The organism is Rhizobium sp. YAF28 (assembly GCF_052113285.1).
Taxonomy (GTDB): Bacteria; Pseudomonadota; Alphaproteobacteria; order Rhizobiales; family Rhizobiaceae; genus Rhizobium.
Window position 1 is genome coordinate 1 of the sequence record NZ_JBFRCX010000005.1, and the last position, 53827, is coordinate 53827.

62 protein-coding genes, 1 pseudogene and 1 riboswitch (1 of these 64 cut by a window edge) are annotated in these 53827 nt (G+C 61.1%); of the genes and pseudogenes, 26 read left to right on the top strand and 37 right to left on the bottom strand.

All coding sequences use genetic code 11. The annotated features are described in order from the left end of the window. Both groEL and groES read right to left on the bottom strand, forming a co-directional pair. Positions 1-701 (bottom strand): chaperonin GroEL (gene groEL, locus AB4Z13_RS12310; protein ID WP_442206016.1); only part of this gene is annotated, 701 nt, incomplete at its 3' end. A gap of 63 nt (positions 702-764) precedes the next feature. Continuing rightward, complete coding sequence (groES, locus tag AB4Z13_RS12315; RefSeq protein WP_113321375.1) at positions 765-1061, bottom strand: co-chaperone GroES; 297 nt, start codon at positions 1059-1061, stop codon at positions 765-767. Positions 1062-1374: 313 nt separating this feature from the next. On the opposite strand from groES, the gene AB4Z13_RS12320 reads away from it, so the two are divergent. Further along, the gene (locus AB4Z13_RS12320; RefSeq protein WP_037110174.1) at positions 1375-1563 is read left to right on the top strand and encodes a hypothetical protein; all 189 of its coding nucleotides are present in this window, start codon (positions 1375-1377) and stop codon (positions 1561-1563) included. Between the two features lie 129 nt (positions 1564-1692). Here the strand turns inward: AB4Z13_RS12320 and copD are convergent, their stop codons facing one another. The 7 genes from copD to AB4Z13_RS12355 all read right to left on the bottom strand — a co-directional run bounded on the left by copD (position 1693) and on the right by AB4Z13_RS12355 (position 7620). Then, entirely contained in the window at positions 1693-2580 is an 888-nt protein-coding gene (gene copD, locus AB4Z13_RS12325; protein ID WP_442206017.1) for a copper homeostasis membrane protein CopD, read from the bottom strand. Continuing rightward, positions 2580-2945 carry a copper homeostasis periplasmic binding protein CopC gene (gene copC / locus AB4Z13_RS12330; protein WP_442206018.1) on the bottom strand — a complete coding sequence of 122 codons (366 nt, stop codon included), beginning with the start codon at positions 2943-2945 and terminating at the stop codon, positions 2580-2582. The genes copD and copC overlap by 1 nt, the downstream gene beginning before the upstream one ends. 139 nt (positions 2946-3084) lie before the next feature. After that, positions 3085-3681 carry an SCO family protein gene (locus tag AB4Z13_RS12335; RefSeq protein WP_442206019.1) on the bottom strand — a complete coding sequence of 199 codons (597 nt, stop codon included), beginning with the start codon at positions 3679-3681 and terminating at the stop codon, positions 3085-3087. Next, positions 3678-4619 carry a copper uptake system-associated protein gene (locus AB4Z13_RS12340; RefSeq protein ID WP_442206020.1) on the bottom strand — a complete coding sequence of 314 codons (942 nt, stop codon included), beginning with the start codon at positions 4617-4619 and terminating at the stop codon, positions 3678-3680. Before AB4Z13_RS12340 ends, AB4Z13_RS12335 begins: the two co-directional genes overlap by 4 nt. A gap of 7 nt (positions 4620-4626) precedes the next feature. Continuing rightward, the gene (locus AB4Z13_RS12345; RefSeq protein WP_442206021.1) at positions 4627-6000 is read right to left on the bottom strand and encodes a PepSY-associated TM helix domain-containing protein; all 1374 of its coding nucleotides are present in this window, start codon (positions 5998-6000) and stop codon (positions 4627-4629) included. Between the two features lie 88 nt (positions 6001-6088). Beyond that, a complete protein-coding gene (locus tag AB4Z13_RS12350; protein ID WP_442206022.1) occupies positions 6089-6496 on the bottom strand; it encodes a hypothetical protein in 408 nt (135 codons plus the stop codon). A gap of 242 nt (positions 6497-6738) precedes the next feature. After that, positions 6739-7620: an NmrA family NAD(P)-binding protein gene (locus tag AB4Z13_RS12355; protein ID WP_310387163.1), complete on the bottom strand. Its 882-nt coding sequence runs from the start codon at positions 7618-7620 to the stop codon at positions 6739-6741. A 155-nt stretch (positions 7621-7775) separates the two neighbouring features. Between AB4Z13_RS12355 and AB4Z13_RS12360 the strand changes: the two genes are divergently transcribed. From AB4Z13_RS12360 to AB4Z13_RS12375, 4 genes are read left to right on the top strand one after another with little or no spacing between them, the layout of a single operon-like run. Beyond that, on the top strand, positions 7776-8336 hold the full coding sequence (locus AB4Z13_RS12360) for a TetR/AcrR family transcriptional regulator (RefSeq protein ID WP_310387165.1): 561 nt from the start codon (positions 7776-7778) through the stop codon (positions 8334-8336). A gap of 54 nt (positions 8337-8390) precedes the next feature. After that, the gene (locus tag AB4Z13_RS12365) at positions 8391-8705 is read left to right on the top strand and encodes an ArsR/SmtB family transcription factor (protein WP_113321365.1); all 315 of its coding nucleotides are present in this window, start codon (positions 8391-8393) and stop codon (positions 8703-8705) included. Beyond that, positions 8702-9070, top strand: a complete 369-nt coding sequence (locus tag AB4Z13_RS12370; protein ID WP_442206023.1) for an SRPBCC family protein — start codon at positions 8702-8704, stop codon at positions 9068-9070. The genes AB4Z13_RS12365 and AB4Z13_RS12370 overlap by 4 nt, the downstream gene beginning before the upstream one ends. Positions 9071-9118: 48 nt before the next feature. Next, complete coding sequence (locus AB4Z13_RS12375; protein ID WP_442206024.1) at positions 9119-9739, top strand: ATP-dependent Clp protease proteolytic subunit; 621 nt, start codon at positions 9119-9121, stop codon at positions 9737-9739. Between the two features lie 30 nt (positions 9740-9769). Here the strand turns inward: AB4Z13_RS12375 and AB4Z13_RS12380 are convergent, their stop codons facing one another. Together AB4Z13_RS12380 and AB4Z13_RS12385 are read right to left on the bottom strand one after the other, a co-directional pair. Then, positions 9770-10228: a hypothetical protein gene (locus AB4Z13_RS12380; RefSeq protein WP_113321362.1), complete on the bottom strand. Its 459-nt coding sequence runs from the start codon at positions 10226-10228 to the stop codon at positions 9770-9772. A gap of 49 nt (positions 10229-10277) precedes the next feature. Then, on the bottom strand, positions 10278-10622 hold the full coding sequence (locus AB4Z13_RS12385) for a YidB family protein (protein ID WP_442206025.1): 345 nt from the start codon (positions 10620-10622) through the stop codon (positions 10278-10280). A gap of 137 nt (positions 10623-10759) precedes the next feature. After that, positions 10760-11029, top strand: a riboswitch (cobalamin riboswitch). 178 nt (positions 11030-11207) lie between these two features. Here AB4Z13_RS12385 and AB4Z13_RS12390 point away from each other — a divergent pair. The 5 genes from AB4Z13_RS12390 to AB4Z13_RS12410 all read left to right on the top strand — a co-directional run bounded on the left by AB4Z13_RS12390 (position 11208) and on the right by AB4Z13_RS12410 (position 16144). Then, entirely contained in the window at positions 11208-12242 is a 1035-nt protein-coding gene (locus AB4Z13_RS12390; RefSeq protein ID WP_442206026.1) for an ABC transporter substrate-binding protein, read from the top strand. 11 nt (positions 12243-12253) lie between these two features. Next, positions 12254-13279, top strand: a complete 1026-nt coding sequence (locus AB4Z13_RS12395) for a FecCD family ABC transporter permease (RefSeq protein WP_442206027.1) — start codon at positions 12254-12256, stop codon at positions 13277-13279. Then, a complete protein-coding gene (locus AB4Z13_RS12400) occupies positions 13276-14040 on the top strand; it encodes an ABC transporter ATP-binding protein (protein WP_442206028.1) in 765 nt (254 codons plus the stop codon). The genes AB4Z13_RS12395 and AB4Z13_RS12400 overlap by 4 nt, the downstream gene beginning before the upstream one ends. Positions 14041-14043: 3 nt before the next feature. Then, positions 14044-14817, top strand: a complete 774-nt coding sequence (locus AB4Z13_RS12405) for a class I SAM-dependent methyltransferase (RefSeq protein ID WP_442206029.1) — start codon at positions 14044-14046, stop codon at positions 14815-14817. Positions 14818-15010: 193 nt separating this feature from the next. After that, positions 15011-16144, top strand: coding sequence for a transporter substrate-binding domain-containing protein (locus AB4Z13_RS12410; RefSeq protein WP_442206030.1), 1134 nt, complete (start codon positions 15011-15013; stop codon positions 16142-16144). Positions 16145-16202: 58 nt separating this feature from the next. Here AB4Z13_RS12410 and AB4Z13_RS12415 read toward each other — a convergent pair whose 3' ends face one another. The 3 genes from AB4Z13_RS12415 to AB4Z13_RS12425 form a co-directional block, all read right to left on the bottom strand. Then, positions 16203-16418, bottom strand: a complete 216-nt coding sequence (locus tag AB4Z13_RS12415; RefSeq protein ID WP_442206031.1) for a hypothetical protein — start codon at positions 16416-16418, stop codon at positions 16203-16205. A 482-nt stretch (positions 16419-16900) separates the two neighbouring features. After that, the gene (locus AB4Z13_RS12420; RefSeq protein ID WP_442206032.1) at positions 16901-17686 is read right to left on the bottom strand and encodes a class I SAM-dependent methyltransferase; all 786 of its coding nucleotides are present in this window, start codon (positions 17684-17686) and stop codon (positions 16901-16903) included. Between the two features lie 339 nt (positions 17687-18025). Beyond that, a complete protein-coding gene (locus AB4Z13_RS12425) occupies positions 18026-18730 on the bottom strand; it encodes an SDR family oxidoreductase (protein WP_442206033.1) in 705 nt (234 codons plus the stop codon). Between the two features lie 117 nt (positions 18731-18847). Between AB4Z13_RS12425 and gcvA the strand changes: the two genes are divergently transcribed. Beyond that, positions 18848-19741, top strand: coding sequence for a transcriptional regulator GcvA (gene gcvA, locus AB4Z13_RS12430; protein ID WP_442206034.1), 894 nt, complete (start codon positions 18848-18850; stop codon positions 19739-19741). A 132-nt stretch (positions 19742-19873) separates the two neighbouring features. Continuing rightward, entirely contained in the window at positions 19874-20995 is a 1122-nt protein-coding gene (locus AB4Z13_RS12435) for a metallophosphoesterase (protein WP_442206035.1), read from the top strand. A 16-nt stretch (positions 20996-21011) separates the two neighbouring features. Here the strand turns inward: AB4Z13_RS12435 and AB4Z13_RS12440 are convergent, their stop codons facing one another. Continuing rightward, on the bottom strand, positions 21012-21842 hold the full coding sequence (locus AB4Z13_RS12440; protein ID WP_442206036.1) for a helix-turn-helix transcriptional regulator: 831 nt from the start codon (positions 21840-21842) through the stop codon (positions 21012-21014). Positions 21843-22023: 181 nt separating this feature from the next. Between AB4Z13_RS12440 and AB4Z13_RS12445 the strand changes: the two genes are divergently transcribed. After that, the gene (locus AB4Z13_RS12445; protein WP_442206037.1) at positions 22024-22923 is read left to right on the top strand and encodes an SDR family oxidoreductase; all 900 of its coding nucleotides are present in this window, start codon (positions 22024-22026) and stop codon (positions 22921-22923) included. Between the two features lie 60 nt (positions 22924-22983). Here the strand turns inward: AB4Z13_RS12445 and AB4Z13_RS12450 are convergent, their stop codons facing one another. Then, positions 22984-23742, bottom strand: a complete 759-nt coding sequence (locus AB4Z13_RS12450; RefSeq protein WP_442206038.1) for an SDR family NAD(P)-dependent oxidoreductase — start codon at positions 23740-23742, stop codon at positions 22984-22986. A gap of 158 nt (positions 23743-23900) precedes the next feature. On the opposite strand from AB4Z13_RS12450, the gene AB4Z13_RS12455 reads away from it, so the two are divergent. Next, positions 23901-24491, top strand: a complete 591-nt coding sequence (locus AB4Z13_RS12455) for a TetR/AcrR family transcriptional regulator (protein ID WP_113321349.1) — start codon at positions 23901-23903, stop codon at positions 24489-24491. A gap of 18 nt (positions 24492-24509) precedes the next feature. Here AB4Z13_RS12455 and AB4Z13_RS12460 read toward each other — a convergent pair whose 3' ends face one another. Then, entirely contained in the window at positions 24510-25028 is a 519-nt protein-coding gene (locus AB4Z13_RS12460; RefSeq protein WP_113321379.1) for a winged helix-turn-helix transcriptional regulator, read from the bottom strand. 90 nt (positions 25029-25118) lie between these two features. Here AB4Z13_RS12460 and AB4Z13_RS12465 point away from each other — a divergent pair, with 90 nt between their 5' ends. Continuing rightward, positions 25119-25760, top strand: coding sequence for a dihydrofolate reductase family protein (locus tag AB4Z13_RS12465; protein ID WP_442206039.1), 642 nt, complete (start codon positions 25119-25121; stop codon positions 25758-25760). 21 nt (positions 25761-25781) lie between these two features. Further along, positions 25782-26438 (top strand): glutathione S-transferase family protein, encoded by a 657-nt coding sequence (locus tag AB4Z13_RS12470; protein WP_442206241.1) that lies wholly within the window; start codon positions 25782-25784, stop codon positions 26436-26438. Between the two features lie 42 nt (positions 26439-26480). On the opposite strand, the gene AB4Z13_RS12475 is transcribed toward AB4Z13_RS12470, so the two are convergent. From AB4Z13_RS12475 to AB4Z13_RS12490, 4 genes are all read right to left on the bottom strand, one after another. Next, positions 26481-28235 carry an acetolactate synthase 3 large subunit gene (locus AB4Z13_RS12475; protein WP_442206242.1) on the bottom strand — a complete coding sequence of 585 codons (1755 nt, stop codon included), beginning with the start codon at positions 28233-28235 and terminating at the stop codon, positions 26481-26483. Between the two features lie 396 nt (positions 28236-28631). Then, entirely contained in the window at positions 28632-29075 is a 444-nt protein-coding gene (locus AB4Z13_RS12480) for a pyridoxamine 5'-phosphate oxidase family protein (RefSeq protein WP_442206040.1), read from the bottom strand. Positions 29076-29091: 16 nt separating this feature from the next. After that, complete coding sequence (locus tag AB4Z13_RS12485) at positions 29092-29682, bottom strand: DUF1003 domain-containing protein (RefSeq protein WP_439015722.1); 591 nt, start codon at positions 29680-29682, stop codon at positions 29092-29094. 77 nt (positions 29683-29759) lie between these two features. Next, positions 29760-30002 carry a hypothetical protein gene (locus AB4Z13_RS12490; protein WP_439015723.1) on the bottom strand — a complete coding sequence of 81 codons (243 nt, stop codon included), beginning with the start codon at positions 30000-30002 and terminating at the stop codon, positions 29760-29762. 370 nt (positions 30003-30372) lie between these two features. Between AB4Z13_RS12490 and AB4Z13_RS12495 the strand changes: the two genes are divergently transcribed. Beyond that, on the top strand, positions 30373-30753 hold the full coding sequence (locus AB4Z13_RS12495; RefSeq protein WP_442206041.1) for an alpha/beta fold hydrolase: 381 nt from the start codon (positions 30373-30375) through the stop codon (positions 30751-30753). Positions 30754-30801: 48 nt separating this feature from the next. Here AB4Z13_RS12495 and AB4Z13_RS12500 read toward each other — a convergent pair whose 3' ends face one another. Then, entirely contained in the window at positions 30802-31323 is a 522-nt protein-coding gene (locus AB4Z13_RS12500; protein WP_442206042.1) for an AAA family ATPase, read from the bottom strand. 204 nt (positions 31324-31527) lie between these two features. Continuing rightward, a complete protein-coding gene (locus AB4Z13_RS12505; protein WP_442206043.1) occupies positions 31528-32262 on the bottom strand; it encodes an SDR family oxidoreductase in 735 nt (244 codons plus the stop codon). A gap of 64 nt (positions 32263-32326) precedes the next feature. Here AB4Z13_RS12505 and AB4Z13_RS12510 point away from each other — a divergent pair, with 64 nt between their 5' ends. Both AB4Z13_RS12510 and AB4Z13_RS12515 read left to right on the top strand, forming a co-directional pair. Continuing rightward, positions 32327-32986: a TetR/AcrR family transcriptional regulator gene (locus tag AB4Z13_RS12510; protein ID WP_442206044.1), complete on the top strand. Its 660-nt coding sequence runs from the start codon at positions 32327-32329 to the stop codon at positions 32984-32986. A gap of 182 nt (positions 32987-33168) precedes the next feature. Then, complete coding sequence (locus AB4Z13_RS12515; RefSeq protein WP_113321339.1) at positions 33169-33633, top strand: hypothetical protein; 465 nt, start codon at positions 33169-33171, stop codon at positions 33631-33633. A gap of 131 nt (positions 33634-33764) precedes the next feature. Here the strand turns inward: AB4Z13_RS12515 and AB4Z13_RS12520 are convergent, their stop codons facing one another. Further along, the gene (locus tag AB4Z13_RS12520; protein ID WP_442206045.1) at positions 33765-34928 is read right to left on the bottom strand and encodes a mandelate racemase/muconate lactonizing enzyme family protein; all 1164 of its coding nucleotides are present in this window, start codon (positions 34926-34928) and stop codon (positions 33765-33767) included. A gap of 221 nt (positions 34929-35149) precedes the next feature. Between AB4Z13_RS12520 and AB4Z13_RS12525 the strand changes: the two genes are divergently transcribed. After that, entirely contained in the window at positions 35150-36112 is a 963-nt protein-coding gene (locus AB4Z13_RS12525; RefSeq protein ID WP_442206046.1) for a LysR family transcriptional regulator, read from the top strand. On the opposite strand, the gene AB4Z13_RS12530 is transcribed toward AB4Z13_RS12525, so the two are convergent. The 3 genes from AB4Z13_RS12530 to AB4Z13_RS12540 all read right to left on the bottom strand — a co-directional run bounded on the left by AB4Z13_RS12530 (position 36102) and on the right by AB4Z13_RS12540 (position 38623). Further along, the gene (locus AB4Z13_RS12530; protein WP_442206047.1) at positions 36102-37799 is read right to left on the bottom strand and encodes an FAD-dependent oxidoreductase; all 1698 of its coding nucleotides are present in this window, start codon (positions 37797-37799) and stop codon (positions 36102-36104) included. The two genes, AB4Z13_RS12525 and AB4Z13_RS12530, sit on opposite strands and share 11 nt — an antisense overlap. Before the next feature lie 10 nt (positions 37800-37809). After that, complete coding sequence (locus tag AB4Z13_RS12535) at positions 37810-38115, bottom strand: UBP-type zinc finger domain-containing protein (protein ID WP_037099046.1); 306 nt, start codon at positions 38113-38115, stop codon at positions 37810-37812. Between the two features lie 331 nt (positions 38116-38446). Further along, a complete protein-coding gene (locus AB4Z13_RS12540; RefSeq protein ID WP_162747951.1) occupies positions 38447-38623 on the bottom strand; it encodes a hypothetical protein in 177 nt (58 codons plus the stop codon). 880 nt (positions 38624-39503) lie between these two features. Between AB4Z13_RS12540 and AB4Z13_RS12545 the strand changes: the two genes are divergently transcribed. Continuing rightward, the gene (locus tag AB4Z13_RS12545) at positions 39504-40484 is read left to right on the top strand and encodes a calcium-binding protein (RefSeq protein WP_442206048.1); all 981 of its coding nucleotides are present in this window, start codon (positions 39504-39506) and stop codon (positions 40482-40484) included. A gap of 374 nt (positions 40485-40858) precedes the next feature. On the opposite strand, the pseudogene AB4Z13_RS12550 reads toward AB4Z13_RS12545, so the two are convergent. After that, positions 40859-41265: pseudogene (locus tag AB4Z13_RS12550) on the bottom strand (GFA family protein). A gap of 217 nt (positions 41266-41482) precedes the next feature. On the opposite strand from AB4Z13_RS12550, the gene AB4Z13_RS12555 reads away from it, so the two are divergent. Next, the gene (locus tag AB4Z13_RS12555; RefSeq protein WP_113321377.1) at positions 41483-41722 is read left to right on the top strand and encodes a hypothetical protein; all 240 of its coding nucleotides are present in this window, start codon (positions 41483-41485) and stop codon (positions 41720-41722) included. After that, positions 41719-41985 (top strand): hypothetical protein, encoded by a 267-nt coding sequence (locus tag AB4Z13_RS12560; RefSeq protein ID WP_007818286.1) that lies wholly within the window; start codon positions 41719-41721, stop codon positions 41983-41985. Before AB4Z13_RS12555 ends, AB4Z13_RS12560 begins: the two co-directional genes overlap by 4 nt. 13 nt (positions 41986-41998) lie before the next feature. On the opposite strand, the gene AB4Z13_RS12565 is transcribed toward AB4Z13_RS12560, so the two are convergent. From AB4Z13_RS12565 to AB4Z13_RS12585, 5 genes are all read right to left on the bottom strand, one after another. Beyond that, positions 41999-43243 carry a glycosyltransferase gene (locus tag AB4Z13_RS12565; protein WP_442206049.1) on the bottom strand — a complete coding sequence of 415 codons (1245 nt, stop codon included), beginning with the start codon at positions 43241-43243 and terminating at the stop codon, positions 41999-42001. Between the two features lie 169 nt (positions 43244-43412). Further along, positions 43413-44177, bottom strand: a complete 765-nt coding sequence (locus tag AB4Z13_RS12570) for a sugar phosphate isomerase/epimerase family protein (RefSeq protein ID WP_442206050.1) — start codon at positions 44175-44177, stop codon at positions 43413-43415. A gap of 123 nt (positions 44178-44300) precedes the next feature. Next, positions 44301-45233, bottom strand: a complete 933-nt coding sequence (locus tag AB4Z13_RS12575; protein ID WP_442206051.1) for a glucosamine inositolphosphorylceramide transferase family protein — start codon at positions 45231-45233, stop codon at positions 44301-44303. Continuing rightward, on the bottom strand, positions 45211-46353 hold the full coding sequence (locus AB4Z13_RS12580; RefSeq protein WP_442206052.1) for a glycosyltransferase family 4 protein: 1143 nt from the start codon (positions 46351-46353) through the stop codon (positions 45211-45213). Before AB4Z13_RS12580 ends, AB4Z13_RS12575 begins: the two co-directional genes overlap by 23 nt. Before the next feature lie 313 nt (positions 46354-46666). Beyond that, complete coding sequence (locus AB4Z13_RS12585) at positions 46667-47401, bottom strand: glycosyltransferase family 25 protein (protein WP_442206053.1); 735 nt, start codon at positions 47399-47401, stop codon at positions 46667-46669. Between the two features lie 247 nt (positions 47402-47648). On the opposite strand from AB4Z13_RS12585, the gene AB4Z13_RS12590 reads away from it, so the two are divergent. Continuing rightward, positions 47649-48992, top strand: coding sequence for an NAD(P)/FAD-dependent oxidoreductase (locus AB4Z13_RS12590; protein ID WP_442206054.1), 1344 nt, complete (start codon positions 47649-47651; stop codon positions 48990-48992). 140 nt (positions 48993-49132) lie between these two features. On the opposite strand, the gene AB4Z13_RS12595 is transcribed toward AB4Z13_RS12590, so the two are convergent. Next, complete coding sequence (locus tag AB4Z13_RS12595) at positions 49133-49939, bottom strand: class I SAM-dependent methyltransferase (RefSeq protein ID WP_442206055.1); 807 nt, start codon at positions 49937-49939, stop codon at positions 49133-49135. Positions 49940-49996: 57 nt separating this feature from the next. Continuing rightward, positions 49997-50734 carry a carbonic anhydrase gene (locus AB4Z13_RS12600; RefSeq protein ID WP_442206056.1) on the bottom strand — a complete coding sequence of 246 codons (738 nt, stop codon included), beginning with the start codon at positions 50732-50734 and terminating at the stop codon, positions 49997-49999. Between the two features lie 244 nt (positions 50735-50978). On the opposite strand from AB4Z13_RS12600, the gene AB4Z13_RS12605 reads away from it, so the two are divergent. Then, complete coding sequence (locus tag AB4Z13_RS12605; RefSeq protein WP_439015741.1) at positions 50979-51740, top strand: sulfite exporter TauE/SafE family protein; 762 nt, start codon at positions 50979-50981, stop codon at positions 51738-51740. Positions 51741-51755: 15 nt separating this feature from the next. Here AB4Z13_RS12605 and AB4Z13_RS12610 read toward each other — a convergent pair whose 3' ends face one another. Further along, on the bottom strand, positions 51756-52565 hold the full coding sequence (locus AB4Z13_RS12610) for a pirin family protein (RefSeq protein WP_442206057.1): 810 nt from the start codon (positions 52563-52565) through the stop codon (positions 51756-51758). Positions 52566-52708: 143 nt separating this feature from the next. On the opposite strand from AB4Z13_RS12610, the gene AB4Z13_RS12615 reads away from it, so the two are divergent. After that, complete coding sequence (locus tag AB4Z13_RS12615) at positions 52709-53299, top strand: SMI1/KNR4 family protein (RefSeq protein WP_439015743.1); 591 nt, start codon at positions 52709-52711, stop codon at positions 53297-53299. Between the two features lie 54 nt (positions 53300-53353). Here AB4Z13_RS12615 and AB4Z13_RS12620 read toward each other — a convergent pair whose 3' ends face one another. After that, positions 53354-53827: the 3' portion of an AAA family ATPase gene (locus AB4Z13_RS12620; protein WP_439015744.1), read on the bottom strand. Its footprint extends 54 nt past the window's final position; only the last 474 of its 528 coding nucleotides appear in the window; the start codon falls outside the window, past its right edge; its stop codon occupies positions 53354-53356.

Consider the following 53827-nt stretch of genomic DNA (forward strand, 5'->3'; position numbering starts at 1 on the left):
AGCATGGACTGCAGGTTCGAGAGCTTCTTTTCGTGCAGCAGGATGAAGGCGTCTTCGAGGTCAGCAACCATCTTTTCCGGGTTGGTGACGAAGTACGGGCTCAGGTAGCCGCGGTCGAACTGCATGCCTTCGACGACTTCGAGCTCGGTCTCAGCGGTCTTGGCTTCTTCGACGGTGATGACGCCTTCGTTGCCGACCTTCTGCATCGCATCGGCGATGTACTGGCCAACATCCGTCTCGCCATTGGCCGAGATCGTGCCGACCTGGGCGATTTCTTCCGACGTGCTGATCGTCTTGGCCTTGGAAAGCAGGTCCTTGACGACAGCAGCAACGGCAAGATCGATGCCGCGCTTCAGGTCCATCGGGTTCATGCCGGCTGCAACGGCCTTGCCGCCTTCGCGAACGATGGCCTGTGCGAGAACCGTGGCGGTCGTGGTGCCGTCGCCGGCGATGTCGTTGGTCTTCGAAGCAACTTCGCGGACCATCTGCGCGCCCATGTTTTCGAACTTGTCTTCGAGTTCGATTTCCTTGGCGACAGAAACACCGTCCTTGGTGATGCGCGGAGCGCCGAAGGACTTGTCGATAACGACGTTGCGGCCCTTCGGACCGAGCGTGACCTTCACTGCGTCAGCGAGGACGTCGACGCCGCGCAGCATCTTTTCGCGCGCATCACGGCCGAATATGATTTGTTTGGCAGACATGGAAACCTCCCGGGCTGATCGCCCAATGATCACTATAAAACAGAATAGGGATGCGGTCGACGATCAGGCGATAATGCCCATCACATCCGCTTCCTTCATGATCAGCAGATCCTCACCGTTGATCTTGATCTCGGTGCCGGACCACTTGCCGAACAGGATGCGATCGCCGGCCTTGACGTCGAGCGGGACGACCTTGCCGGACTCGTCACGAGCGCCGGTGCCGACGGCGACGATTTCGCCTTCCTGCGGCTTTTCCTTGACCGTGTCAGGAATGATGATGCCGCCCTTGGTCTTGGCTTCAGCCTCGATCCGGCGCACGACGACGCGGTCGTGTAACGGCCGAAAATTAATCTCTGTCATTGTGGGGTTCCTCGACGGGATCGCAGCCGAATGGCCAATCCCGATGAACCGTTTGAGCAGTCTTACGTTGAGAGTGCTAGTGAGATTCGTGTTTTGGTAGAATCCGAGAGCGTGATCTCCGCCGGGCCTTGAATGACTGCGGATCGGTGCGGCCCACTTGTTTAAAATCTTTTGGATCTTATTTAAATTTTTTAAGATCGAACGTCTGGCGTCGATGGAATTCGAAACCGGAATAGTTGCGGTCGCCATGCGAACCTCGTGCACCAAGAAGAGCTCAAATCTGCCTGATATCGGCCACCCAAGGAGACGCGATATGATCGAATTCCGGAAAAAGAGTGAAAACGAAGTCAGATCTGCCGAGATAGAAGCAAGTCTGAAGAAACTGGACGCGGAAATGGCCTCCCCGAACATCAAGGAAGTCAAGCATGAAGAGCTCTCAAAACTCCGCGACCAGCTGACCATCGAGCAGGCAGCAATAAGAGAGCCAACCAAGCGCGTTTGAGAATTGAAGGCTTCGCGGCAGCCTGATCGCCGCGAATGGGCTCCAGATGACCTCGACTTCGTCCTTGCCCGTTTATGGACGGATGAGCATTTTCCGGCTTGGCTCCGGAAGGTGGCGTTAAGCAGCGCCCTATCCCGGAAACGGCTCCAGCGTCCCGAACCAGGCGACGAGCGCCACAACGCAGGCGGCGATTACGAGCTCCCCCACGGTCCCCACCGCCAACGCTTTCCCGGCCAAGTGCGACCGCCCCATGCGCGGCACCAGCCCATAACGGTTGACGACGGCAATCAGCATCATCAGCAAGGCAAGCGCGATCTTCAGGGAAAGCAGCCGCTGATACGGCACGCTCCAGTCAAGCGGCAAGCCACCGATGATCAGCAGACTATTGGCAGCCCCGGATAAAATGACCAGCGCCACCGCCACATGCCCCGCCGTCGAGAAACGGATCAGCGCTGTCAGGGCATCGGCCCCTATCGTACTGTCGCCAAGCCGGGAAAGCACGAGCGCCACGGGGATCAGCGCCCCGACCCAGGCGCAGCCCGAGAGCACATGCACCATGTCGTTCGCCCGATGCAGCACCCGTAGCCACCCGTCATTCATGGCCGCATGGCCGGTCAGCGACAGGCCGCAGAGAAGAAGCGCGGAGACGACGGCCGTAACGGCAACCTTCTGCCGTAACGGCAGCAATGTCACCGTAAGGAGAAGCGCGGCAAACACCGCCTGCCAGGCCCAGGCAGTGCCGACGGAGGTTCCCGTCAGCACTGAAGTCATTACATCCCCGTCCAGCCCATCCGCCCAGCCATTGCCGAGCATGGCGCAGCGCACCGGCAGCACCACCACTGTTGCAATGACAGCCAGCGCCACCGCGGCAACACGCACGGCCCGCAGCTTCGCCCAGATACAGCCGCTCAAGCCCTCCGGCACGAGCAGCCACAGATAGGCGGCGCTGCCCCAGAGAAACAGGACAGCCCCGTCGAAGACGAAACGGCAGGCGATGTTGGCGGTATCAGGTGTCATCAGGGCTTTACGGTGAACGTGAAGTTACCCTCTGTCTTGTGCCCATCGGTCGAAAGCACATGCCAGTCGACCATATAGCTGCCGGGAGCGAGCTTATCAGACACCGGCACCATCAGCACCTTGCCGCCATCCTCGAGCATGGTGTCGCCGAGTTTGATCTCTATCTTGTCCGGCCCGGTGACGGTGACGCCACTGAACTTGAGATTCAGTTCCTCGGTGAAGGTGAGATCAAGTTCGCTGGGGGACGCGACGGCAGCCTTGTTGGCCGGCTCGGAGCTTTTCAGATGCGCATGCGCAAAGGCCTGGCCGGCAAGGGCGATGCTCGCGACGGCGGCGACGGAGAGGATGCGGGTCAATTGAGACATCAGATTATGCCTTTCGGTTTCATTGGGACAGGCGATGGCGTTTGGCCCTTGCCTGGTTAGACAGTCGGAGAGCGGATTTATTCCGGGCGATGCCGCAATTTGCTGCTGGGGTTTGCGCTTTGTTCGGAGCTCCGCCATCTCACAGCCCTCCGCCGAGCAACACATTACGGATCTTCGCCAGCGCCTCATCCCGATCCGTGCCGTACGGAATCAACCCCTTCAGCCGACCATCGGCGCCGATCATCAGCAGCGAAACCGTGTGGCTCATGTGATAATTGCCGTCTTCGCTCGGCAGCTTCGACGCATGGATGAACCAGCCGTCGGAGACCTTCCTCATCTCCGCCGGCTCACCGGTAATGCCCGTGATGCGGCTGGAGAAGGCGGTGACGTAATCATGCATCACTTCTCGCGTGTCGCGCTCCGGATCGATCGAGAAGAAATAGGCCTTCAGCGCCCTGCCCTGATCGCCGAGCGTCACCAGCCAGTCGGCCACCTCGTAGAGCGTCGTCGGGCAGGCCTCCGGGCAATGGGTATAGCCGAAATAGACGAGCGCCGGATGCCCCCGGAAGATCGACTGGTCGATCGCATTACCCCTGTCGTCGACGAGAGAAAAATGCGTGTTGAAAGGCCCCGTGCGCGGCTCCGAAAGATAGAGCGACACCATCAGCGCGACGAGCGCGCCGATGAAGACCGCACTTGCGGCAAAGCCTGAAATGGCAAGGGTGCGCGCGCTCATTGGCCATGCCCCTCATGGCCGCTCTGACCGGCGTCACCGGCCTCTCCCGTCATCATGACAGTGCCTTCGAAGCTCGCAAACAGCGCCAGCACTTTGGGGTCGAGCCTGGCTTCAGCCTCCGCGAGATCCGCCGCCAGCGCCTTGGCATCGTCAGCCGAAAGCCCGGCCTTCTCCAGCGCCGCCGCTTGCCTGATCCCGTCGCCGCTGCAGAGAAAAACGCTCCAGCCATGATGGCCCTTCTTCAATAGCGCGCGTCCGCCACGCCCATCCTGCTGCCAGCCGGCGATCGCCCAGTCATTCCTGACGACCACGGGCAGAATGGTCAGCGGCTTGTCCGGCCGCTCGAACATCGTCTTCAGCGTCGCTGGAATGGCCTCTTCAGGCGGCGGCCCCGACATGTCCATGCCCTCCATGCCAGGCATATCCATCGCCCCATGGTCCATGCTGCCATGGTCCATGCCGCCATGATCCATGTGACTGGCCCCGCCGACATCGTCCAGCGGCCCAGCGATCTTGCCGACGGCGAAATCGACCGTGATCTCACCAGCCTTCTCGAAGCTCAGCACCGCCCGGATCGTCTCGCCCTGCTTGAAGGGTTTTTCGACATTCTGGAACATCAGATGATAATTCGGCTCCAGCGTCACCGTCTGCCCAGCCGGAATGGCAAGCCCGCCCTTCAACTCGCGCATGGTCATGATGCCATTTGCCATGGTCATCTGGTGCAACTGCACGGTCTTCGCCCGATCCGAGCTTGCGGCAACAAGTCGGTCCGGCTCGCTGCCTGTATTGGTGATCGTCAGGTAGCCGTCGCCGACCTTGGCGCCCGGCACCATGGAATGCGAGGCCGCATGGTCGATCCTGATCGTCGGCTCCTGTGCCACCACAGCCGTCGCAATCATCACGCCAACGAAGAGAGAAACAATCGTCTTCATCATCATCCCCTCCTCAGGCAAAGGCGCGCTTCAGCGGCGGCACGAAGCGGATCACCACCTGGTCGAAGGCGATCATCAGCAGGATCACCAATCCGCTCATCGGAAAGGCAACTGCGAAGGCGAGCACGATGGTCCAGAGCCCGAGATAGACCGAGCGCCGCGGCGGCATGGGCGGCACGCCGATCCTTCCGGTCGGCCGCCGCTTCCACCACATGACGATGCCGGTCGTGCAGGAAAGGATGATGACGAGGCAGGTCGCCAGCATCAGCAGCTGGTTAAAGAGCCCGAATTCCTGCCCCTGATGCACATTGATGCCCCACTCGATCGCCTGGCCGAGGAAGGGATATTGGCCGAAGGAGAGATCGACGAGCACCTTGCCGGAATATTGGTCGATATGGAGAGTGCGCTCCTTGGCGAGATCCTCGGGATAGACAGCCGCCGTATAGACGCCCGTCTCGCTGCCGGGAATGGCAAGATCGAAGCCCGGCGCCATGCCGAGACCCCGCGCAATCTCCACCGCCCGATCAAGCCCGATCGGCTTCTTCGACTGCGCCGCCGCAATCTCCGACAGCGGCACCGGTGCCTTCTCGACGATCCAGCCGGCCTTGGGAAGGATATCCTCCGTCACCTTCTGCGATTTCGGCACGGCATCCCACAGCTGCACCGGATAGCCGAGATCGTGGCTCGTCAGCCAGGCGTTGGCATTGGCGCCCCAATAGCCGGACCAGGGCATGCCCGTCATCGCCATGAAGAAGATCAGGATACCGGCGAAGGCACCTGTCACCGCATGGAGATCGCGCCAGAAGACCCGCCGCGAAGGCGTGCCGCGCACGGTTACCACCCCACCCGTCTGCCGCCGCGGCCACCAGAGATAGATGCCGGTCACGACCAGCACCATGGCAAAACCGCCCGTGATCTCGATCAGCTTGTTGGGCAAGCCGCCGAACAGCGCAAGGCTGTGGATGCGCTTGACAACATAGTTGAACTCCTCGGTGGAGCCCACCGTATCCAGCACCTTGCCGTCATAGGGATTGACGAAAACCAGCGTCTGGCCGGCATCCGAAGACACGGTCACGATCGCCGACCGGTCGAGCCCGGCCGGGTCCTTGTAGGAGCTCGCAACCGAGCCCGGAACGGCAGCCGCCGCGATGTCGGCAATCTTCTGCGGCGACAGCGCCTCGCCGGCGGGCTCGACGATATAACGATAGGCAAAGACCGTGTCGTTGATCTCGTCCTTGAAGAGATAGAGCGAGCCGGTAATGGCAAGGTTCAGCAGGAAAGGAATGACCAGCAGGCCGGCAAAGAAGTGCCAGCGCCAGATGGCGCGATAGAGCGAAACGCCTGGTACGGCGTTCTCTGCCGCCTCAGTGGCAGTAGTGATAGACATGGAAGTGGATCCGAATCCTCGGCCGGCGGCGTCAATGCGGCCCGGCCATGATTGCAAGACGCATCACGGCCAGAGCCACGACGCGGGTTCAGGCAAGGATCGGATTTGCAGGCGGGGCGCGCGGCCCGGTATTCGGCGGAAAAAGCTCACGATGGAAGGCCTCGACGCGGCGCGGCAGTTCCGCCTTGAACGTAAAGCCGATGCGCGCACCGTTGATATCGGCAGGCTGCGGCAGCACGACGGAAGCGCCGATACGGCAGGCTTCGCACGGATTGAGATGCGCAATCTTGCCATGCTCCTTGCCGTGGTCGTCGACAACGGTGACGCAGAGCGTTGGAAGCGTGCCGTCGGGCAGCACATATTGGGCAAGCGCCGCAGGGCTCAGAGCATCTTCGGCAGCTGCTGGAACCTGATGCGCAAGACCGACGAAAACGAGCGCGATGGTGCACAGAATGCGCACCAGCCATTGCTCGATCCTGTCCAGACGATGTTGCATCGTTCCCCTGCGCCGCGAGGCCCCTACCTCAGCATCGAATCCGTGATAGCGGCATCTCGCGCAAAGCTCAATGCGACATTCATGACCAGACGACGGATCATAGCGGCTCAGGCAGCCGGATTGAATGGTGACGGATGGGACGGAAGCAAGGTCGCCCCATCCGTCGAAATCCCGCTACACGCATCCACGTCGGTCAGATGCGCCAGTTCCATCTGGGCCTTGAGGCCAGCCGGTTGCCCGAGTTAAGCGCGATCGAAGGCGGCGCGGTTTTGCTCGACGAAAGCCTCCACCGTCATTGGCGGCGTTCCCGTGAACTGCTCGATGACGTCGTTGGTGCCCGCAAAGACGCCGTTGCGGCAGTCCTCGGCGATGCACAGGAAGTGCTGGATGATGAAATCGTCAAGGCCGAAACTCTTCAGGCGCGCCGTATAGGCTTCGGCAGTCGCCGGCCGGTAGCCGATCTTGCGGCCGAGCACTTCGCTCATCCTTGCGGCGATCTCCGCCTCGCTGAGCTCCACCGGACCGAACAGCGGATAGATCTTGCCAGCGTGTTCGGCCGGGTTTTCCAGCATGGCCGCAATCAGCCGCGCCTGGTCCTCGCCAGTAACAGGCGCATGCCTCCCCTCGCCATAGGGCAGCTCGATCACGCCCTCACTGGCAATGACGTCGCTCACCCAGGGGAATGTCAGCCATTCGGAGAAGAAGGTCGGGCGGATATGGGCGGTCGGCACACCCGACCAGTCCAGCACGCGCTCGGCGACCCAATGGTTGCGGGCAGCATGGCTTTTCGCCACCTCGCGCGCCGAAATCTGCGACATGTTGACTATGAGCTCCAGCTTTGCCCGCCGTGCGGCATCGGCAAAATAGGCCGTCACATCGATGAGATCCGGGCGGATCGGATAGCAGAGATAGGCGGCATTCACGCCCGCGACCGCGCTGATGACGGCATCATGATCGGTGAGGTCACCGACCACGACCTCCGCCCCTGCCGCAGCGAGTGCTTGAGAACGCGCATCTTCCTTATGCACGAGCGCGCGTACCTTGTGGCCCTTTTCCAGGAGGATGCGGGTCGTATGCTTGCCGGTTTTACCTGTGGCTCCGGTCACGAGATAGGTCTTGGACATGGTCTTCTCCAGTTGTGAAAAGGGCGCAGGATTCCACCGGAGCGAACCACAAGGCTCGCCCGTTACAAATCGCCCGCCCTTGAAATTTAGATTACGAGTGACATCTAATTAGATGTTGGTTACAATCTAAATTGTCAAGGTGCGGGAGACCGGAAATGCGAAAATCAAACGAGGAAGCGGCAAGGACGCGCCAGACCATCGTCGCCACCGCAGCCGACGAGATCAGGCGTTCGGGCATTGCTGAAGCAAGCGTCGCCGACATCATGGCCGCTGCCGGCCTGACACCGGGCGGCTTCTACCGCCACTTCGAAAGCAAGGATCATCTGGTCGCCGAAGCGCTGGAAAAGGCGGGAGATCAGGTCGCCGGAAGCATGCGCAAAGTGCGCGACGAGGCCAGCTTCGACGATGTCGTCAACGCCTATATCGACGGCACCCGGGCCGGCGGCAAAGCCGTGCCCTCCTGCCCCATCTCCTCCCTCGGCAGCGAGCTCGCCCGCTCCGGCCCAGAGACGCGTGAAGCTGCCACCAAAGTGATCGAAGACATGTTCTCCGTCTTCAGCTCTGGCCCCGCCGGTACCAAGGCCAGCCGCCGCAAGGGAATGGCCGCCTTCGCCACGCTGGTGGGCTCACTGACTTTGGCGCGTATTGTGACCGATGAAGAGATGGCGGATGAGATTCTTGATGTAGCCCGGCAGAAGCTGCACCGGGCGGAGTGACCCCGCTCATTGGACACTCTTGCGAATCGCATAAGTGTATGCTTATGTGTTGTCATGATGGAACACGACATTTTTCGGGCGCTCGCCGACCCGACCCGCCGCACGATCTTCGAGAAGCTGGCGAACGGCAGCATGAATGCCAGCGCGCTTCGCCAGGGCATGGATATCAGCCAGCCGGCCATGTCCCAGCATCTCGCCGTGCTGCGTTCGGCACGGCTGGTGCGCGAACAGAAGGAGGGCCGTTTCGTGAATTACGAGGTCGATCCCGAGGGGCTCACCCTCATCGCCCAATGGCTGGCGAAATATCGCGCCTACTGGCCAGCCCGCATCGATGCTCTCAAGCTCTTGCTGAAGGATATGGACCAATGAACGAGGTGAAGACCGAGATACACACCAAGCAACAAACCGGCTTCGAACAGAGATACGAGCTGGATGCGCCGCCGGAAAAGGTCTGGCGGGCGATCAGCATTGCGGAATTCCGGGAGAAATGGCTGCCGAAGGAAGCGCTTGCCGATCCGCAATCGCTCTCCGAAACACCGGGAAAGGAGGTTCGCTACAGATTGCGCGACGACAGCCCGCCCTTCCTGGAAAGCATCGTCACCTTCGCGATCGCACCGAATGCATCGGGCGGGACCAGCCTGCGGATCGTCCACGAGTTGACTGGTGACACTTTCGAGCGGCTTTCGAGATCGGTCGCCAACAGCAACAGCCAGACTATGATGCTCGCCGCCTGACGCGGCAGGCCTTCCCGCTTATCAATTCTGAAAGATTGGAGTTCGCCGATGCGCGAAACGATGCAACTCGTCCCCATGGTCGTCGAACAATCCTCCCGAGGGGAGCGATCCTTCGACATCTATTCCCGCCTCTTGCGTGAGCGGATCATCTTTCTGAACGGCGAGATCAACGACGGCGTGTCCGCCCTCGTCTGCGCCCAGCTTCTGTTCCTGGAGGCCGAAAATCCCAAGAAACCGATCAACCTCTACATCAATTCGCCGGGCGGCGTCGTGACCAGCGGTTTTGCCATGTACGACACGATGCGTTTCATCCGCGCGCCGGTGCACACGCTCTGCATGGGAACGGCCCGCTCGATGGGCTCCTTCCTGCTGATGGCCGGCCAGCCGGGAGAGCGATATGCCCTTCCGAATGCCAGCATCCTCATCCACCAGCCCCTCGGCGGCTTCCAGGGCCAGGCGTCCGATATGCTCATTCATGCCGAGGAAATCAGGAAGACGAAGCAGCTCATGACCAGCCTCTATGCCGAGCATTGCGGGCGATCCTATGAAGAGTTCGAGCAGGCGATGGATCGGGACCGCTTCATGAGGGCTGAAGAGGCCCTGGAATGGGGGCTAATCGACCGCATCCTGACGGATCGAGAGGATGTGGCAGAGGTAGGAGCGCAATAGCCATGCGCCCCACCCTCGCCAGCCTAAACCTCAGCTACCGGCCTTCAATGCCGTATTGCAAAGGCTCCAGTAACCGCCGCCCTTCTGGATCCATTTCAGATCGTTGAGCGTGCCGGCATCCTTGTTGGCATGATAGCTGTCGACGCAGGTATGCAGCCGGCCCTTGGCAGGCGTCTCACTGGCGTATTTCTTGTCGATCGCCTTCGGCATGGTCACGCCCTTGGGGGCCTTGACCGTCGGCTTTGCGGGCTCCTTGTCCGTCGTTGCGGCCACTGCCTTGTCATCGGCGGCATCTTCGGCGGCCGCATCCGCGCCGCAGAACTTCGCCCGGAAATCGTTCCACTTCATGTCCTTGGCCGAACCATCGGCCTTGGCCGTCTGATATTTGGCGCTGCATTCCTTCATGGTCAGCGCGGAGGCCGGAGAAACGAAGAAGGCGGCGGCAATCAACGCTCCGGCGGAAGCGGGCACAAGCAATCTCGCAATCATGGGATATCCTCGTGTTGGGGGCAGTTCACGGCATGCACGTCTTTGAAAGCTACGAGACGGTTCCATTAGGTGTCGCCGCATCGACGGCTTGCGGCAGATGCTCGGCGAGCAGCTTGGACACATCGTCGGCATCGACGCCGAACTTGGCGGCGAGATCGCGCAGCTGATCGGACGACAGGGCCGCCTGGATCTGTTCCGCCGATACGGGAAGATTGTGGCCGGTGCCGATCCAGGATGAGACCTGCTCGCCGAGGCCCGCCGAATTGAGCTGGGAAACGATGCCCTGCAGCCCTCCGGCATTGTCGAATATTCTGGTTGCAACCGCGACGTAATCGACTTGCCTGCCGGCAAGCACATCAGAGAGAACACCGCCTAAACCGTCGAAAATACTCATGGTTGCTCCTCCACCCATCAGCGGATTCTACATTAGCATGAGGTAAAATTTCTGTCATTCCGGATTTGCGAAACGACAGCCTTCCCTCCGCAAACAATACTTCTCGCTGGCCCTGCTTGACGTTGCCCATGGTGGCGTCCTAAGTCGGGGGAGACGGTTCCCCGAGGAGAACTTCGAGGGGATTAATAGGGAACACGGTGCGGACGACCCAAAAGGGACCAAGACCGTGGCTGCCCCCGCAACTGTAAGCGGATTGCCGGTTATATCCGGAATGAATGCCTCGTCGTTCATTCCAGGACATCACCGGCGAGCTGGTCACTCCAAGTGCCACTGCGCGCAAGCGCGGGAAGGCAGATGACCGGCTGACATCCGCGAGCCAGGAGACCTGCCGTCAATCACGATCCAATCAGCCGGGCGGGGATGCCTGGACAAGGAGCAGATATGATTGACCTTATTTCCTGCCGCTTGCCGCACGCGATCCGTCCCGATTGGACCACCCGCCGCTAGCCCTCCCTCCACGTTTGGCTCACGCATCTGCGCGCGCCGGCGTCCGCTAGCCCTTTTCCTTCCGATCGAGAGTTTCCAATGCGCCAGACTATTCCAGGCTTTTCTCTTGCGCTCGGGCTCGCCAGCCTTTGGTTGGCCGGCCTTGCAGCACCCGCCTTCGCCGCCACCCAATATCCCCTTACCCTCAGCAATTGCGGCCAGCCAGTCACCTTCGAGAAGGCACCGGCCAAGATCGTTTCGATCGGCCAGGGCATGACCGAAGTGCTCCTCTCGCTCGGCCTTGCCGACAAGATCGCCGGCACGGCCGTCTGGGTCGGCCCGGTCCTGCCGCAATATGCCGAGGCCAACAGCAGGATCAGACGGCTGGCCGACAACGACCCGAGCTTCGAATCCGTCGTCGGTGCCGAGCCCGATCTGGTGGCTGCCGAATTCGAATGGCATGTCGGCGCTGCCCAAGGCTCCGTCGGCAAGCGCGAGCAATTCAAAGACCTCGGCATCAACACCTATATCGCGCCTGCCGATTGCGTCGCCAAGATCAACACCGATGGCGGCGATGGTGTTCGCAGGGAGCTGTTCACGATGGACCTGATCTATCAGGAAATTGCCGAAATCTCCGAAATCTTCGACGTGAAAGACCGAGGCGATGCGCTGATCGCCGACCTGAAGAAGCGCGAGGCCGCGGCCGTTGCCTCCGTTTCAGGCGCTGCAGCCAAGAACCTGCCCGTCGTCTTCTGGTTCTCCAGCAAGGAGGTGAAAGGCGATGCCTTCATCGCCGGCAAGAACAGCGCCCCTGCCTATATCCTGAAGACGCTCGGCGCGAAGAACGTCGTGACGACTGAAGAGGAATGGCCCCTCGTCGGCTGGGAAACGATTGCGCAGGCCAATCCCGCCGTCATCGTCATCGCGACCATGGACCGCCGCCGCTATGCCGCCGACGATCCCAAGGTGAAGGTGGATTTCCTGGAAAACGATCCGGTCACAAGGGAGCTCGATGCCGTCAAAAACGAGCGCTTCATCATGATGGACGCGCAGTCGATGAACCCGACGATCCGCACCATCGACGGCATCGAAATCCTGGCAAAGGGCATCGCCGCCTCCGGTCTGGCGCAGTGAGCCAAGCTGCCTTGCCACAGAGACGATGGTGGGCGCTTGCCACGCTCACCGTCACCGCCCTCTTCCTGCTCGGTATCATGATCAGTCTCGCCGTATCGATCGGCGAGATATCGATCCCGCTCGCCACCACGGCAAAGGCGGTTTCCAACCGCCTGTTCGGCACGGCATTCGAGCTCAGCCGCATCCATCAGGGCATCGTCTGGGATTACCGCCTCAGCCGTGCGCTGGTGGCGGCGAGCGCCGGCGCGTCGCTGGCGCTTTGCGGCACGGTGCTGCAGGCGCTGCTGCGCAATCCGCTCGCCGAACCCTATGTGCTCGGCATTTCCGCCGGCGCCTCCACCGGCGCCGTCTGCGTCATGATCTTAGGCCTCGGTTCTGGCGTGCTCGGCCTCTCCGGCGGCGCCTTCATCGGCGCCGTGATCGCCTTTCTTCTGGTCGGCATTCTGGCGGCGGGCGCGGGTGGCACCAGCGAGCGCATCATTCTCTGCGGCGTGGCGGGCTCGCAGCTCTTCAACGCGCTGACCTCCTATATCGTCACCACCTCGGCCAATGCCGAACAGGCGCGCGGCGTACTCTTCTGGCTCTTAGGGTCGCTCAGTGGCGTGCGCTGGCCGGATGTCTATCTCTCCGTGCCGATCGCGCTCATCGGCTTCGTCGTCTGTCTTGCCCATGTGCGCGCGCTCGATGCCTTCGCCTTCGGCACGGATGCCGCAGCCTCCCTCGGCATCGCCGTGCGCCGCGTGCAGTTCACCCTGCTCGGCGTGACAGCGGCGATGACGGCAGGCGTGGTCGGCATGGTCGGTTCCATCGGCTTCGTCGGCCTCGTCATTCCCCATGCCGCCCGCTTCCTCGTCGGCCCCGCGCATGGCCGCCTGCTGCCGACGACTGCGCTTGGCGGAGCGATCTTCATGGTCGGCGCCGACATCGTCTCGCGCATCATCATTCCCCAACAGATCTTGCCTATCGGCGTCGTCACCGCGCTCTTCGGCGCACCGGCCTTCGCCATCATCCTCTATCGCGTGCGGAGAAGCGCATGAGCATATCAGTCGACAAGGTCACCTATGCCGCCGGCAATACCATCATCGTCAATGGCATCAGCATATCAGTCGAAAGGGGCAAGGTGCTCGGCCTGCTCGGGCCGAACGGCTCCGGCAAATCGAGCCTGCTGCGCCTGATCTGCCGGCTGCGGCAGGTCAAAAGCGGCATCATCCGCCTTGGCGACGACGATGTCTCCGGCCTCTCACGCGCTGCCCTTGCCCGCCGCATCGCCTTCGTCGAACAGCAGTCGACGACCGACACGCAGCTCACCGTGCGCGATATCGTCCGCCTCGGCCGCACGCCGCATCGCGGCCTCATCTCCTCCTGGGAACCCGATGACGATGCCGCCGTTGCGGAAGCGCTCGCCCGCGTCGACATGACCGCGCGCTCCGGCCAGCTGTGGCAGACACTGTCAGGCGGCGAACGCCAGCGCGTGCATATCGCCAGAGCCCTGGCGCAAACGCCGAGCGAACTCCTGCTCGACGAACCGACCAACCATCTCGATATCCAGCACCAGCTCGATATCCTGGCGCTGGTCGCCAGACTCGGCCTCACCTCCATCATCGCGCTGCACGATCTCAATCTGGCGGCGATGTTCTGCGATCATCTGGCCGTGCTGCAGAAGGGCGAAGTCGTGGCCGCAGGCACGCCCGAGGAGGTGCTGACCGAAGCCTTGATCGCCCGCGTCTTCGGTGTGCGCGCCCATATCGAAAGATCGGCTGTGCATGGCCGCACACATATCCAGTATCGGATGGGCTGAGAGATGGATGGCGTAAATTTCGATCTGAAGGAAGAGATCCGCGACTACTGGTCGAAACGCTCGGAAACCTTCGATCTCGCCTTCGGCCACAAGATCGCCCCCGGCCCGGAGGCCGATGCCTGGCAGAAACCGATCCGCGAAGCCCTTGGCCCCGAGCCGAAACGCGTGCTGGAACTTGCCTGCGGCACCGGCGAAGTGACCCGCCTGATCCAGGATCTCGGCCATGACGTTACCGCGCTCGATTTCTCCGAAGCGATGCTGAAGGTTGCCCGCGCCAAACACGCCGGCAAGGAGCGCCTGCGCTTCACTCTGGCGGACGCCGAAAACACCCTGGAGCCTGATGCACACTACGACGCGATCATCTGCCGCCACCTGGTCTGGACGCTGACCCGGCCGGAAGAAAGTTTTGCGGAATGGTTCCGCATCCTCAAACCCGGCGGTCTGCTGCTCTTCTTCGACGGCAACTGGGCAAGCCCGAAACCGACCGGCCGCATCGCCAGCCTGCTGATAACATGTGTCGACCGTTTCATCGGTGCCGACAGCAACTATGACGGCGCGCTCAGCACCCGCCACGCCCGCATCATGTCAGCCCTGCCCTTCGGCTCCGGCCTGCGTCCCGACATGCTGCTGCCGCTTCTGACATCGGCGGGCTTTACAGGCATCGAACTGCACTCCCATGCCCCGATCGCCCGGGCGCAGAGGAAGAATGCCAACCTCAGAAACAAGCTTAGAACCCTGGTCTACCGCCGTTTCATCCTGACCTGCCGGCGGCCTTGACGGCCGCACTTGCGGCACGCCCATTCTCCATGCGTCGCCATTTCGCCGAGACCTAAAGCCAGGCTGGGCCCAATGCCTGCCACCGTAAATGATTGTTGCATTTACCGTTGCGTACTTGCCGGATGCCGTCAGCCGTTCAGGATGATCCACGTACGAACCGGCAGTCCGCCTGATGCAGGAAGGGAAAGGTGTTATGGCAAAGACCACCGCGCCCTTACCAGGCATAAGCAAGTATCGCGCTCTGCCGGTCGCCATGCTGGCGTTTTTCCTTTGCCTGGCCGGATGTCTGCCCCATCAGGCACTTGCCGCCCCGCCTGAATTTCCGAACCGCGATCTGGTTGTTGGCACCAAGGAAGCCCCGCCCTTCGCGATGAAGGCGCCGGATGGCACCTGGACCGGCCTCTCAATCGATCTCTGGCAGCAGGTCGCCGAAAAGCTTGGCGTCAAATACCGGCTGGTTGAGGAACCCTCGGTCCAGAGCCTGCTCGATGCCACGAAGCGCGGGGATTATGACCTCTCGGTCGCGGCCATCACCATCACCGCCGACCGGGAACGCAATGTCGATTTCACCCAGCCGTTCTACAATACCGGCCTCGGCATTGCCGTTTCCGTCCAGAGCGTTTCCGTCTGGTACGAGATCACCCAGACGATGACCTCCCTCGGTTTCCTGCAGGCCGTCGGCGCGCTCATCGGCATTTCGCTGGCCGTCGGAGCCCTGATCTGGCTGTTCGAACACCGCCACAACGAGGATTTCGGCGGCGGCGCGGCCAGGGGACTCGGCGCCAGCATCTGGTGGTCGGCAGAAGCGATGACGCAGGCGAGTACCGGTCATCGCGGCCCAAAAACGCTCGGAGGACGAACCCTTGCGATCCTCTGGATGGTCATGTCGATCATTACTATCGCCGTCTTCACCGCAAGCGTCACCTCCGCGCTCACGACGCGCCAGATCAGAGGACTGGTCAATGGTTCAGAAGACCTGCCGCGGGTGCGCGTCGGCGCCGTGTCGGGATCGGCGACGACAGGATTTCTCGATGAAGAACGCATCAGGCACCGGGATTTCGCCAATGTGCAGGATGGCTTCCGGGCCCTGACATCAGGCTCCATCGATGCCTTCGTCTACGATAAGCCGCTGCTGGCCTGGACGGCCGAACAGCAGTTTCCCACCAGTGTGCAGGTGCTGGACACCGTCTTCGAAACGCAGAATTACGGCATGGCGATGCCGGCCGGCAGCCGCTATCGCAAACCCATCGATGTCGCCATTCTCGAAGCAATTCACGACGAGGCATGGAAAGAGACACTGTTTCGGTATCTCGGCGAGAAAAAATGATCGACGCCCACGTGGTTCAGGCTGGTGTCCGGCGCGGTTCAGCCCCCTGCCATCACGCCTACCAGTTACCCGGATCGGCAGTATGATCGACAGCGGCGAATTCGTCCGCCTTTGCCCGATCCAGCGTCACAGTCCTCGTCCTCTTCGTCTCGTCCGCGACCAGATAACGAAGCGGCGCCGCATCCTTGGCGAGCTCCTGATAGAGGAGAAGCGCGGCCTCCTCGGCGCTATCGGCCTCGATCTCTCGCGTGATGGACACAGTGAACTTCTGCATGGCTTCGGGCTTTCTCGATCGTCGCGGGCATGGGCGCAATGTCCACCGCCTGACAATAAGCGCAGAGCCGAATAGTTCAAGCTGCCCCTGCCCTCGACGATCAGCCGCCACAGACGGAAGCCATTGGCAGCGGCCGGCTTTGAGCGGCGTACCGTCGTGGCGATGGGAGACGGTGATCAAGGAGGCCACATGACAGAACGGCGGCGCTAATATTCGCCCTGTTGACCCAAAAGAACTGTCGGCACCTATTTGAACATCTCAGGCGAATAGGTGCCGTCGCTGTTCAATATCTCAGCGCGTTGCTGCAGCCGGCAGAGATATTGGTGGATCGAGCATCTGATTGCTGTCAGCGGTCGAACCATAAAGCGCCGCATAACGCCGACATCTATCCAGATGAGCCGGAAGTGGGGAGCATCCGGCTCACAGGTTTCGGCATAACCAAGAAATGGCGGAGATCGAATATCCGAGCCATCAACGAGCTTTCACGGTTTGCGTGCTCGGATGTGTAGGAAGATTGGCGCAACGCGGGTATCGGCTACTACAGGTTCGGCAAGGGCGACTTCCGGCGATGCCATTGGTTCGCCAAACGCCTCGATTATGAAGCCGGCACCGACGATCATGGATACCCAGCTTGTCAGCGTGCGATGGAAACGCGGCACCGAAAAGGGTGTCAGCGCTGCACGCTCTTCAGCTGGAATCTCGGAAAACAGCCAGCGCTCGATGCGCCCGTCGGTCTCATCGAAATAGTCGGCAACCTGAACGGCAACTGCAGCGCCGCTCTCATCGCGGATATTGCGGCGGGTCGGCGGAACGAAACATGGATGCAGAATCGAAAACTGCAAGAACCCACCGGGCTTCAAAATGCGGTGAAGGCTCCCCAGAACTTTTTGCTGGTCAGCCATGTCCATCAGCGACATAAAGGCGGTGACGAAATCAAAATTCCCTTCCGGAAAGTCAAGGCTCTGGCCGTCGCCAACCACGTAGTCGATACCGAGTGGGTCCTGTGCCTCCGTTTGGCGGGCATAGCGAATGAAGGTAGGTGCGATGTCCACCCCGGTCATGCGGGCACCAAGTTGGGCTACTGCGCGGGTATTGGTGCCTTCACCACAGCCGAGATCAAGTCCCGTCAGACCTGCGATCGGGGGTAACATGTCCAGAAAGGCGGGCGTGTTAAGTGCGTCGCGATATTTGTCGTAACCAGCACGACTATAGATCGTCCAAGTCTCCGCATTGCTTTCCCAATGGATGGCGACATCGTTTGTGTTCATGCTCATCGTCCTTCACGTCCTTCCAATCTTTGCTTCTACGTCCGCTTGCCATCCGCAGCGGCATTCGCACAAACCGCAGCGCGAGCCTCGAGATCAGCTCATTTCCGCCGTCGGCTGAACGACCGCCGACGCAGGCACGTGTTTCCAGTTCTTGAGGTCCGACGCCTTAAGACCGGAATGAAAATCGATCAGGTCTGCTGGGCAAATCATGTTTGCCAAATCCAATCCCCCTCGGCGCACAATCAAAAGGTGTTCTCTCTTATCGAGAAAACACCTTGTGTAGAGCTTATCCGAGAAGAACGTGGGCCACGGCCCGCCTCAGCAACCCATCCCTGCCGCTCAAACAGACCGCATCAACCCACCATCAACCTTCAGGCTCTGGCCGGTAATATACCCCGCCCCGTCAGACACCAGAAACGCGATGGTCGCGGCAACTTCCGCACTCGTGCCATAGCGCTGCATCGGCACGGTCTCGCGCCGCGCCTCGGTCGCAGGCAGGCTGTCGATCCAGCCGGGCAGCACATTGTTCATGCGGATGTTCTCGGCCGCATAGGTATCGGCAAAGAGCTTGGTATAGGCGGCAAGGCCGGCGCGGAAGACCGCCGAGGTCGGAAACATCGTCGACGGCTCGAAGACCCAGGCCGTCGAGATATTGACGATCACACCCTTCTTCTGCGCCTGCATGATCGGCGTTACCAGCCGCACCGGGCGGATGACGTTCATCAGATAGACGTCCATGCCCGTATGCCACTGCTCGTCGGTGATCTCATTCAGCGCTGCGCGCGGACCATGCCCGGCGCTGTTGACGAGAACGTCGATGCGCCCCCACGCCGCCATCGCCGCATCGACCAACCGCTTCAGATCGTCGTTCGACTGGTTGGAACCGGTGACCCCGACACCGCCGAGATCCTTGGCCAGCGCCTCGCCCTTGCCGGAGGAAGACAGGATTGCGACCTTGTATCCATCGGCCGCAAGGCGTCTCGCGCTTTCGGCGCCCATGCCGCTGCCGCCTGCGGTGATAACAGCCACTTTTTCTACTGACATTTCGGTGCCCTCCTGAAGTGATATCGTCGATTGATCGATGTGTGCACGCACGATACCATGTCCGCCACGCGAGCGCGAAACAGTTCTCCTCTTTTATGGCAGTAGAAAAACTACTCGATGAGCGATATCCCGGGAAAGCTTCCCTCCCTCAATGGCCTCAGAGCCTTCGAAGTCGCGGCGCGCCACCTGAACTTCAGGCTTGCCGCCGAAGAGCTCGGCGTGACGCAGGGCGCCGTCGCCCAGCAGGTTCGCGGGCTCGAAGCGCAGCTTGGCTTGACCCTGTTCGAGCGGCTTCCCCGCACGCTGGCGCTGACGGCCGAAGGCCGACGCTACATCGCCGATATCAGACGCGCCTTCGAGATCATCGCCCGCGCAACAGACGAGCTGAAGTCACAGGCGATCAAGCTCACCATCAGCACGACGCCGACCTTTGCATCCAAATGGCTGATCCCGCGCCTGCCTGACTTCACCGCTCTGCACCCCGATCTCGATCTGCATATTCTGGCGACCGAGCGCATCTCGAATTTCGTGGCCGATGGCGTCGATCTCGCGGTCCGCTATGGCCGCCCGCCCTTCGGGCCGGGCCTGAATGCCGAGCTCCTGTTCGAGCAGGAGGTCATTGCCGTCTGCAGCCCGCTGCTGCTTGCCGGCCGGAATGCACCGCGCACGGCCGAGGATCTCTCGGCCTATCCGCTGCTGCACGATGCCCACAATCTCTGGCCGGAATTCGTCGAGCGCCATCTCACCAACAGCCGCAGCCCCTCCTTCAAGGGCATCAGCTTTTCGCAGACCTCGCACGCCATCGAGGCAGCGATTGCCGGACAGGGCATCGTTCTCGCCAATGGCGGCTTCGTCACCGACGATCTGGCCAAAGGCCGGCTGGTGCATGTCTTCGAAGCCAGACTGCGCGGCCCTTCGGACATCTACCTCGTCTGGCCCCGCTACCGGAAATCTCCTGCGCGGGAAACCGTGATCGGCTGGTTGTTCACTGAGGCGCAGAAGGCTGGCTGAGCACTCTCGCATGGGGCCGGCGTCGGGCTGGCGGACATGAAGTACGACGAGCCCCTTGCGCAGGACACCGGAGACACCAGATTCAGTCTCTTCATTCCCTCCGATAAGCATCGATAATCACAGGCCTATTTAATGTTCCATTTCATTCTCGGGCTTCCATGGCTGGTTGTCCTCCTTCGCTTCATCCTGCCCCTGCCGTGGATATGGCCTGCCAAGGCGCTGCTTGCCGGCGTGCTCCTGGTCGCCTCCCAGCAGGTGCTGCTGAACCGCATCTCGTCAGGCTCCGTCTTCGCGCCTGAATATCCGCGCCCGCTGATTATCGTGCTGAATTTCCTCTTCGGTGCGACACTCCTGCTGGCCGTCTTCCAGATCACGCTCGATGCCGCCTCGCTTGTCCTTGCTCTCGTCGAGGGACAGTTTCCGGCCGTGCCCCCTGAGGTCCGCTATATCATCGGGCTCGCGGCCTTCGGCCTGGCCGCTTTTGGCGTCGCTGGAGCCGTGCGCATACCACCCGTGAAGAATGTCGAGATAGCAATCCGGGATCTTCCCGACGCCTTCGACGGCTACCGCCTGCTGCAATTGACCGACCTGCATCTCAGCCGCCTCTTTCCGGCGTCCTGGGCCGAAGCGCTCGTGAAGAAGGCCAATGATCTGAAAACCGATCTGATCGTCGTGACCGGCGATTTCATCGACGGCCGCCTCGAAAAACGCCGTGCGGATGTCGCCCCCCTGGCGAAGCTCGAAGCGCCCGATGGCATCTTCGCCATCCCCGGCAATCACGAATATTATTTCGGCTACGACGATTGGATGGAGCACGACGCCAGTCTTGGCATGCGCATGCTGATGAATGAGCACGCCGTCATCGAGCGCGAGGCGGGCCGCATCGTCATTGCCGGCGTGACGGATCTTGCGGCCTTCGGCAGATCGATGCCCAATCCCGATCTTGCCGCGGCCCTGAAAGACGCGCCCTCTGAGGCCCCGATCATTCTTCTCGACCATCAGCCAAGAATGGCAGCCGAGACGGCCAAGGCGGGGATCGCACTGCAGCTGTCAGGGCATACCCATGGCGGCATGGTGCTAGGCCTCGATCGTCTGGTCGCCCGCGCCAATGGCGGCTTCGTCTCCGGCCACTACCAGGTCGGCGGCATGCAGCTCTATGTCAACAACGGCACCGCGCTCTGGCCCGGCTTTGCGTTCAGGCTGGGCCGGCCCTCGGAACTGACGGTGTTCACGCTGCGCAGGAATAATTCCTGAAACCGCTGCGCCTCGGTCAGGGACGGCCGTTCTTCTCCCGTACCAGCCTGCGAATACGCTCGACCACATCGGGATCGATAGGATTGTAGACGACCATGTTGAGATCGGGCCTGCCGTCGATGGCAAAGCCCGAATATTCCAGCTCGATATCGCCGAGAACAGGATGTCTCAGCCGCTTGGTGCCTTCGCCATGGGCGATCACCTCGTTCTCCTGCCAGATCGCTTTGAACTCCGGGCTGGCGAGGCAGAGTTCCTCGACCAGTTCGGCAATCTCCGAAGTAGCCCCTGCGCGCGCCGCATCCGCCCGGAAGGCGCCGACGACGAACCGGGCCACTGTTTCCCAGTCATGCTGGACGTTCCGGACGTTGGGGTTGCAAAACAGCATACGCAGGACATTCCTGTCCTCAGGTGCGAGCTTGCCGTAATCGGTCATGACAATGGTGGCCGCGCGGTTCCAGGCAACGATGTCCCAGGCCGCGGTACGCACCAGCGCCGGGCTGACCTCAAACGTATCGAGAAGACGCTGCAGGCGCGGGCTGATGCCTTCGACGGCGCGGTAGCGAACCTCGGGCGGGCGGCCGAGGCCGAGCATGAAGAGATGCTCGCGTTCCGGTTCGGTCAGCATCAGCCCGTTTGCGATCCGGTTGAGAACATCGGACGACGGCGCCCCGCCGCGCCCCTGCTCCAGCCATGTGTACCACGTGGGACTGATATTGGCGCGCTGCGCCACCTCCTCGCGTCGCAAGCCCGGCGTGCGCCGGCGGCCCGAGAATCCGAACACGGCCGGATCGAGGCGCGAGCGGCGGTCGCGAAGGAAGGTGCCAAGGGGGTTGCCGTCGGTGCTCATACTGTCCCTGTTAGCAATTATAATAGGATAACGTCACTACTTTAACAGCATAAAACATAGCGCAATATTGGGGTCTGTAAAGCCTGTCGCGCAAAAGTGTGAAGCAGTTTCGCGATAACGACATGCGAAAAAACAAGGACTTAAAGCGTGCAGCGGCATGCTTTGAAACAAGGAGATACCCATGCGCATTTTCCTCACCGGCGCCACCGGCTTCATCGGCTCGGCCATCGTCCCCGAACTCCTGAAGGCGGGCCATCATGTCATCGGCATGACCCGCTCGGGCGCCGGCGCAAAAGCGCTCGAAGAGGCAGGCGTCGAAGTTCACAAGGGGACGCTGGAAGAGCCTGAAAGCGTCCGCAGCGGCGCCGAAAAGGCCGACGCCGTCATTCATACGGCCTTCGACCATGATTTTTCGCGTTTCGTCGAGAATTGCCAGAAGGACAGCCGCGTCATTGCCGCAATGGGCGAGGCTCTCAAGGGCTCGAACCGCCCGCTGCTCATCACATCAGGCACCGGCATCGGCAATGCACACCTCGGAGAGCTCGCGAGCGAGGATGTCTTCAATATCGAGCATCCCAACCCGCGCATCGCTTCCGAACTTGCCGGCAACGCGCTTCTGGATGCCGGCGTCAACGTGTCTGTCATGCGCCTTCCCCAGGTCCACAACACGTTCAAGCAGGGCCTCGTCTCGCCACTCATCGAAATATCGAGGGCAAAGGGCGCCTCCGCCTATGTCGGCGAAGGTCGCAACCGCTTCCCCGCCGGCCACCTGCTGGATGTCGCCCTGCTCTACCGGCTGGCCATCGAACGTGCTGAACCCGGCGCCCGCTACAATGCCGTCGATGAGGAAGGTGTCTCAATGCGCGAGATCGCCGAGGCGCTGGGCCGCGGCCTGAAACTGCCCGTCGTCTCCATCGCGCCGGACAAGGCGTCCGAGCATTTCGGCTGGATGGGCATGTTCGCCGGCCTGGACTTCCCCGCCTCCAGCGAAAAGACTCGCCGCATCCTCGGCTGGAAGCCTGTTGGACCCGGCCTGATCGCCGATCTCGACGCGATGGATTACAGCGCTCTCGCAGCCTGAGCCGAACTTGCCGCCTGCGGGACGTCTTTCAGTTCCGCAGGCGCAACCTACCTCTTGTCGTCAGATTCCAAGGCCGCCGGCCACATCGATCACGCTGCCGGTCATGTAACCCCCATGCGGCCCCGCCAGATGGCAGATGAGCGCCGAGACTTCCTCGAGCGTTGCAATGCGCCTGATAGGATGCAGGTCCAGAAGCGCGTCAGGCACGCTGTCTCCCAGCACTTCGGCAGACATGTCGGTCGGCATCACGCCGGGCTGGACGACATTGACGGTGATGTTGCGGCCGCCGAGATCGCGCGCGACGCCTTTCGCATAGCCGATGAGGGCAGCCTTCGTACCGGCATAATCGGCAACGCCGGGAAACGGCACGCGCGTGCCGAACAGCGAGCCGATGAAGATGATCCGGCCGCCATCAGACAAGACAGGTGCCGCCGCCCGCGTGGCCGCCACCGTGCCCAACACATTGATTTGCCACTGGCGATCGAGGTTGACCACATCGAGCTCGGGATCATCGACTGTCTTGCCCTGCACAGCGATTGCCGCATTGTTGACGAGGATATCGAGCTTGCCGAAATAAGCGATCACCTTGTCGATAAACGGCTTGGCCGCCGTCATGTCGGCGTGGTCACTCTGGATCGCCAGAGCCCGCACACCCCCGGCCCGCAGCCTTTCCACCACCGCTTCCGCCTTGGCGGCAGAAGCCACATAGCTGATCGCAACATCCGCGCCATGCGCCGCCAGCGCTTCAGCCGCCGCAGCACCAAGCCCACGCGACCCACCGGTCACGAGCGCGACCTTTCCCTTCAAAATCTCAGACATGAGTGTCCTTTCTACCCCGTCAAAGCACCACCCGCCCCTATCGGCAGGCAGAGCAGTTTTTTCGTAACGATCGTTACGGTAACGATTGGTATGAAATGTAGACAAAGCCTGTCAAGTGGTTTAATAACGATCATTATGAAATTGGCCGAGTTGATCTGATGGGACGCCATCGCGAATTTGACATGGAGAAAGTGCTCGATGCGGCGCTATGCGTTTTCTGGCGTAAGGGCTACGAGGGAGCGTCCTATGCTGACCTGACAGAGGCTGCCGGCGTCGAAAGACCCGCCCTCTATTCCGCCTTCGGCAACAAGGAAGCGCTCTTCCGGCGGGCGCTGGATCGCTATTCCGAGCGATATCTGGATTATCTTCCGGAAGCGCTCAAGCTCCCTACCTCGCGCCAGGTCGCAGCCCACATCCTCTACAATGCGGTCGACCTCAATACGCGTTTTCCCAATCATACGGGCTGTCTCGGCATCAATGGCGCCGTGGCGGGATCGGACGAAACCGAACCCGTGCGACAGGCGCTGATCGACTTCCGCGCCGCTGGCCAGGCACAGCTTCATGAGCGCTTCGAGCGGGCAAAGGCGGAAGGTGATTTGCCGGAAACGGTGAACACGGAAGCCCTTGCGGCATTCGTGATGGCAATGACCCACGGCATGGCGGTGCAGGCCAAAGCCGGCTTTAGCCGCGACATGCTGAACGCCGTTGCCGATCAGGCGCTGTCCACTTGGCCGGCAAAATCATCCTGAACCTCGGTGGACGGAAACCTATCCTGCCGCATTCATCTTGGCGCGCACCTCCAGAAAGGCCGCCGTCAGTCGCGCCAGAACCGGCGATTTGACTGATCCATTCGCCCCACCGATCGGGTCCTCGATATGGATCCTCCTGAGATCCTCCATGAACTCGTCCCAGAGCGGCTGCCCGCCCTCCTCCAGCAACTCCGCGCGGATGCTGAGATCCTCGCTGACCGGTAGGTGCCTGCGCCCCCAGGCGCCGATCATCGCAAACATCGGCACGAGCTGGATGGAGGCCTCCGTCAGGCTGTAGATGGATTTCTGGCTGTGGGAGGGATCGTCGAGCTTGGTGATCAGCCCATAGGACATCAGCCGCTTGAGACGTGCCGCCAGGATATTGGAGGCGATACCCTCCTCCGACTGCGTCAGCAACTCGCGAAAGTGACGGCGATTGCCGAACATGATATCCCTGATGATGACGAGGCTCCATCGATCGCCCAACACCTCCATCGTCAGATTGATCGGGCAGCCCGACCGTATTTCGATATTCATATCCGACTCCATGAGAAAAACCAGTTGCATCATAGGATCAGTTATGCAACAACTCAACTGATTTCAAAATGCAACCAGATGGAGGCTGACATGGCACGTGTACGTGTTGCTGCATTTTCCCTTTCTATCGATGGCTTCGGCGCCGGCCCGGATCAGAGCCTTGAAAATCCCCTCGGCAAAGGTGGCATGGCGGTGCACCAATGGTTCTTCCCCACCCGCACCTTCCGCACCATGATCGGCAAGGACGACGGCACGACTCGCGTTGATGACCAGTATGGTGCGGCAGGTATGGCGGGCTTCGGCGCTTTCATCCTCGGCCGCAATATGTTCGGCCCGATCAGGGGCGAATGGCCTGATGAAGAGTGGAAAGGCTGGTGGGGTCCGAACCCGCCCTATCACGCGCCAACCTTCATCCTAACCCACTACGCCCGCGAGCCGATCGTCATGGAAGGTGGCACCACGTTCCATTTCATCACCGGCGGCATCGAGGAAGCGCTGGAAAAGGCCAAGGCTGCAGCCGGCGACAAGGACGTCAAGATCGGCGGCGGCGTCAGCACCGTGCGCCAGTATCTCAAGGCCGGCCTGATCGACGAGATGCAATTCGCTATCTCTCCGGTTGTCCTCGGCAAGGGCGAAGCCATGTTTGAGGGTATCGACCTGCCGGCGCTCGGCTTCTCCGTCAAATCCCACGAGATGACGGAACTGGCCGCGCATGTCGTGCTCTCGAAGTGAGGCTTGCCCATGTCCGCCGCCATGCCGCTGGTGATCTACCTGCACCCGCTCTCCTCCTACTCCCAGAAGGCGAAGACCGCCTTCTACGAGAAGAACATGGCCTTCGAGGTGAAGCTTCTCGACGGCAGCGAGCCGATCACCTCGGAGTTTTCGGCAAAGTGGCCAATCAAGCGTTTTCCGATTCTTGAGCATGGCGGCGACTTCATTTTCGAAGCAACAAGCATCATTGAATATATCGACGCGCTCAGCCCCGGCGACCAACCGCTCATCCCCAAGGATGCGGCAACAGCCATCAAAGTGCGCATGTGGGACCGCTTCTTCGATAATTACCTGCAATATCCCCAGCAGCGCATGGTCAATGCCGCTCTCGGCCGGGAGGTCGAGCCCGATGACGGCTATGTCCGCTGGCGCCAGGCGCTCGAAACCGCTTATGGCATTCTCGACGCGCATATGAGGGGCCGGCAGTGGGTAGCCAGCGAAACCTTCAGCCTCGCCGATTGCTCGGCCGCCCCGGCCTTGCTCTATGCCGACTGGGCGCATCCGATCCCCGAGCATTTCCAGGATGCCCGCGCCTATCGCGCCCGCCTGCTCCAGCGCCCGAGCTATGCCCGCGCACTCGATGAAGCGCGCCCCTACCGCCACTTCTACCCGCTCGGGGCGCCGGCTGACCGGGATTGATTGGCCGGTATCCTACGACACCGGCCAATCCATTGCGGACGATCAGACGAGCCCCTGGCTGAAGCCGAATTCGCCCTCCGCTTCCGCCGCACGCACATCCTCGCCAAACAGCATGTCATTATGCGGCCGGCCGCTGCGAACCATGGGATAGACGTTTTCGAGCGCCGCGACACGGCAGTCGAACAGGACAGGCCGGTCGCTGGCGATCATCTCCCTGATCTTCGCATCCAGCTCATCCGGCCTCTCGCAGCGCAAGCCCACCGCGCCATAGGCTTCCGCCAGCTTGACGAAGTCCGGCAGCGAAGCGGAGTAGGATCGATCCCGGCGGTTGCCATGCAGGATCTGCTGCCATTGCCGGATCATGCCGAGCTGCGCATTGTTCAAGATGAAGATCTTGACCGGCGCCTGATGCTGCATCGCCGCCGAAAGCTCCTTCAGCGTCATCTGCACCGAGCCATCGCCGACAATGCCGAGAACCAGCCGCCCGGGATGGGCAATCTGCGCGCCGATGGCCGCCGGCAACCCGTATCCCATCGTGCCAAGCCCGCCCGAGGTGAGCCAGCGGTTCGGCGCCTCGATGCCGAAAAGCTGTGCCGCCCACATCTGATGCTGGCCGACATCGGTCGTCACGATCGGGTCGAGATCGGTGGTCAACGCATGCAGCCGCTCCAGCGCATATTGCGGCATGATCTCCTCACGGCGCCTCTCATAGGCGAAGGAGTTTCGCGCCCGCCACTCTTCGACCTCGGCCCACCAGCCCGCGAGCCGCCGTCGCTCAGGCGCTTCGGGAAGCGCCCGCCAGGCTTCGATCATCTCCGAAAGTATCGCGGCCGCATCGCCCGCGATCCCGATATCAACGGCGACGTTCTTGTTGATCGAGGATGGATCGATATCGATATGGATCTTCTTCGAACCGGGCGAGAACTTGTCGACGCGCGAGGTGACGCGATCGTCGAAGCGCGCTCCGACAGCAATCATCAGATCGCAATCATGCATCGCCATATTGGCCTCGTAGGAGCCATGCATGCCCGGCATTTTCAGCCAGTTCGGTCCTGACGCGGGATAGGCGCCGAGCCCCATCAGCGTCGAGGTAATGGGAAAGCCCGTCAGCTCCACCAGCTCCCGCAACAGGCGCGAGGCCTCCGGCCCGGAATTGATGATGCCGCCGCCCGTATAGAGGACCGGCCGCGTCGCCTGCGCCATCAGCCTGACCGCAGCCACAATCGCCTCACGATCGCAGCCCGCCTGCGCCTGATAGCGCGCCGGCACCGATATCTCCTCCGGCCCGACATAAAGCCCGCTCGCAAACAGCACGTCCTTGGGCATATCGACCAGAACCGGCCCCGGCCGGCCCGATGTCGCGATCCTGAAGGCGAGATGGATCGTCTTCGCCAGATCATCGATGTGATCGACGAGGAAATTATGCTTGGTGCAAGGCCGCGTGATACCAACCGTATCACATTCCTGGAAGGCATCCGTGCCGATCAGCGTCGTCGGCACCTGCCCGGTCAGGCAGACGAGCGGAATGGAATCCATCAGCGCATCCTGCAGCGCCGTCACCGCATTGGTGACACCTGGTCCAGAGGTCACCAGCATGACGCCGACCTTGCCGGTCGAGCGGGCGTAACCTTCGGCGGCATGGCCGGCCCCCTGCTCATGGCGTACGAGCAGATGCTTGATCTCATCCTGCTGAAAGATCTCGTCATAGATCGGCAGCACGGCAGCGCCGGGATAGCCGAAGATGTGCTCGACGCCATTGTCGCGCAGCGCCTGCAGAACGATTTCGCCGCCGTTCATCAGGCGGCCAGAGGGAATATTCGCGGAAGTCTCGGGAGAATTTTGGGTAAAGCTAGCCTTATCGCCGGTCATAGCAATGTTCCGTCGTTGATGAGGTGATTGGGGGTGCGACGGGGCATAAAAAAAGGCCCCGTCAGGGACCTTGTGTTCGGCGCATGGGTGGCTAATGCCGGACGGTTACACCGTCCTGCCCATGCGCGATATCACCACTGCGAGAACCATTGCGATTTTCATGGGCGTAAGAGCTAACCGCAATTTTGCGGTCCGTCAATCGCATCTGCGCGTTCGGCCCGACCCGCTGTTCGTCCTGTCAGATGTTGATGGCTGATGGGTTATCGATCCGGCTTGGCTGCCGGGGCGTCCCGACCCGCAGGCGAAACATGCCGCGCGGGACCGTCAGATCGTCTCCCGTCCAGAGAGCACCTCGATCGAAAGGCTGAAGAAGATCGGCGCGTCCAGCGGCTCATTCGTATCGGCGCCGAAATTGAAAGATCCGGGCTCCCACCAGAAGGCACGCTTTTCCAGAAGCGACCATGCATGGATGCGTTCATCTCGGCGCGCAGGCGTATCCGTCAGTTCCTCGAAACGACCGTGAACGAGGACGCTTTTCCACTTTCTGTCCTGGCCGAGCTCTTCGGCATGGAAACTGGCCAGGGGGTTTGCCCGGAGACGGTCGATCTTCAGGCCGGGCATGGAAAACATGAACAGCCGGCGTCCTTCATAAGCGTAGTGGATGGGAACGATATAGGGATATTGCTCACCGCTGCACCCGAGATGGCCAAACATGTGGTTCGCCAGAAACTCGATGCAGGCATTATCGGTCATTTCTCGCAGCTGCATGGTAGCCTCCGGTACTTTAAAGGTCCTGCCGTTGCTGACCCGGCGGGCCGAGCATCAATTTCGTCAGAAGTGCGATCTGCTCCTGCTGCTGGGCGACGAGCGATTTCAGATCGGTATTTCTGAGCTCGTCGAGCTTGTCATGCAGCGCCATGATCTCGATCTCAGCCTTCAAATTGACCTCGTAGTCGTGCGCGGCATCCACCCGGTCTTTGGCGGCATGCCTATTCTGGCTCATCATGATGACCGGCGCCTGCACGGCCGCCAGCATGGAAAGGATGAGATTGAGGAATATGAAGGGATAGGGATCAAAGGCGCGCGTTGCGGCCAGCAGATTGCCGGCGACCCATACTGCAAGGGCGATCCCGAAGAGGATGATGAAGGTCCACGAACCGCCGAATTCCGCCACCTTGTCGGCCAGCCGCTGCGACGGTGTCAGCTTTGCATCGAAGGACTGATTGGAATCATGGGCAATCGCGTGCCGGGAGATCAGTCGCCGGAAGACTGCCCGTTCGCGCTCGGTTAAGAGCTCGAAAGGTTTGCCGAGGTACCTGTTCGCGCCGGAACCGATTGCCTCGTCGGAGATTTCAGCAACAGTGCCGGCCGACATGATGTTCTCCCGTCGAATGCACCGGCCGGCACCGGACCACGACATATGGCCGATCAGCCGCCGGCATTGATCCCAGATTACGGTGTCACTTCGGATTGCGATGTCACATCGAGGGAATCTTCGATACGCTTCAAGTGGTAGATAACGCGTCTCTTGCGATCGTAGAGCCTGCCCAACAGCGCATTTTCGACATCCAGCGGCCTCCCCGTCAGCCGCAGCCTTTTAACGACGATTTCCTGGCCGGTGATGCGCTGCTCCGCCTTCACGGCGTGGAGCCTTGCGAACCTCAGATCCTTATTTCCATATCGTGCCGATTGCATATCTATCTCGCCAATCATTTTCGTTATCCGCGTCTGGCCGAGACGCTGTTCTTTGCGGCCATTGCCCCCTGGGAGGTCGACGGCACGAACGTTATGATCCGCGCTTCTGCAGCAGGTTCCCCGCCTGTTCGATAGGTGCCGGCCGAAAGGAAAATTCATAGATAGAAAAACAAATCATAGCACGTTCTTCGATTATTCTCATAAAATAAATATTATATATCGAAATTAGAGACTTTTCTAAAATCAGAAAATAAAATAGCGAAGAAAATCGCGTCAGGTTATACGAACAATCTTCCTTTTGTCTCTGCACGCTCCGGCGACTGCGCAACAATTCTACGTTACAGCGCCTGTTATCTTCGGCGAAAAACACATGAAGCCCGTCACCTGGAATTGGGGTGACGTGTGTTGGACTTTCATGGCCGCTAGAGCTATCGCAGACAGGCAGGCCGCCAACGCGTCTCTGCATCCCCTATTGCTTATGGCATCGGCTGAGCAATATCCGTTGCTGTCGCTACCGGCATGCCGTGCAAGCGTTGGCGACAAGATCAGCCGGGCCGCATGGCGTTCCAAGCCCTCTTGGTACCTCGTTGCGGCCAAAGACGAAACGATCCCGCCGGCCGTGGAACGCGATTCCGCCGCGCACATGAAGGGCGAGACGCTTGTCCTGCAAAGCGGCCACGTCCCCATGCTGTCGCAGCCCGAAGCGGTCGCAGACTTTGTCGCCAGTGCCGCGGCCGCGATCGACGCCTGACCCTCCCGAGGGCGTGGCTTTCGTCGCGCCCTCGGGAGGGAAATTTTCTCAATCGAATGTCGCCTGCACGATCCATGCCTCCTCTTCGCTCGGAATATCAAAGCCTTGGACATATTTCGCGAGCAGCTCGTCCGTTATCGGAAACGCGGCATTTGCATCACGTCGTGCTGAGCGTTCTCTCAAACGGCCGCGCAAAATCGCTTCCTCCACCTGAAGATAAATGATGCAGCACCGGTGATCACGGGCTTCGACAAGCCCACGGTAGCGGGTGCGAGCCGCCGCATTCCAGAAGGCAAAATCGATCACTGCCTTCGTGCCGCGCATGAGCTGGTCTTCAAGTCGGAGCCTCAGCCGCGTCTCCGCGGCGGCCTGCAGATCGGAATAGGCGGCCTCCGGATAATCGACGCCAAAACGCCCGTCATGCCGCCAGACCTCTTCGTCGATCGAGAAACGCTCACATCCGAGCGCCTCCAGCCGCTGTGCAAAGGTCGTCTTACCGGAACCTGCCAAACCGCACATCATGAACACGATCCGCGGCTCGGTTCGTACCAGATCTTCGGCGGCAGCCACTGCCTGCCGATAAGACATCACCATCCGAAACTCGCCTCCTGCGATCCTGATCGGCGACGGAACCTCCGCGTTTGACCTTGTGCCTCACGCCTCGACTGACGAGAGCCGGCCACCACCTATGTACGTATTTCTATCCCTCTGAACTTGCTCACACAATGCGTCAGTAGCAGACACGCTTTCCGTCAATTGCCAATGAGAAGGTTGTCACCAGGGGATAGCCCCCTGCTCGCTCTGGCAAATGCCTTTGAGGTCGTGCCCTTGAAGCAAAGCCATTCGCACCGGAAAAGCCGCAGCCTCCGAGGGCGTGCGATCACCGCGGTGGCCGCTGAGGTCGGTAGCCACAAGGCCAGGGCACGCGGATATAGCGGTGATCCCGGTATCGCTGAGCTCGGCATTGAGCTGGACCGTGAGCATGTTCAGCGCCGCCTTCGAGGCATTGTAGCCGATAAGGCGAACGCCATAGAACGGCCAGCTTGGATCGCCGTTCAGCGTCAGGGAGCCGAGGCTGCTGGTCATGTTGACGATGCGCCCTGCCCCGGCCCTGCGCAAGAGCGGCAGCATCGCCTGCGTCACCGCGAGCGCGCCGATGAAATTGGTCTCCAGCTCGCGGCGCACAGCCTCCAGCGAGGCCTTGCCGGGAGCGCCGTCGGTATAGTCGGCAATGCCGGCATTGTTGACGAGAATATCGAGGCGGCCGTGCCCGGCATCGATCTCGGCAGCGGCGGCAGCGATGCTCCCGGTGTCGCAGACATCGATCCGGATGAACGACACATCAAGCCCCTGCGAGGCGAGTTCCTCGGCCGCCGATTGCCCGCGCTCGGCATCACGCGCGCCGAGCATAACTGTCACGCCGGCCTGGGCGAGCTGTCTGGTGATTTCATATCCGATACCCTTGTTTGCGCCGGTCACGAGCGCGATGCGGCTGGAGCTGTTGGTCATCTGAAGATCCTTGAAAATCCCGCTCGTTGCGAGCAGATTGAAAATAAGAAGGATTCTTCAGGTTTTGAATTCGCATATGGTTTCCGCCCAGACATCAGCTGCAAATGCCCGCAAATCACCGCGTCAGGCGCGGTCGGTGAACACCGTCGAGGCAATTTTCGAAGCGACGATTCAGGTTTTGATATCCGACGGGCCGGGTGATCTGACGACCACCCGTGTCGCGGAAAGAGCCGGTGTCTCCGTCGGCTCCCTATACCAGTATTTCCCGAACAAGCAGGCCCTGTTCCACGCCGTCAACGAGCGCTACCTGACGATGCTGGCAGAACGCGTGGAAGCGGCCTGCCTCGACCATCGCGGCGCGCGGTATGCCGAGATGGCCGATGCGCTCGTCAGCACCTATATCGAGGTCAAGATCGAGCGCCGCGACGTCACGATCGCCCTCTACCGCGCCGCCGCCGAAGTGGACGTTGCCGAGATCGTCGAGGCCATGTCGCAGCGCATCGAAGCGGCGAGCCAAGCCATGTTCGCCACCGCCTCGGATGCGAAATTCGCCAATCTCTCTACGGTCAACGTGATGATGCTGAACGTGCTCTGCGGCACCGTCCGCAACATCTTCGAGCGGGATATGTCAGAACTTCTCATCGACGGCGGATTGCGGACGCAACTGACGCTCATGTTCTGCACCTATCTGGATGCTGCAAAGTTTCCGCCGTCGGAAGCTTAGGTGTCGCCGACAAGCAGGTCATAAATCAGCCAACGCGCGATTGAACTTACCGGCTCCTGCTCCAACCCTCAGTGATGTATTTTTAACCTCAAAATCACGCAAAGCGTGTAATCGGTAGCACGCTTCAGCGGATCGTATTATCGGTCTAACGATCAAAAGTCAGTTTTGACTAAGGAAAGCCCGTGCGTGTTCGCATCATCTGCGTGCTGATTTTGTCAGTTGCATTTGCCGTCTTTCTGACTGCAGTGATGACGTTTGGTGAGTCATTTTACGTCGATTATTATTACGGAGGCTTGGGTTCGACAGACCCGATATTCATTGCTGCTTCTGCTATCCTGGGTCTTGTGACAGCGGGAGGCTTGTGGCTGGCAGATATTCAGAAGCGTAGGCTGCCGCTGCTCATTCTGCCGCTCGCCATAGTTCTGGCGATGGGTGTCGGGTACGGAAGTACCGCGCTCGCCTTTCAGTACGCTTCGTCCCGATATGACATCCTCACCGACGACTGCTACTATGACAACGCATTGGCTTATCGGAGGGCGTCAGGCGTCTTCATCTCATGGGGCGGAAAAACTGCTTTTCATCCGCTCCAGAAAGTTCGATCGATGAATCCCCTACCAGCCGCAGTTCCGAAATCGACTGAAGCATGATTCAAGGCCGCCTTCCGGAAGGCTGCTTTGCCGCCTGGAAACCTGGCTGCGGCCGATAAAGGCTATGTCAGTGGTGAAGCGATATTGATCCACAGCGTAGAGCCTATCAAGCGATCGCAAGCTCTTCGCCCTTACTCCGCCAGCTCCCGCATGACCTTGATGAGGTCTGACTTGCCCTCGAAGCCGATGCCGGGCAGCTCCGGCATGGTGATGTGGCCGTCGATCACCTGAACGCCGTCGGGGAATCCGCCATAGGGCTGGAAGAGATCGGGATAGCTCTCATTGCCACCAAGGCCGAGGCCAGCCGCGATATTGAGCGACATCTGGTGGCCGCCATGCGGAATGCAGCGCGAGGGCGACCAGCCGAACTGCCGCAGCACGTCGAGTGTCCGCAGATATTCGACAAGCCCGTAGGACAGCGCGCAATCGAACTGCAGGTAATCGCGATCCGCACGCATGCCGCCATAGCGCAGCAGGTTGCGGGCGTCCTGATGCGAGAAGAGGTTCTCGCCGGTTGCCATCGGCGCATCGTAGAATTCGGAGATGGCCGCCTGCAGCGCATAATCGAGCGGGTCGCCGATTTCCTCGTACCAGAAGAGCGGATAGTCGCGCAGCATCTTGGCATAGGCGATGCCGGTCTCCAGATCGAAGCGGCCGTTCGCATCGACGGCAAGCTGCGCCTCAGAACCGATCTCTTCGAGAACGGATTCGATGCGGCCGCGGTCTTCCTCGATCGAAGCACCGCCGATCTTCATCTTGACCACGGTGTAGCCGCGGTCGAGATAGCCGCGCATCTCCTTGCGCAAGGCGCTGTTGTCCTTGCCGGGATAGTAGTACCCACCGGCCGCATAGACGAAGACCTTCGGGTCAGCCTCCCTGCCCTTCATGTCAGCCAGCAGCCGGAAGAGCGGCTTGCCCTCGATCTTGGCAACGGCATCCCACACCGCCATGTCGATCGTGCCAACCGCGACCGAGCGCTCGCCGTGACCGCCGGGCTTTTCATTCTTCATCATCGCCGCCCAGATCCTGTGCGGATCGAGATTGGTGCCGGCATCATTCACGAGGCTTTCCGGCGCCGCTTCCAGAATACGATCCCCGAAGCGCTCGCGGATAAGGCCGCCCTGGCCATAACGGCCATTGGAGTTGAAGCCGTAGCCAACCACGCGCCGCCCGTCTCTCACGACATCGGTGACGACGGCCACCAGGCTCGCCGTCATCTTGCTGAAGTCGATATAGGCGTTGCGGATCGGCGACGCGATCGGCTTCGTCACTTCGCGGACATCGATGATACGCATGGCAGTCTCCCAGTCCGGATCTGAGGGCCGTTGCCCTCGCATAGGAACGATTTAGGCGAAATCCGCCCTCACCGTCCAATGCCGATCCGGGTTCTTTCAATGCCGGACCGGCACTGCAGATTTCTCGTTTCACCGAAAATCACCATGAAATAGCTTGAAATCCTTGGAACGATGCCGTTCTGTCAATGCTCCCTAAGCATCAGAAAAACGGATGAACCATCGTGGAAACCGCCTGGCTCGCCGATCTCCAGGCTCTCGCCGAAACGCTGAACTTTTCGAGAGCAGCAGAGAAGCGCCACATCACCCAGCCGGCTTTTGGGCGCCGCATCAAGTCTCTTGAGGACTGGTGCGGGTCCGAACTCGTCGATCGCTCGACGCATAGGTTGAAGCTGACCCCTGCGGGCGAAGCCATGCTGGAGGCGGCAAACGATATCGCTGCACGGCTGGAGCGCGTTTTCAGTGATCTCGAGCAGATGCGTGCGGCGACCTCGACCGTGACCTTCGCCGCCACCCACGCCCTCTCCTTCATCTTCTTCCCCGGCTGGATTCAGGCCCTCGGCCACGAGGCATCGACGATGCCGATCCGCCTCCTCTCGGACAATATGAACGAGTGCGAGCGGATCATGACGGAAGGCCGCGCCCAATTCCTGCTCTGCCACGACCACCAGAACAGCAGGATCCGTCTCGACAGGAATGCCTACAGGCATGTGGCGCTTGCGACCGACCGCCTGATCCCCGTCAGCGGGCGGGACCGGGACGGCCGGCCGCTCCACAGCATCTCGGAGGCAACGGATCGCACAATCCCGCATCTCGCCTTCGAAGAAACATCCGGCATGGGCCGCATCCTCTCGTCCGCCCTCTCCGCCCACACAGGTCAGCTGCACCTCTCGACAGTCTTCACTTCCCATCTGGCCATGGCGCTGAAGGCGCTCGCCATTGAGGGAAAAGGCGTCGCCTGGATACCGGAGAGCCTGGCAGCCGACGAGATGGGACCGGATGGAAGATTGACCTCAGCCGGATCGGCGGATTGGGCGGTCGACGTCAAGATCGTGCTGATCAGACCACGGGCGCGCATGACTGACATTGCCGAGAGCTTCTGGACCCTGGTTCAGGGCAAGGATTGGCGTTCAGGCCGCCGACAGCTGCCTGCAATGGTGCCACCCGGGCAGCAGATCATTTCATGAGCGCGGCCTGTCTCAGCGCCGCGTGAATATCGCTGACGACGGCAGCCCCTTCGCCGACGGCTGCGGCAACCCGCTTCGTCGATCCGGCCCGGACATCGCCGATCGCAAAGACGTTCGGCAGGCTGGTTTCCAGTTGCAGGGAGCGCCTTCCCAGCTCCTCTTCGACATCAGGGCTGAAGGTCGTACCGGTCCTTATGAACCCCCTGTCATCCGTCTTGATGCGGCACTTGATCCAGTCGGTATTCGGGTCGGCGCCGATGAACATGAAGACGCGGCGAAGATTGTAGTTCTTCCCGGACTGCGCCCTGATATCAGTGATGGTTGCCGCCAGGCGACCGTGCAGATCTTCCGACAGCGCTGTCAGTTCGCATCCGAGATGCATCTCCACGTTTGGCAGCGCGGCGATGCGATCGATCAGATAAGTGGACATGGTTTCGGTCAGGCTTCGGCGGATCACCAGGTGGAGACGCCGGACCCGCGGCGCCAGGAATGCGATCGCCTGGCCGGCCGAATTGCCCCCGCCAACCAGGGCGATATCGTCGTTTTCGCATAGTTTCGCTTCGATCGCGGATGCCCAATAGGAAATGCCGGCGCCCTCGAAGCGCGCTATGTCGGGAATATCAGGCCTGCGGTACCTGGCGCCTGAGGCGATGACGACGGTTCGCGCCTTGACTGCCCTGTCTCCGCCAATCCGCAATACCATAGGGTCGGTCTTGCGTTTGCCGGCCGGGGCCGGAATCAGCTCGTCGACATCGAGCGGCAAGGCGATCTCCGCCCCAAATTTGAGCGCCTGGTTGAAGGCGCGGCCCGCGAGCGCCTGGCCTGAAATTCCGGTCGGAAAGCCGAGATAGTTTTCGATACGGGAGGAACTGCCGGCCTGTCCGCCGATCGAACGTGCGTCGATGACGATAACGCTGAGCCCCTCCGATGCCGCGTAGACCGCAGCCGCCAGACCCGATGGACCTGCTCCGACGATTGCCACATCGTAGACGATTGCCGGATCGAGCTCCGGCGTGATGCCGAGGCAGCAGGCAGCTTCAGCGTCTGTCGGATGTTTGAGTACCGTTCCGTTGGGGCAGACCATGAGCGGCAATTCGCTCGCCAGTATCCCAAGCCTCTCCACCAGGCCGCGGCCTTCGTGGTCCGAGGCCGCATCGAGCACGACATGGGGATAGCCGCTTCGGGTCAGAAAGCCCTGCAGGCGAACCAGATTGGGCTCTCCGGGATTGCCGATCAGAACCGAACCGGCGCCGCCGAAATTGATCAGTTCCACGCGCCGCAGGATATAGGCGCGCATGATGATCTCACCGATATCGGCCGATCCTATGATGAGAGCCTTCAGATGCGCGGCATCGAATGCCAGCGCCACACACCCTTCCGGCCCGGCACGTCCGCCTGCAAGCACGGGCCGTCCAGAGAGCTGACTGACCTCTCCCGAAAACTGCCCTGTGCCATGGCTCGTGATCAGCGCTTCCGGCATCGACAGCCCGTCGTGCCTGAAGACATCGAGGCGGCCGGAGAGGATCAGCCATGCGGGCGAATGCCTGTCACCGATCTGGGACACGATCTCGCCGGGGGCAAAGGAATGCGGGCCACTGCTGGCAAAGCGTGTCGCCATTTGAACTTGTGCGGCACTCAGCACCGGAAACATCTGGTGACGGCGGGTTTCGAGGCTGTCGGAGCTCATGTCGGCACGCTCAATAATAATAGCGCGGGATCGGGCCGCGCTGCGGCGTCTGATCCGGCAATTCCACCATCGTCTCGTCGAGATAGCACCAGCCCCAGCCCTCAGGCGGATCGTACCCTTCAATGATGGGATGTCCCGTAGCATGGAAATGCGCCGTCGCATGCTTGCCTATGGATTGATCGCAGCATCCGACATGGCCGCATTCCCGGCAAAGCCGAAGATGGACCCATTCCTGCCCGTCCTCCAGGCATTCCTCGCAGCCAAGCGTCCTGGGCTCTACGGATCGAACGGCTGCAACATGCTTACATCCCGACATCTGGTTCTCCTGTGGTTATGGAAGTCCGCGCCTGCCGGAAGGAAGATAGATCAGGAGACGATTTTCTCTATCATACGCATGTGTAGAACCATATCTTCGTCGACTAGCAGCAGCGTAGAGACGGCGCCCGCAATGCACGCAAAGCTGGTTAGTTCATCTTCCGCTAGAAAATATTGCCATGTTGTGACCGCAGTCACTATCGGAAACAGCCGCTGCTTGTATTTTGCCCCCGCTGGATGCTGCACCTACCAGCCGGAGAAGGGTCGCCAGGCCCCACTTGACGGCCCTTCTCAATTTTTTCCCGTTGGCGATGGCGGCGCGACGCCCCTAATTACCGAAACATCTCGCTCTGACTGCCGATCCTGCCGCCTTTTCGCACGGCGGTCACCGTATCCTGACCTGGGTCGAATGGTTTATCCCCGAGCCACGACACAGTGAACAGAAGAAGCGCAGCTGCCATCAGCGGCGGGCCAAGATAGACGATCAGGAGGGAATTTAGCGGTCTCATGGTTTTTTTCTTGTTTCTTGGTTTGTCGTAGGGTCGTCGTCATCGGGCATCCGTACGGATCGCGCCGATGTCGGGTGAAGCGAAGGCAACAGTCTGGGAATGCGAGGCGCTGAATGTGAGATAAAGTCCTTGAGCGCTATAGTAGGCTCCAACCCACATCAGCAGGCTGAGATGAAGCGCAACGATAAGACAGTATATCCTCATAGTTTCCCTTCTGCGGCAGCTTTTAAGGCCATAATTTCGGACCTATTCTGTATACATCGACACATAATAACTTCCTTATTTTTATTATTATCGCAAAATAAGCCGATCTACTATTGTCACCCACACAGCAAAAAGGTGGAAAATAGGCGGGACGGATAGAACAGATAGCATCGAAAGAATTATACTTGCCGCTCCGCCGGCAGCAGCACCTTAGTCCTCACGAGCTCCGGCCAGCATGCTTCCGGCATATTGGCGGCGGTGGGGTCGCGGACCGATTGTTCGGTCAGCCACACCGACATCGCGGAGCATGGCCGCACCAACCTGCATGATCCGCCCTCATCGAGAACGGGTTCCCCTCACGCAAAATCAATCCAAAGTAGCAGTTCGCCCTATAACCTGATAGGATGCCAGCTAAGAGGAGCGAGTGACCGTCATGGTAGTTTCACTTGCCCCAGCAAGAAGTATTCAACAATATCCTGAGATCGCAGCAAACGGAGGAAGACACATGGGTATCCACGAGGGCACGCCTGGAGATGATGTGTTTCGCACGCAAAGCTCTACTCTTATAATAATTCCAGAGGCGGGAATTATATTCGAGAACAGCGATGTTTACTTGGGCCGTGGAGGCAACGACACCTTTCGGATCGCGACGTCGACTTTCGACTTGCCGGACCTCTTGGAAGCAACAGACGATATTTTCGGAGGAGCGGATAATGACACGCTGATCTTTGCGCCTCCTCATGACTTTCCCGGCCAGATCGACGTCACGTTTTACGGCGACGCAGGAACGGATTCCGCCTACCTGAACTTTCAGCCGATGGGAGCTCTCGACGTCGATTTCACGAATTTCGGGCCGGGCACCTTCACATCCATCATGTACCTGACCCACGCGGACGGCGGTTACGCAGGCCAGTTCTTCATTCAGCCCGACGTCGAACATGTCTCGGTCATCGGTTCGAATTTCGCTGACCGAATGGTCGGCAATGCCGGCGACGACAAGCTGGATGGCAAAGGCGGGGCCGACACCTTTTTCGAAACAACGGGCAACGACACCTACATATTCGATGATGCGGGTGATCGCGTCGCGATTTATTCAGGGCCGTTGCTCACCCTTCCCGATGGCGGCACAGACACGATCTGGACGACGGTCAGCGTGGATCTGCATGACCAGGGACCTGTCGAAAACCTCCGCCTGAACGGCACGGCGGATATCAACGCGACAGGCAACGACCTTGCCAACATGATCACCGGCAATGCCGGCAGCAATCTCATCGCCGGTGGCGCCGGCAACGACAGCCTCTACGGCAAGGGCGGCGCCGACACTTTCCATTTCGATGAAATGGGCACGGCCAACAAGGACTTCGTCTGGGACTTCGATGCGGACGACAAGATCCAGCTCGGCCCTGCCTTCGCCGGCCTCGATCTGGACAATAATGGCGTGGTGGATGCCGCCTCTTTCGAAATCGTCAACAAGTGGGGCGCTGGCGGCACCAAGGGTGGCCCCGAGCTGATCTACAATTCCGCGACCGGTGTTCTGTCCTACGACGCCGATGGCGCCGGCACGACCCATGCTGCCCAGGACATTGCTTTCATCGGTGTGAACAAGACGTTCTTCGACAATACCGACGTCCTGGTAAACAGCTCCCTGCTCGTCTGACGGGCGCGCCGCATATCTCAAAACGGCCGGTTTCACCGGCCGTTTCCGCTGGGTGATGAGGTATCCACCGGAAGGTGATTGAACCTTTGGCGATCTGCCCAAATCATCAGAACGAGCGCATGCTGATTCCCTTGGCCTGACAGATGTTTGGGCCAGATACTTGGGGGGCATGAAATGCGCGATTTGCTGTCAAACTTCGAAGAAGACCATCGCAGCCTCGGTTATGGTGCAGAGGCTCCAACGCATGGAGGGCATGGGTTTTCCCGGTTCCATGCGGTCGCCGCGATTTTGATCCTGTGCGCGGCGATCTTTATCGGAGGTCACGGACTGGTCTAGCGCAATTCCAGCAAAGTTGTGCAGCGGTTTTGCGTCCGTCAGAACCAGAGATCACGCACGCACCGCCCTTTGGACGGAAGGTCGTCAAAGGTTTCCAGCCCGTCGAAATGATCGATCGGCAGATCGGAAACGAGATCCGGCGGCGCCAGCCGCAAATTGACCGCCATGCGCCGGCGCCCATCCCTGTTGAGCCTCAGGCCGCGCCAGCTGAGCACGCAGGCGCAAGTCGGGCAGAACAATATTTCCAGCGACGACGTCTCCCGGCCGGTCCGCGTATAGGAGCCGGTCTCGCCGTTCATGCTGATCTGATCCGCTCGCCCTCGTAATCATAGGCCCAGAGCGCCCCATAGCGCCGGCAGAGCGTGCAGTTGCACGCCGTAATCGAACCGGGATCGCCTTCCAGCGTCCAGCCCGCCTTGCCGCAATGACATGAGCCGATCAGCATCAGCGCACCGTTTCATCCCTGCCTGTTTCGATGAGCCTATCCTGCGCCAATCACGTGATGTCCGCAAACCGCGCCCGATCCAATTCTCTTCTCCGCGCTCAGCCTGACCACAGCCCTTGACTCCCGCCAGAATGAGAACATAATAAGAACATTCCTGGCGCTGCGGTCGCCATCCCGACAATCCTGAACTGAAATGCTCTGCAAGGAGAATGAGAACATGCGTCCGCAATTGGCCCCAAAAACCGATGGTGATGTGATCGGAAACGAAGATTTGAGCTGGGAGGTCGAGGCTGTGCTCTCCTGGCACGACGAGGATGCCAAGGCCGCCATCGCCACGCTTCTGCAGGACTGCCGCCACCTGCGCGAACAGCTTGCGCTTGCCGAAGGCGCCATGAGCCGGGGCATGACCCGCGGCTGGCGGCCCACCTTCGACAGGTCCTCCTTTGACCGGACATGAAACACCGCCGCAGCATCGATCTCGTCGCCAGCCATGAGGAGGTCGCAACCGACAGGGAGACGCTCGCCACCCTGCCGCAATGGTATGTCCTCCACGCCCGCTGCCCGGCCTGCCAGCACGAGACGAGGATCGACCGGCGCATGCTCGCCTACCGCTATGGCAAGGACATATCGCTGGCGAGGATCGGCCCTCGCCTGAAATGCATCGGTTGCGGCAACCGCACGGGAAACCAGCTGCTGCTCGGCAGGCTGCCGCGCGATTGACCGCGATCCCCGTTTATGTGCCGGCCGAGGCAAGCAGCAGCCTTGCCGCCACCATCGCCCCATCGGTTCGGATCGTGGGGGCGACGGCCGCAGCTCGCTTACGCATATCAGGCTGCAGCGCCGCCGAAAGCGCGGCGGAGAAGGTCTCAGGCGTCGGTATCGTCCCCTCATGTGCCACGCCGATGCCGAGTGCTGCAACGCGGCCCGCCCAATAGGGCTGGTCGGCAATCTGCGCCACGACCACCTGCGGCACGCCCGCCCGGCTTGCCGCTGCCGTTGTCCCTGCTCCGCCATGATGGACGATCGCCGCAACCCCCGGGAAGAGCGCCTGATGATTGGCCTCGTCGATGACGAAGCAATCGCCTGCGCCATCATCAGGCACCAGCCCGGCCCAGCCGCGCGACAGCACAGCACGCCGCCCGTGAGCGCGGATCGCCGCAAGGATCACGCCCGCGGCATCCTTCAGCGCATGCATCGGCATGCTGCCGAAACCGACATAGACGGGCGGCTCGCCGGCATCGAGAAAGGCCTCCAGCGCCGCCGGCAGCGGCCGGTCGTCATCGAACATCCAGGCGCCCGTCTGCACTGCGTCGATCAGATCCGTCGCAAGCAGCGGCCCGATGACCGGATCGGCCGCAAGCAACGGCCGGCGGGTCAGAACCGGATCGCGCACATTGTCCACCGGCGCCATGCCCATCGATGCACGCAGCCGATTATAGGCTCCGCCGAAGATCACGTTCTTCGTTTCGATATCATAGTCCCAGAGAACCCTGTTGTCGGTCACGCCGGGCGGATGCGGACGGCCCTTGAATTCATGCGGCTTGTGATGATGCGACGGCAGGAAGATCGGGCAGAATGTCACCCCGAAATAGCCGATGCCGGCCCGCTCGGCCACCAGCTGCGCCGCCGCCATCGCCGGAAACAGCCCTGCCGCGACGATGAGATCGCATCCTTCCGCAACCGCTGACAGCGCCTCGAACTGCCCTGCCAATATCCCGGCCGCCCGCTCCGAAATGCCATCGGCCGAACGCTCCCGCGTGTTGCGCTCTGCAGTCTTCATCACCTCGCTCACCCATTGCCGCACGGGCGCGTTGGCCGGCGCCAGCGGCACGCCGAGTCGATTAAGCAGCCCGGCAAATTCCGCATCCGGCGGCGCGCAGACCACCGCCTCGGCGCCTGTTGTCTGCAAGGCAACCGCCAGCGCCGCCAATGGCTGCACATCTCCCCGTGATCCGTATGTGGATAGCAATACACGCATGCTCATCTCCCGATGCTGTTGATCAGGTTGAGCGTTCTACGCTCTCTCTAGGGGCTTGCCGCAAGTCCCCCCTGCGCCATATCTAAAGGCATAGCAGGGATGATGATTGTTCCCGGCCGCATCCCTTCCCCACATTTCCAGCGATCAGCGGCAGGCAAAGGCCGGTGTTCTACGTCACAAACCGGCTGAGATAGGCATAGCTGCGCGCCGCAAATTCGAAGGGCTGCCGTGGACTATCGTGCTCGACGACGAAGAGCCGCGCCCCGCTTGCGACAGCCGCCTGCCACAGCGACGGCCAGACGAGCACGCCGGAGCCGACATTGGCCCAGCCGCCCTCCTCCGGATCGACATTATCAGGCGCCTGATCCTTTACATGCACCGAGACCAGCACGCTGGCATAGCGCCTGATCCATTCGACCGCATTCGGCTGGGCGCGCGCCAGCCACGCAATATCCGCCTGCCAGGTGAGCGGGCTGCCCTTGGCCGCATCGAACATCAGCTCGAACCCGTAGCGCCCGCCAATGGTACGGTCGAAGCCCGCCATCTTGTTGTGATAGCCAAGCACGATGCCCGCTTCCTTCATCTGCTCAGCAAGCGTACCCAGCTCATGGCCGATCCGCTGCCATGCCGCCTTCGTTTCTTTCATCGCAGAAGGCGCCGGATGCGGTACGAAGAGCTGCCCGATGCCGCATTGCTGGCAGGCATCGACAAAGCGCTGCCGCTCGCTGCGCAGCGCCTCCAGTCCGACATGGGCTGATGGTGCCGTCAGCCCATTCCTGACAAGCCCGGCCTGCAGGCTATCGGCGTCACGCAAATGCCCTTCGAGCGGCTCGACGGCGCCAAAGCCGGCGCTCGCCGCCTTGTCGAGCTGCGTGCCGAGATCTCCCAGCCCGCGCATCGAATAGAGCTGCAACGACAGCATCGGCTTCGTCATCGCTCATCTCCAGGCCATTGTCGCTCTTGCCGGCAAGGCATCCCGACCGTTCCTCCGCATCGAATCCGCTGGGGTCCAGTTTCACCCGTGTCGGTGCAGATTGCGAGCGCAAAACCGCCGATATCACCCCAATGCGGACAAGGCGGGCTTCGGCAGCAGCTTGCGTTTCAGGTTGACGATATGGCGGCCGAAGGATCTGTCGATACGCTTCACATCGATCAGCGTCAGGTCTCCGCAGGCAGAAAATGTGTGCAGGCCGTCGGGGTAATCGGCAGTGGCGAGACCGCCCGTCAACTGCGCCGGCAGATGCGCGCAGGTCACATGCGTCTCGCTGAGCAGGCTGAAGCACAGGAAGCGCAGGCCGCCGCCATAGCTGACGCTGCAGTCCTGAACCGGCAGGATGATCTGCCCATCGGCGCCGATAAAGGGCGTACCGCCCGGCCGGGCGCCGGAGCGATCCACCAGAACCGGATTTTGCGGATGGGTCTTCCACGGGCCGGTCAGCTTGTCGGCAAAGGCGATATGCAGCTCGCGCTGGTCGCGCGCGCCGGCGCCGACCAGCGTGTAAAACATCCACCACTTGCCCTGATGCTCAATGAGACAGGCCTCGGCAGCGGGCAAATCGGCCAGGAGCACCGTTTCCCGCACCCAGCCATCGGGGAATGAGCGGGCGCGGTAAAGCGCGACCTCTCCCGCCTTATGGCTTTCCGGCATCATCAGCACCTCGCCATCCTGCTCGATGAGGAAGGGATAGGAGAGATGAAAAGGCTTGGTGAGAACCACCGCCCTGCCGCGCCATTGCAGGTCCGGCCCCACCAGTTCGTGGCGCTCGATGAAGCCATGCTTGGTGTGGTAGTCATAGGCTTCCACGAAAACGTGCAGGCTGTCGCCCTTCTTCACGGCGAAGGGATCGGCCAGATATCGCCATGGTCCCGGATCGGGCAGCCATGTAATTCGATCGGAACAATCGGCCAAAGTCTCGGCATCGAGCAGCACCTCGGCGGACGCGGGCACGATGCCCACCTGCCAGAAATCACTCTTGGGCTTCAGACGCATAGATCAACCGAGGCTGATCGATATCGGGCGCAGCCTGGACTGTAGCTCCGCGGGCAACCCGGGAATAGAAATCGAGAACATTCGCAATACCTGCCGAACGAGAGAAAGGAGCCAAGTCGTAGCCTACGCGCGACAGGCGGACAACAGGCTGTTCCCGCAGCACATCGGCAAGAGCCTCGGCGAGCCCCTCGACGGAGCCGGGTGCCACCAGCGTGACCGGATGTTCGCGCAGATATTCCGACGGGCCTTCGGCCGCCGTGGCGATGATCGGCAGTCCCTCATGCATGGCTTCGAGGATCGCAAGCCCCGCCGATTCCTCTCGCGAAGGCGAGACGAAAAGATCCAGATTGCGCAAGAACCCCGGAACATTGTTGCAATGGCCGAGCAGATGGATGCGGCTATCGCCCTTGGCGAGCTTTTCCAGCGCGGCGCGATGCGGCCCCTCGCCGACGATGACGAGGGCGGCATTGTCGGGTGCCGACTGCCGGAAGGCAGACACCAGCACATCATATCCCTTGCTGAGATGCAGACGCCCGACGCTGCCGACGAGCCGTGTTTCGCGCGGCAAATTCAACTGCGCACGCAGGTCGAAGCTCTCGGCGGACCTGACATCAGGCAGCCAGTTAGAGATCAGCGTCGACTGGCCGTCAAATGTGCCGAGCCGCGTCGACTGGACGGTGTTGACGCAGATCACACCCTCGAGGCAGGCATGCTGCTTGGCCTTGTAGCCGACATGCAGGGTCGCGATCCTGGCGACGCTGTCAGGCGCTGCGGCAAGCGCCTTGCAGCCATGGCTGAGATGCCCATGCGCGATCTCGATGCCTGTCCTGCCCATCAGCCGCCGCAGCCTCAGGCCCCGCAGAAACGGGATCGCGAAGCCGTGGAAAACAACCTCGTTCGAGAGCAGACCAGCAATCGGCGAACCGTATCGTCCGGCAACGCGAACCTCATGTCCAAGAGCAGCCTGCCCGTTGGCGAGGTCAGCGCAGTATCGTTCCGATCCAGCCACTCTGGAGGAGAACAAGACATGCAGGATTTTCAACTTATGAGACGCTACGGGATCGGCAGCCTCATAGGCACGCGGGTGCAACTCACCCACGAAATCATTTCGAGCACTCAAGATACACCTCAGATCGATGTCCGACCGAGTTGATATGTTGGCGGAACACTTCTCGATAGGTTTCGGCGATGATCTACATCGGAGATCCAGCGCAAACAAGACTGTGTAAGTATACAGAATCGTAAACTTTTACGCCACAGAACGACCATTTTTGGTGTAACTTGCTGAAGTAGCTCTTGAAAAATTGCGGCAGTATTATGCACGACTGTAACACCGATAAAACAGCCTGCTAAAGTGCCAAAAAAAGTCTTGAGATGGACTTTAAGGGCAACGACAAAGCCGCCCTGAAAACCGGGCTTTCCGTCCCGGCGCCTTATTTTTTCAATGCATAGTTGATTCTGCGAACCGTCTCAGCGATGCGGATCGCATAGGTCGGCAATCGCCTCCACCAGGGAAATTTGGTGGCCCTGTAGACGGATCGCGTCCCGATATTCGAGCCGCCCTCTTTTACGACAGTCACGTTTTGGCGGGTCGTGTAGACCCGCGCTCGGGATGCCCAGCCGCGCTCCAGTTCGATATCCCAGGGAAATCGCATGACGCCGACCGTCTTGAGGAGCTTCAGGGCGCCCATCCGCGTCACCGCGTAGCAGGCTGCCGACCCCTGCGGACCATGCGTTACCCGCCCGATCTCATCGCCGATAGCCGAGGTGGCGACAGGCCTGAAGCCGACGATACGGTGATTGAAGAGCTTGATCACATCGGCGCCGGGCACCGCCGCAAGTGCCGCTTCGGCGCGCGCAACGAGGTCGGCAGACAAAATGACATCGTCCTCGACGATGATGCAGGCGGCCTCGCCCGTTTCCAAGAAAGCCGCGAGCACCTTCAGATGGCTCCGGTAGCAGCCATATTCGCCCGGCAGGATGGTCCGGCCATTGTTGCGCTGAAAGGCGCGCTCATCACAGGCCGTCCGCTGATCTGCGGCAATCTCCCGCCCATCGACGCCGGCAATGCGAATAAGGTCGAACTGCAGGGCCTTGGCCCGATCGGACAATGCATTCCACCGATCCGTGGACCGGTCGAGATTAATCACATAAATGCGGGTCGTCATCGTCCAACCGTGGTTTGCAGCTCAAAGCAGCCGGGCCTCCCCCTGAGGCCAAGCTTCCCGGCAAACTCGCCTAGCACTTCCCCCGCCGGCTGTGCAACCTGCCGTCGCGGCATGGCAGCAATGTCGGTAACAAATTTCTCCTTGATCGGCCAAGGGCACGCCCAGAACCGCGATGACATCAGCTTGAATTGCCGCCCCGGAGCCTCTAGCACTCGTACCTATCGATCAGCCCTTCAGGACGCATAGCTTGCCAGCCTTCCCCTTCTCCCTAAACGATCCCATCCAGCATCATGGCCCGCTTCCAAAGACATCCGACGTCGTCATCATCGGCGGCGGCGTCATCGGTGTGACGACGGCGCTGTTTCTGGCCAAGCGCAAGATCTCCGTGACGCTCATCGAGAAGGGGCGCATCGCTGCCGAGCAGTCCTCCCGCAACTGGGGCTGGATCCGCAAGCAGGGCCGCGATGCCGACGAGCTGCCCATCGTCATCGAAGCCTGCCGCCTGTGGAAGGAGCTCGCGGCAGAATGCGGCGAGGATATCGGCCTGAACGAGACCGGCGTCACATATCTCGCCAGCTCCGACAAGCAGATGGCCGGCTTCGAAACCTTCATGAAGCTCGCGAGCGCCTACGATCTCGACACCCGCCTGCTCGACAGCGGGCAGACGGCCTCCTTGTTCAAAGGCATCTCCCGCAAATTTGCCGGCTCGATGACGACGCCATCGGACCTGCGCGCCGAGCCATGGCTCGCCGTCCCTGCCCTTGCCCAGCTCGCCGCCCGTCTGGGTGTCACGATCATCGAAAACTGCGCGGCGCGAACCCTTGATATCTCCGCCGGCAAGGTAAGCGGTGTCTGGACCGAGGCCGGCCGCATCGAGACCTCGACAGTGCTCGTTGCAGGCGGCGCCTGGTCGTCGCTCTTCCTCAGAAAACACGGCGTCTCCATCCCGCAGCTTGCAGTGCGCGCCACCGTGGCCGCAACCGAGCCCCTGGCCGAAATCCACGCAGGTGCCGCAGGCGGAGCGGATGTCGCCTTCCGCCGCAGGCAGGATGGCGGCTACACGCTGGCGCCGGGAAGCCACCGCCTCTATCTCGGCCCCGAAGCTTTCCGTCACGCCACGAAATATATGCCGGCGCTCCTGGCCCACCCCTTCGGCACCCGCTATTCGCCTGCAGCCCCCGAGGGCTACCCGGACAGCTGGTCGACCCCGCGCAACTGGACGGCGGATGCCGAGAGCCCGTTCGAGCGGATGCGCGTGCTGAACCCCGCCCCCGAGCAATCCAGCCTCGAAGCGATCAGCCGCAATTTCCAGCGCCTCTTCCCTCAATTCGAAACCGTCCGCCTGAAGACGACCTGGGCAGGCATGATCGACGCCATGCCCGACATCGTGCCCATCGTCGACCGCGTGCAGGCCACCACCGGCCTCTTCGTCGCAACCGGTATGAGCGGCCACGGCTTCGGCATCGGCCCCGGCATCGGCCGCGTGGTCTCCGACCTGATCCAGGGGAATCCCACCGGCCACGATCTCAACCGGTTCCGGCTCTCGCGCTTCACCGACGGCAGCCGCATCCGGCCGGGGCCGGCGATTTGATCTGACGCGAGCCTGCGCGCCATCATGGGCCTGCGGCCGTGCGCCAGAATTGTCCGGGAGTTTCGATACCCGCCCGTCAGCGCAATGGGCTGAAGACGGACGCCGTCCTCCCTCGCCTTTCCAGCAGAAGACGCCCAGCCCTATGTCCGCCTGGCGATGAAAACCGACGTCGTCATATTCCTGGTGACGACGCCGCCAAAATCACTCCGTGCGAGATCCTCCAGCGCGTCCAGCAACGCCTCGCGCTTCTCCGCCTCCAATGCCACGACATTTGAATAGGTCGCGTAGAGCCGCCGCACCGCGGGCGGATCAAGCGTCAGCGTCCACTCGAACATGACAGGCGGATCGCAGTGGAATGAGGCCTCCTCGAAATCCCTAAGCCGGGCCTCGCTGTCGAGCCCGTAAGGCGTCTGCGTCGTCCCTCCGCAAGACGGGCTTGGGCGATGTCCGACAAAGAGATGCGCGCTCGCCTCATGAAAGGGATCGGGCCTGATACTGTCGCCAAAGACATTCCAGATCAGAGCGACGGCGCCGCCATCGCGAAGCAGCGCATGGATACGCCTGAGCGCCGGGACGGCATCGAGCCAATGAAATGCCGTCGCACTCACCACGAGGTCGTATGATTGCGGCGCCTCGATCAGTTCTTCGAAGGCTTGCTCGACTACCTCGAGTTCGGGGCGATGCAGCCGCGCACGCAGGAATTCCGCAAGCCGCCTGTCCGGCTCGACGGCCAGAAGCCGCCGCGGCCCCTGTTCAAGAAGATGTTCCGTGGCAAGCCCGGTTCCCGCACCGATCTCCAGTATCGATATACCTGACCGCAATCCGGCCCGCTGCCGCAGCACATCCCACACCGCCGGCGGATAAGGCGGCCGGGCTAAGTGATAGTTTTCAGGGCTAAGGCCAAAGGCTTGCCGGCCGAATGGACGGGCAAGGGTGTCACCGGACATGGCGATCTCCGCGCTGATCGGCGTAGACCTATCCCATTCAGCAAGAAAACGCACCCACTAACCAAGCAGCGAAACCACGCCGCTGGCGATATCGTAGCGCGCCGCCACGACCTTGAGTTTGCCCTCTTTGGCAGCCCCGGCAATGACGGTCGAGCTTCGGCTGATCAGCGTCGCCTGCATCTTCGCATTCGCATCGATGGCCGCCCCAAGGTCGTTGCCCGCCGCATTCACCGCCGGCCAGATCGGCGCATAGAGGGCGCCGATCTGGCCGGGCACGGCCTTGCCGTCGATAGTCGCCTTCACCGCGCCGCAGTTGGTATGGCCGAGCACCATAAGAAGCCGGACGCCAAGAACGGCAACACCATATTCGAGGCTGGCGATGATCTCGGGCGTAGCGATATTTCCCGCGACACGCACGACGAAAAGCTGGCCAATGCTCTGGTCGAAGACAAACTCCACTGGCACGCGTGAATCGGCGCAGGAGAGGACCGCCGCGAAAGGCTCCTGCTTTTCCGCCGTCTTCGCCTTGAGGATCGAAAGGTCCTCGTTGAGAGACTGGAGACGCCCGTCGATGAAGCGCCTGTTTCCATCCATCATCGCCTTCAGCGCATCATCGGGCGCCAGGATGCTCTGTGCCGATGCCCGCCCGGCGGGCGAGACGACAGCCCCGGCCGCTACTGCCGCCACACCTCCCAATGCACTGCACAGGAAGCGGCGGCGCGCCCGATCATCAGGCACATCAGGACAGCCGCCACAGCTACAAGCCACACCGGAGTGCTGCGTAAGATCATGCATCTTCCCCTCCCAAGGTTGGTCCCGCGATTGATATGCCGAAACTTGAGCCCCGTTTCCGCATGGCAGCGCGAGCGCCCACGGTGCGCAAGTCACCCAAACGGGTGAGGCACGACCGGCCGTTGCCCGCAGATAGCGAGTCCCCTGGAATATTTCACGGCGCGAACACCTCGAGGCTATCGGCGGCTTGTCCCCGCGATGCCCCTGATGCATCGAAAGACACATTGGGGAGATGGGGAGCAAGCCAATGACACCAGCGATCGTTTTATTGCTGTTTGTATCAGGCATAGCCGGTGGCGTGATCAATGCGCTCGCCGGTGGCGCCACGCTGCTCACCTTCCCCGCCATGCTCGCAGCCGGCCTGCCGCCCGTCACTGCCAATGCCTCGAATGCGGTGGCGATCGTGCCGGGCCATCTGCTCGCCGTCCTCGCCGATCGTCGCAAGGTCCTACCGTTGGACGCCAAACTCTGGTCATCCGTCCTCGTCTGCCTCGTCGGCGGTGCCGTCGGCGCGCTGCTGCTGCTTGCCTTGCCCGAGCGGCTCTTCGTCTTGCCGGTTCCAGCCCTGATCGGCATCGCCACCCTGCTCTTCCTCTTCTCGCCGCGCATCGCCGCCTGGGTCGAGGCAAGGCGCGGCGATGCCGAGCCCTCGCGCGGTCTCGGCCTTTCCGTCCTCGGCCTCTCGTCGATCTATGGCGGTTTCTTCGGCGCCGGCCTCGGCGTCATCCTGACGGCGGTTCTCTCGATTGCCGATCCCAATGACATCCGCCGCGTCAAGGCGCTGAAAAACCTGCTCGCCACCTCGGTCAGTATGGCAGCCGTTGTCATCTTCATCGTCCAGCGCGCCGTCCACTGGCCCGAAACGTTGACGATGCTGTCAGGCGCCCTGGTGGGCGGTTATCTCGGTGGCTACCTCGTGCGGGTGCTGCCGGCCATCGTCGTCCGCTGGTTCGTCATCCTCACCGGCGCCGTCATGACTGTTGTTTATGCCGTCAAATATTGGAGCTGAGGTCCGCCCCTATCTTCACTTCCGCAGCCACAGCCGCTTCAACCCTTGCCACCGTTTCACGAGGCGGATCACGACAGGCGGCGGGATCTTCCTGGTGTCGGCCATCGTCCCCTGCCTCGTGACGGGAGACCGGGGATCAAGCAGGAAGGCCACCATCACGCAGGCGCTCGTCGCCTCCACGCTCAACACCTCATCCGACAGCAGCAGCCCTTGCTCGCCTTCGCCAAACGCCTCCTCGCCGGCGAGAACCGCGCCGCTGAACACATAGAAATAGAGGTCACACCCCTGTTTATGCGGGAAATCCACCCGCACGCCTGCCTCCAGCCGGATATCGAAGAAATCGATCCGGTTGCGCACGAAAAACGGCGCATCGCCCCCTTCCGGCCCGACAAGGTGCCGCCAGCGATTGGGCGCGCTGTCAGGCATTGCCCCATACTGAATGCCGGGTTCGAGATCGACAGCATCGGGCCGCACGAGGATCTGCAGCATGCGCAGCGGCGGATCGGAGGCCAGCGTTTCCTCGGAGTGCCAGAAGCTGCGCCCGGCATTCATCACCATCAGATGCCCGCTGTCGCAAACCAGCCGGCCGCGGGCTCTGTCTTCATGGCGCATCACGCCTTCAGGCACCCAGGATATGATTTCGTCATTGCGGTGCTCGTGCATGGCGATCAGCCGCCCCGGATGCAGGATGGATTCGACCACCATCGCCAGCGGCCCATGCCCATGATCCCCAGGCTCCGGCTTTATCCATCCCGGCATGTTGACATGTACGACAAACCCTCCCGTGTCGCGCACAACGAAGGTACGTTCCCCCTTGAGCAGCATCGCGTCCTCCTTGCCTGCAAGCAGTGACGATACCGCTCCATTAGCACCCTGATACCGTCAGAGGTCAATGAAGCGACCTGCCATTGACCTGTCCCGCCCCGGCCTTAAATGCCTGCGCCGTACTTGCAACAAGGAAACCCATCGTGAGCAACGACAACACAATTCCGTTCCGGCGCCCTGACGCCCTCGCCAGATTTGCGAAGTCCCCTCTCGTCGCAGCCCGCTATGGCGGCGCGGATGAAGCGCGGCTCTCGGCATTCGAGACGCAGCACGAGGTCAGTCTTTCCGATGGCTATCGCGATTTCCTGATGCGGGAAAACGGCCTTGACTATCATATCCCCCACACCACCATCGCCACCCTGCCCGCAGAGGCGCAGCGCGATGCCTTCGTTCTCTCGGACATCAACACCCTGTTTGGCATCGGCAACGGGCATCCGTATTTCGATCTCGAGGAACTCGCCCCGGACATGGATTTCCACGACTACGGTTTCACCCCCTTCGCACATGTCGTCGGCCTCGGCGGCGACTTCTGCACCCTCGTCGAACTCACCGAAGGCAACCATACAGGCGCGATCATGTACACCGATGGCGAGCTTTTCCATGGCATGCGCAGCGGCGGCATCGCCGGAAAATCCGCTGACGAAGCGATCGATTATTTCATCGAGAGCGGTTACTACTATCGGATCGCGACGAACTTCTCCGACCTCTTCGAAAAATATGCCCGACTGACCTGAGGCTTCGCACCGTTCCGATCATTCCCACAGATACAAAGCCCTAGGCGGCCAATATCAGACCTCCCGTGTTTTCTGATAGCGGCCAGTTTCAAGCTTCGATAGCAACGCGACAACAGCCTCATCCACACCCTGCTTCGCAGTGTCGATGGTGACGGGGCTTTGCCCCCAAGCCTCATAGTCGTGTGCAGTCACCTCTTCCCAGCGAGGCTTTACCAACCCCGGAACATCGCTTGCCCGCGTTTCCACCCGTCGGCGATGTTCATTCCGGTCCGAGCAGATGATTTCTATCTCAACGGCCGGCACACCTGATCGCGCTGCGACCGACAGCCAGGCATCCCGTGTCACCTTCAGGGGATTCACGGAATCCGCAACGACAATGTTGCCGAGCGTGAGATTGTCTTCGGCAATCCCGTATCCGACCAAGTAACCTGCCGGGCCGACCTCCGACCTCAACATGCCCGAGGCCCGGATATTCTGTTCGATCGTATCGATACGCAGATGGACGGCCCCAAGCTCCTTCGCCAGGGC

Excerpts from the sequence above, each read along its gene's own strand:
- groES (WP_113321375.1), bottom strand. The coding sequence starts at position 1,061 with ATGACAGAGATTAATTTTCGGCCGTTACACGACCGCGTCGTCGTGCGC.
- AB4Z13_RS12320 (WP_037110174.1), top strand. The coding sequence starts at position 1,375 with ATGATCGAATTCCGGAAAAAGAGTGAAAACGAAGTCAGATCTGCCGAG.
- copD (WP_442206017.1), bottom strand. The coding sequence starts at position 2,580 with ATGACACCTGATACCGCCAACATCGCCTGCCGTTTCGTCTTCGACGGG.
- copC (WP_442206018.1), bottom strand. The coding sequence starts at position 2,945 with ATGTCTCAATTGACCCGCATCCTCTCCGTCGCCGCCGTCGCGAGCATC.
- AB4Z13_RS12335 (WP_442206019.1), bottom strand. The coding sequence starts at position 3,681 with ATGAGCGCGCGCACCCTTGCCATTTCAGGCTTTGCCGCAAGTGCGGTC.
- AB4Z13_RS12340 (WP_442206020.1), bottom strand. The coding sequence starts at position 4,619 with ATGATGATGAAGACGATTGTTTCTCTCTTCGTTGGCGTGATGATTGCG.
- AB4Z13_RS12345 (WP_442206021.1), bottom strand. The coding sequence starts at position 6,000 with ATGTCTATCACTACTGCCACTGAGGCGGCAGAGAACGCCGTACCAGGC.
- AB4Z13_RS12350 (WP_442206022.1), bottom strand. The coding sequence starts at position 6,496 with ATGCAACATCGTCTGGACAGGATCGAGCAATGGCTGGTGCGCATTCTG.
- AB4Z13_RS12355 (WP_310387163.1), bottom strand. The coding sequence starts at position 7,620 with ATGTCCAAGACCTATCTCGTGACCGGAGCCACAGGTAAAACCGGCAAG.
- AB4Z13_RS12360 (WP_310387165.1), top strand. The coding sequence starts at position 7,776 with ATGCGAAAATCAAACGAGGAAGCGGCAAGGACGCGCCAGACCATCGTC.
- AB4Z13_RS12365 (WP_113321365.1), top strand. The coding sequence starts at position 8,391 with ATGATGGAACACGACATTTTTCGGGCGCTCGCCGACCCGACCCGCCGC.
- AB4Z13_RS12370 (WP_442206023.1), top strand. The coding sequence starts at position 8,702 with ATGAACGAGGTGAAGACCGAGATACACACCAAGCAACAAACCGGCTTC.
- AB4Z13_RS12375 (WP_442206024.1), top strand. The coding sequence starts at position 9,119 with ATGCGCGAAACGATGCAACTCGTCCCCATGGTCGTCGAACAATCCTCC.
- AB4Z13_RS12380 (WP_113321362.1), bottom strand. The coding sequence starts at position 10,228 with ATGATTGCGAGATTGCTTGTGCCCGCTTCCGCCGGAGCGTTGATTGCC.
- AB4Z13_RS12385 (WP_442206025.1), bottom strand. The coding sequence starts at position 10,622 with ATGAGTATTTTCGACGGTTTAGGCGGTGTTCTCTCTGATGTGCTTGCC.
- AB4Z13_RS12390 (WP_442206026.1), top strand. The coding sequence starts at position 11,208 with ATGCGCCAGACTATTCCAGGCTTTTCTCTTGCGCTCGGGCTCGCCAGC.
- AB4Z13_RS12400 (WP_442206028.1), top strand. The coding sequence starts at position 13,276 with ATGAGCATATCAGTCGACAAGGTCACCTATGCCGCCGGCAATACCATC.
- AB4Z13_RS12405 (WP_442206029.1), top strand. The coding sequence starts at position 14,044 with ATGGATGGCGTAAATTTCGATCTGAAGGAAGAGATCCGCGACTACTGG.
- AB4Z13_RS12410 (WP_442206030.1), top strand. The coding sequence starts at position 15,011 with ATGGCAAAGACCACCGCGCCCTTACCAGGCATAAGCAAGTATCGCGCT.
- AB4Z13_RS12415 (WP_442206031.1), bottom strand. The coding sequence starts at position 16,418 with ATGCAGAAGTTCACTGTGTCCATCACGCGAGAGATCGAGGCCGATAGC.
- AB4Z13_RS12420 (WP_442206032.1), bottom strand. The coding sequence starts at position 17,686 with ATGAACACAAACGATGTCGCCATCCATTGGGAAAGCAATGCGGAGACT.
- AB4Z13_RS12425 (WP_442206033.1), bottom strand. The coding sequence starts at position 18,730 with ATGTCAGTAGAAAAAGTGGCTGTTATCACCGCAGGCGGCAGCGGCATG.
- gcvA (WP_442206034.1), top strand. The coding sequence starts at position 18,848 with ATGAGCGATATCCCGGGAAAGCTTCCCTCCCTCAATGGCCTCAGAGCC.
- AB4Z13_RS12435 (WP_442206035.1), top strand. The coding sequence starts at position 19,874 with ATGTTCCATTTCATTCTCGGGCTTCCATGGCTGGTTGTCCTCCTTCGC.
- AB4Z13_RS12440 (WP_442206036.1), bottom strand. The coding sequence starts at position 21,842 with ATGAGCACCGACGGCAACCCCCTTGGCACCTTCCTTCGCGACCGCCGC.
- AB4Z13_RS12445 (WP_442206037.1), top strand. The coding sequence starts at position 22,024 with ATGCGCATTTTCCTCACCGGCGCCACCGGCTTCATCGGCTCGGCCATC.
- AB4Z13_RS12450 (WP_442206038.1), bottom strand. The coding sequence starts at position 23,742 with ATGTCTGAGATTTTGAAGGGAAAGGTCGCGCTCGTGACCGGTGGGTCG.
- AB4Z13_RS12455 (WP_113321349.1), top strand. The coding sequence starts at position 23,901 with ATGGGACGCCATCGCGAATTTGACATGGAGAAAGTGCTCGATGCGGCG.
- AB4Z13_RS12460 (WP_113321379.1), bottom strand. The coding sequence starts at position 25,028 with ATGAATATCGAAATACGGTCGGGCTGCCCGATCAATCTGACGATGGAG.
- AB4Z13_RS12465 (WP_442206039.1), top strand. The coding sequence starts at position 25,119 with ATGGCACGTGTACGTGTTGCTGCATTTTCCCTTTCTATCGATGGCTTC.
- AB4Z13_RS12470 (WP_442206241.1), top strand. The coding sequence starts at position 25,782 with ATGCCGCTGGTGATCTACCTGCACCCGCTCTCCTCCTACTCCCAGAAG.
- AB4Z13_RS12475 (WP_442206242.1), bottom strand. The coding sequence starts at position 28,235 with ATGAACGGCGGCGAAATCGTTCTGCAGGCGCTGCGCGACAATGGCGTC.
- AB4Z13_RS12480 (WP_442206040.1), bottom strand. The coding sequence starts at position 29,075 with ATGCAGCTGCGAGAAATGACCGATAATGCCTGCATCGAGTTTCTGGCG.
- AB4Z13_RS12485 (WP_439015722.1), bottom strand. The coding sequence starts at position 29,682 with ATGTCGGCCGGCACTGTTGCTGAAATCTCCGACGAGGCAATCGGTTCC.
- AB4Z13_RS12490 (WP_439015723.1), bottom strand. The coding sequence starts at position 30,002 with ATGCAATCGGCACGATATGGAAATAAGGATCTGAGGTTCGCAAGGCTC.
- AB4Z13_RS12495 (WP_442206041.1), top strand. The coding sequence starts at position 30,373 with ATGAAGCCCGTCACCTGGAATTGGGGTGACGTGTGTTGGACTTTCATG.
- AB4Z13_RS12505 (WP_442206043.1), bottom strand. The coding sequence starts at position 32,262 with ATGACCAACAGCTCCAGCCGCATCGCGCTCGTGACCGGCGCAAACAAG.
- AB4Z13_RS12520 (WP_442206045.1), bottom strand. The coding sequence starts at position 34,928 with ATGCGTATCATCGATGTCCGCGAAGTGACGAAGCCGATCGCGTCGCCG.
- AB4Z13_RS12530 (WP_442206047.1), bottom strand. The coding sequence starts at position 37,799 with ATGAGCTCCGACAGCCTCGAAACCCGCCGTCACCAGATGTTTCCGGTG.
- AB4Z13_RS12535 (WP_037099046.1), bottom strand. The coding sequence starts at position 38,115 with ATGTCGGGATGTAAGCATGTTGCAGCCGTTCGATCCGTAGAGCCCAGG.
- AB4Z13_RS12540 (WP_162747951.1), bottom strand. The coding sequence starts at position 38,623 with ATGAGACCGCTAAATTCCCTCCTGATCGTCTATCTTGGCCCGCCGCTG.
- AB4Z13_RS12555 (WP_113321377.1), top strand. The coding sequence starts at position 41,483 with ATGCGTCCGCAATTGGCCCCAAAAACCGATGGTGATGTGATCGGAAAC.
- AB4Z13_RS12560 (WP_007818286.1), top strand. The coding sequence starts at position 41,719 with ATGAAACACCGCCGCAGCATCGATCTCGTCGCCAGCCATGAGGAGGTC.
- AB4Z13_RS12565 (WP_442206049.1), bottom strand. The coding sequence starts at position 43,243 with ATGCGTGTATTGCTATCCACATACGGATCACGGGGAGATGTGCAGCCA.
- AB4Z13_RS12570 (WP_442206050.1), bottom strand. The coding sequence starts at position 44,177 with ATGACGAAGCCGATGCTGTCGTTGCAGCTCTATTCGATGCGCGGGCTG.
- AB4Z13_RS12575 (WP_442206051.1), bottom strand. The coding sequence starts at position 45,233 with ATGCGTCTGAAGCCCAAGAGTGATTTCTGGCAGGTGGGCATCGTGCCC.
- AB4Z13_RS12585 (WP_442206053.1), bottom strand. The coding sequence starts at position 47,401 with ATGACGACCCGCATTTATGTGATTAATCTCGACCGGTCCACGGATCGG.
- AB4Z13_RS12595 (WP_442206055.1), bottom strand. The coding sequence starts at position 49,939 with ATGTCCGGTGACACCCTTGCCCGTCCATTCGGCCGGCAAGCCTTTGGC.
- AB4Z13_RS12600 (WP_442206056.1), bottom strand. The coding sequence starts at position 50,734 with ATGCATGATCTTACGCAGCACTCCGGTGTGGCTTGTAGCTGTGGCGGC.
- AB4Z13_RS12605 (WP_439015741.1), top strand. The coding sequence starts at position 50,979 with ATGACACCAGCGATCGTTTTATTGCTGTTTGTATCAGGCATAGCCGGT.
- AB4Z13_RS12610 (WP_442206057.1), bottom strand. The coding sequence starts at position 52,565 with ATGCTGCTCAAGGGGGAACGTACCTTCGTTGTGCGCGACACGGGAGGG.